Raw genomic sequence first — 57,671 nt, 5'->3', positions numbered from 1 at the left:
TCGTACTGTACTAAATCGTTATGTTTGTCAGGAATAATAGGCTGTGTGATCCACAACCTTAGGCAACCGGAGGAAACTTTCTAATGGCTGATACAAACAACGGCGGCATGTGGACTGTCTTGGGAGTTATCATTATTGGCACCTTCATAACCATTCTAAATAGCAGCCTCATCAACATTGCCCTCCCTAAGATGATGGCAATCTTCGGTGTTTCTCTGGATTCGATCCAGTGGGTTGTCACTGCATACACCATCGCTCTGGGAGCCGTCATCCCACTTTCTGGCTACCTGTCCGACTTGTTGGGGGCAAAAAAGCTGTATCTTGGATCACTGATCGTCTTCACCCTTGGTTCCCTTCTCTGTGGCATGGCTTGGAGCAACTCCTCCATGATTGCTTTCAGAGTTATTCAGGGCATCGGCGGCGGTATTATCGGTCCGGTTGGCAACGCCATTATCTTCCGTACAGTACCTCCCGAAAAACGGGGCATCGCTATGGGCTTGTACGGCGTCGCAGCCATGGCTGCACCAGCCATCGGTCCCACCTTGGGGGGGTACCTCATCGCCAATCTTAGTTGGCGGATGTTGTTCTATATCAGCGTCCCTTTTGGCATACTTGGTGTCATGGTGGGTAGCCTCCTGCTTCAAGAATTCCCTAAAAAGTCACCAGGTAACTTTGACCTGATTGGCTTTATCACCTCCACCATCGGTTTGGTCTGCATCTTTTACGTATTGGGAAAATGGACTAGCATTGATTGGCGTGAGATGGAATACCCGCTTCTTTTGGCTCTAGGGGTCTTTAGTCTAATTCTTTTTATTGTGAACGAGCTGATGCATCCAACTCCTTTGTTGGACCTGCGGCTTTTTAAGTTGTATGATTTCTCGGCATGGAGCGTGGTGATGTGCTTTCTGAGCATGGCGATGATTGCAGTCCCCTATTTGGTACCCATCTTTCTCCAGAACATCATGGGCTATTCCGCTATGCAGACAGGGATGTTACTTTTTCCTTCCGCCATAGCTACCGCCATCATGATGCCAATCAGCGGCAAGATTTTTGATAGATGGGGGTATCGGGCTGTCATGATTCCAGGCCTTTTCCTGTTTGTAGCCGTCTCCTATCCCCTTAGTTTTTTAAACACCGATACCAGTGCCGGTACCATCAACCTGCTTTTGATTATTCGGGGGATGGCCATGGGACTGGTGGCTTCGCCAGCCACTACCATGGCCATGAATAGTGTTTCCAAGGCCATGATTAATCAGGCTTCTGCTTTGATGAATATCACCAGACAGGTTGCCTCTACGGTCAGCATAGCCCTGATCACGACCATACTCCAGCATCGTATCGCCCTTAACAGCGCCACCATTTCGGATCAGTTATCCGTGACAAATCCCGTCACAACGGATGCCGTCAGGGCTCTTCAGGGGGTCTACTTTCAAGGTGGCCTTTCGGCCAGCGATGCCAACGGAGTAGCAATCAGTACCCTGGCAGGGCTTGTTCAAAAACAGGCATATGTTGACGCCATTGACTATATCTTTCTCCTGATGATGCTGGTGATGGCGGTCTTATTTGTTTGTATAGTCTTCATTGACCTGCCGAAGTATGTAAGGACACGACTACAGGAGTTGCACAATAAAAAGGAGGCAGTCTACTGATATGAGTTATAGTCAAAAAGAACGAATATGGATTCTGCTGAGGGACATTCAAACCCAAAAACGGGGTTATTTTTCCCTTTTTAGCAAGCGATTTGGACTTTCTGTCCAGGATGGCTATCTGGTCCGGGAGATTTCCTCTCAACCAGGCATAACCCTAAGCGAATTGAGCGATCTTTTGGGACTCTCCAAAAGCACCGTTTCCTCTATGGTAGCCCGGTTAGAGGAAAAGGGGATCCTCACCAGGGAGATTCCCCGCAATAACCGGCGGATCGTCCAGTTGAGAATATCTTCCGAACTTAGACAAAATCCGGAAATTTCACTACTGAGAAGTCAAATGATGGAGGGTTTTCTCAAAGAACTGAGCCAAGAGGATGCCACTGTCATTATTAATGGGCTAGAAAAACTGAATGAACTAATGGCTCATTCTGCAGACCATGAGGAGTATCCGGGCGACTCGCTGCCGCTTCCTCCAAATGAACCAGGACATACGAAGTAAACCAATGGGGGTGGTACAGATATGAAAAAAATAATTTGTGCAGCATTGCTAGCTGCCCTGATGCTAACGGGCTGTTCTGCTACGCCGGCTACCAAGGAGCAGAAACAAGAGGCGGCTGTCCCGGTCTATTATCTAGCCGGCAAGGTCCAGGCTTCTGAAGCGGCGGATCTTTCAGTACCATTCACAGGTCGTGTGGAAAGAGTCTTAACCACGGTGGGCCAAGACGTGAAGGCCGGAGATCCCCTGGTGCAGTTTGATACTTCGGAAGCATCGGCACAGGTGGAAGTGACCCGTCAGGCTCTGGCCATAGCCCAGGCCAATTTGGAGAAAGCACGAACCGGGGCACGCCCGGAGCAGCTCCACCAGGCTGAAGCCACCGCTAAAGCTGCTAAGACAGCTTTGGAAAACGCCCAAAATAATCTTAAGCGGTATCAGACCCTTTATGATTCAGAGGCCATTCCCCTTTCTCAGTTGGAAACAGCCGAGGGGCAAGCGGCAAGTGCGGAAGCAGCCTTTAGGAATGCCGATGAAGCCCTGGCTATTCTGAAGAACGGAGAAACGAAAGCTTACATGGCTGTACTGGAAAAGCAGGTGGATCAGGCCCAGGCTTCTGTGGCATCCGCAGAGGCGGCGTTGGTCAACCGCACGGTGAAGGCTCCTTTCGACTGCACCGTAGTGGCCTGTCCCGCCAAGGCAGGAGAAACGTACACCGCGCAGACAACGTTGGTATCCCTGGAAAACAGGGATCGACTTACTCTGGATGCCTACGGTCCGACCAGCGCTGTGGCGCATTTCAAGGTAGGCCAGAAGGTTAGCGTACGGGTGGCAGAACAGTCGAACAAGGAAATTGCCGGAACGGTAACCTGGGTGGGAAACACGGTGGACCCTAAGCGCCGGGATGTATTGGTGAAGATATCTTTAGCTCCTGAAACGTCCCTTATGGCAGGCATGTTTGCCGAAGTTGCACCGGTACAGGAGGGTAAGCACCATGGATAAACGAAAAAAGACGCTGCTGATGGTTAGCGGAATCATGATATTCGTTCTGGCGACTATCGCTCTTTATTATGGAATCAACAATTATCTATATATTTCCACGGAAGATGCCCGGGTAACTGGAGATATCGCCCGGATCAATGCCCAGATTACCGGGAAACTGGTTTCCTGCGATTTAGAGGAGGGCATGACGGTCCACAAGGACCAAATTGTAGCCCGCCAAGAGGCGCCGAATCAAACGGATACGGCTCTTGAACAGAGCCTGCTCCGAGCCCCCATTGATGGTGTCGTCATCAAGAAGCAAGGAATCATGGGAGAGATAATCTCCTCGGGGCAGGCCGTAGGTATGGTGGTGGACCCTGCCAAGCTCTATATTGTAGCGAACATTGAAGAGACCAAGCTAAACCACATCCAGGTGGGAAATAAAGTAGACGTCTCCATCGACCAGTATGGCGGCAAAAAGTGGGTGGGAAAGGTAAGCCTGATTGGTGAAGCCTCCAATTCCACCTTCTCCCTGATCCCCTCCTCAAGCGGCGGGACATTCACCAAAGTAGTCCAGAAGGTACCGGTCCGCATCGCAGTGGATGCTAAGGATAACCAGATTCGGCCCGGCACCAATGCCGTGGTAAGAATCCACATTCGCTAGCTAGACAATCAGTTAATTTTTTATGCCAGTTTAAAAAAGATCCAATTCGAGTATGCTCATGAATTGGATCTTTTTCACGTTTCTTCGATCATCATGATCACTCATTTGCTTTGACATGGTTACTTTTGATTGTTATAGTTACTATAAAATATAGAGTTAGGTGGTTTCGTATGAAATATGAACCGAAAATAGAGAAAGAGATGATGTGTCCTCTCGAATATGGGCTGAACATCTTTGGTGGCAAGTGGAAATCAAGAATTATCTGTGTTCTATCTGCGAATCGTTTTATGCGTTACAATGAAATTAGAAAAGAGCTTGGCAATATAACTGATGCAGTGCTCGCTTCTATGCTAAAGGAGCTTATTGCAGATAAATTAATTAGCCGCAAGCAGTATAATGAAATACCGCCAAGGGTTGAATATTCTTTGACTGAAAAAGGAAAGTCGGTATTGCCAATTTTTAAGAGCATTTGCCTGTGGTCCCGGCAACAAACAGAGGATGAATTAGACAAAAAGCTCCCGCCCTGTAGGACGTGCGACCAGCTATTGTAATACCATCACTATGAAAATTATTAGTTACTTATAAAATTACTAATATCTAGGTGCTTTCCAGTTGCCTTGTTATACTTTCATTGTGGTTAAACCATAAATATACTCTATGGAGGTAGTAACATGAGTGTAAAAGCATACTTGGAAATCACGATGGTAATTAACAATACTAATCGTCCGGCGGCAGCAAAGGTCTATACAGACTATCGGCAACCTTTTTTAGAACAAATCAAAGGAGCGGTTACGAAAGAACTTCTTATCCGTGACGAAGATGTACAGGTTCTTCATGGTTTTGACAGCGTTGAAAATGCAAAGGCTCATCTTGATAGCGAGATGTTCAAGAATGATGTATTTGTCGGGCTAAAGCCGCTCTGGAGTGCTGATCCTGATGTAAAAATCTATCAGCTTGCTTAATCATTTGTAGTACGGCCGAATATACTCATAACAATGGCGTAGTTTACCAAGTATAGTATTTTGAATAAGCAACGGGCAGAGAAAAAGTAATTCTCTGTCCGTTTTACTTTATTGCAGGATGTCTTCGCAATGATACAGATAATCCAAAAATCCTTTTGACAGCAGGCAAAACATGGCGGTGTGATGAACCTTGAACTTGATAGAATTGAGCCATTTACTATAATTGTTAAGAATATTACATTATTTGCCTGAAATTCTGCTAAAATCAAGGAAGGGGGGAGAGAACATGAAAAAAGACCTAGAGCCTGTCACGATGTATCATATGTTTGCCAAACTTTTTGCACATCTGGCTAAAGAGGTATCCGATACCTTTGGTGATGCAGGCAAAGAAGCGGTTAGGCGTGCGGTTAAGAACTTTGGAGAAGAACGCGGTCGTGATATCGCCAGAAGAGCTAAAGCAAAGGGTGCCACAAATGATCTGGCAAATTATCTTACCACCTATGACATGGAGCGCAGTGATCACTTTGAATTTACAGACACCTATGGAGAGGATCAGATAGAACAGCTTTTCACCCGTTGTGTTTTTGCAAACCAATGGAAAGAAGATCAGATGGAAGAGTATGGATACCTGTATTGTGAAATGATCGACCCAGCAATCGCCAGAGGGTATAACGAGAACCTGGAGTGTATCCAAGAAAAACATTGCTTTAAAGATGGTGTTTGCGCATTTTGTTTTAGGATGAAGAAATAACAACATTTCCGATCGGTAGGCAGGATTATGGCAAAAAATGTGGGCGGGTGGCTATCATCCCACCCGCCCACAGTATAGGCCCGGCAATCAATATTTTTATTACAAAGCAATATTACAGGGGGACTTTAAATTGCCCTACCGTTAGTTGCATTTGATTGGCGATTTTTGCTAATTCTTGGGTTGCTGCGGATGTTTGCTGGGTTGTGGAAGTTATCTGCTCATTGCTGCCCGCCACTTGTTCCATCCCGTCACGGCTTTGTTTTACTGCTTCTTGGATATCTTCAATCCTGCTAAGGACACCATTCACGGAAGTAATGATATTCTCCAGGGCAAGGCCAGCTTCGGCGGCCAGCTTTACGCCATCTGCTACCTCTTGCACCCCTTGCTGCATCGTGGTGGTGGCTGTATCAACACCAGTTTGTACTTGCAGAATGAGTTGATTAATTTCTTTGGTGGCATTAGCCGATTGTTCGGCTAATTTTCTTACCTCATCAGCAACCACCGCAAACCCTTTACCCTGTTCACCCGCTCTTGCTGCCTCAATGGCTGCATTTAATGCCAATAAATTGGTTTGTTCCGCAATGTCGGTAATTACACTGGTAATTGTTCCGATCTGGTTAGATAAATCATGTAAGTTTTGGATGGATTTTGCTGTCTCAGCATTGGAAGTGGCAATAGCATTCATTTTAGCCACCGTTTGTTTTACTTTTTCATTGCCCGCCAGGGCTACGTGGCTGGCCGTTTGGGATTCCATGACTGCTTGTTGAGCATTTTCAAAACTGGCAGCGGCAATGCTGGCCACTTCGGTTGCCGTGCTAGCTACCTCTTCAACAGTGGCGTTTACTTCTTCACCGGAAGCAGCCAGTGCTTCACTGTGGGCAGCTAAGGTTTGGGAATTGTGGGCCATGTCAACAATGATCATGCTTAATTTTTGCGCCATGTGGTTAAAAGACCTGGCCAAATCACCAAATTCGTCTTGCCGCTGTAAGTCCTTTTGGGATATCTCCCGGGTCAAGTCGAAATTTGCCAGCTCTGTTACATAGGCCACGGCGTTTTTCGTAGGCTTTGCTATACTGGCTGAAAAGTAGGAACCGCAGACAAGGATGATGATGGCGAGTATCCCCAGGATCATCAAACTGGTGGTTTTGAATTTGTTAAGTCCCAGGTAAGCGCTTTCAGCATCATAATCAATACCAATCAATCCGACAACCGTTCCCTGCTTATCCTTTAAGGGATAATAGGAACTAATCAAAGCACCCCATTTCTCATCGTGGTCAATTTTATCAGCTATGTATGCTTTACCACGTAAAGTTTCTTCATATGCTGGGGTAGCTATTTCAGTATCCCCAAGATGGGACATGTCTTCAGCAGGGGAACCATCAATGACATATATAATTTTGCCATCAACAGTTTTTCTCATGGTATATATATATTTAGCTCCACTTACCTGCCTAATATATGCCAAATCTTCTCTAGCTTGCCTATAATAGGGTTTGTTTTCATCTTCTCTTGTCTGCAATTTAACGAACTCATTAATATCAATAATTTTGCTGGCCTCTTGTACTATTTTATAAGCCTGATCCGCGGCCTCTTTTGTTACCATCTTGGAACATTGCCAGTATAATATTGCCGCTAGGGAAGCAGTAATTGATAAGGTAATAATTAGAAAAAATACCGTAATTTTTACTCTAATACTTTTCCTAATAGACAATTCCTTTATCCATGAATTTTTCAAGCTAATTCCCCCAAATAATAAATTTTAAAATAAGGAGCACACCTTAGAAATAGACCGATTAATAATTATGCAAGCCGGTTTTTAAATTAGACAGCATTATATCATAAATTTATCTAAAAACTCCCAATAATGAGTCGAATGCTATGAAAAATGAGTTGTATTTTGTTAAAGTCCTAAATTTGAGCAGGATTAAATCTTTCTCTCCACGGTCCTAATAAGGTAGGAACTTTTGAAGTGTTCGGGGGAGAATGCTTTTTCTTTGTGATAAACGATAGTTAACATATCTATGAAAGTTGCGTATGACGATGGTGTAGAGTTTCTATCAAAGAATCATTCCACGATATTTGTAGAAATTTTGACTTGACTATAAAAGTAAAAGATTATACATTAGTTATAAGTTAATAATGAGCACAAAATGGGGTACACCACCGAAAGGGTGTCCACTCGTTTTGTGCTTTTTTATTTTTTTATTTGAAACAAAGGGAGTGAATACATGAAAGTTAACGGCACCACTATTTTTTTAGGGGAGCAGCAAAGCTTGTTCGATTTTTTAGAAGCTAATCAATATGACATTCGATTAATTGCGGTGGAACGCAACGGAGAAATTGTTCCAAAAGCAAAGTATAAGGAAGTTATGCTCGACGATGAAGATACGCTGGAAATTGTAAACTTTGTCGGAGGGGGTTGAGAAATGAATTTAGTGGTCAACGGGCAGAGGATAGAAGTAGATTGTCAAACAGCTTTTCAAATCAGAGAACAGCTAGGAAATCAAACTGATATTGTCATCTTGAATGGTTTTCAGATTGAAGAAGATTGCAAAGTAACTGAAAAGGATACCGTAACCATCATCCGAAAAGGGGTTATGCCTAAAAGGGAAGAGCTTGAGAGCATGATGATGGCCAGGCATACACCTAATGTCCATGAAAAAGTAAAACAAGGTAAAGTAGCCATCGCTGGATTAGGCGGTCTGGGATCTAATATTGCAATTATGCTGGCCAGAATAGGCGTTGGACAGTTGATGCTGGTGGATTTTGATATTGTTGAGCCCAGTAATTTGAATCGACAAAGTTATTATATAAGCCATTTAGGGATGCCGAAAACAATAGCGTTAAAGAAACAGATCGAAGAAATTAACCCCTTTATCAAGGTGGCAATTGAAAACACGAGAGTAACGGCAGAGAATGTAAAAGAGCTTTTTAGTGGATATAACATCCTTTGCGAAGCCTTTGATAAACCGGAGGAAAAAGCCTTGTTGGTGAATACTGTATTAGAGCAACTGCCGGATAGTAAAATCGTAGCAGCTTCCGGGATGGCCGGGTACGACAGTTCTAACCTAATTAGAACAGTAAAACCCATGAAAAATTTATACATCTGTGGGGATTTGACAAACGAAGCAATCGTGGGAAGAGGGCTAATGGCACCCAGAGTACAACTCTGCGCCAGTCATCAGGCAAATATGATTTTACGGATATTGCTGGGAATAGAAGAGGCATGAGAGGAGCATGAAACATGAATGATCAATTAATTATCGGGGGACAGGAGTTTCAATCGAGATTTATCTTAGGTTCAGGTAAATTCTCACTGGAGCTAGTGAAGGCTGTGGTTGAAAATGGCGGAGCAGAGATGGTAACCGTCGCCTTACGGCGTGCCAACCTAGGTGGGGAAGAGAATATCCTGGATTACATACCCAAAACTATTACTCTATTGCCTAACACTTCGGGGGCAAGAACTGCAGAGGAAGCGGTAAGAATTGCACGTTTGGCCAGAGAAATGGAATGCGGAAACTTTGTTAAAGTGGAAGTTATCCGTGACTCCAAGTACCTGTTGCCGGATAATTATGAAACAATAAAAGCCACGGAAATCCTAGCCAAAGAAGGTTTCATCGTTTTGCCATACATGTATCCAGATTTAAATGTGGCCAGATCCTTGGTAGATGCGGGTGCTTCAGCTGTTATGCCTTTGGCAGCACCAATTGGTAGTAACAAAGGGTTATGTACCCAAGACTTTATTCAAATCCTAGTGGATGAAATCGATTTGCCGATTATCGTAGATGCGGGCATTGGCCGTCCGTCACAAGCTTGCCAGGCCATGGAAATGGGCGTCGATGCCATTATGTGCAATACCGCAATCGCAACAGCCAACAATGTGGCTCTCATGTCAAAAGCCTTTAAACAAGCTATTGAGGCAGGTCGTGCGGCGTATCTGGCAGGACTTGGCAGAGTATTGAATAACCAGGCAGAGGCATCTAGTCCTTTGATCGGGTTTTTGGAGGATTAAGCATGGCAGTAAATCAATTAAATCACATGGAATATATGGCTGGCATGGAAGCAATTGATTCCAATATTATGGACAAAGTATTAAACAAGATCGCAGACTATGATTACCAACAATTTAACGGCCAAGATGTAAAAAAAGCACTGGAGAAACAACAACTTTCTATTGATGATTATGCAGCTATCTTATCTCCGGCAGCTTTGCCCTATTTAGAAGTTATGGCCCAAAAAGCGATATTGGAGACAAAAAAGCATTTTGGTAATTCTGTCTGTATGTTTACTCCCTTGTATATCGCCAACTATTGTGAAAACCACTGTGTTTATTGTGGCTTTAATTGCAAAAATAAAATCCGCCGAGGAAAGCTTTCTTATGAAGAAGTGGAAATAGAGCTTAGAGCAATTGCGGCTACCGGACTAAAAGAGATCTTGATTTTAACCGGGGAATCCCGCCTGCAGTCTGGCGTAGAGTACATTGCAGAAACGGTTCGATTAGCGACAAAATATTTTTCCACCATCGGTATTGAAATCTATCCGCTTAATTCAGAAGAATATGCTTACCTGCATCAATGCGGAGCAGATTTTGTTTCTGTTTATCAAGAAACGTACAATACAAGTAAATATGAACAGGTTCATGTAAGAGGTCCCAAAAGAATTTTTCCCTACCGCTTCCATGCCCAAGAGCGTGCTCTATTAGGGGGGATGCGTGGTGTTTCTTTTGGTGCGCTGCTTGGGCTGGATGATTATCGAAAGGATGCCTATGCTGCCGGTTTACATGCCTATTTTATTCAACAAAAGTATCCACACGCGGAGATTTCTTTTTCTACACCCCGCTTAAGACCTTACATTAATAATGCGGAGAATAATCCGAACGATGTCCATGAAAAGCAACTTTTACAAGTAATGCTTGCGTATCGTTTGTTCATGCCCTATGCAGGTATTACAATCTCAACCAGGGAAAGGCCGGTTTTTCGAGATCATATAATTGGCATGGCAGCCACAAAAATTTCTGCCGGCGTTAGGGTGGGGGTTGGTGGGCATGGGGAAGAGGAAAAAGGCGATGAGCAGTTTGAGATTTCTGATGCTCGGAGTGTTAATGAAGTACATCAAATGATTCTAAACAGGGGATTGCAGCCTGTTTATACGGATTATATCCGGGTTTAGGAAAATTTTATGCTTATTTGTGTAACGGACCGAAATCTTTGTAAAGATGATTTTTTAATGCGGATTGATCAAATTGCCAAAGCCAAACCCCATGCCATTCTATTGAGAGAAAAGGATTTAAGTATAGCGAACTATCAAAGATTAGCCAGAAGCGTAAGAGAAATCTGTCTAAATAATCAGGTGCCGCTGATTATCCATCAAAATATTGAAGTAGCTACAGCCCTGAAATGTCCGGCTATTCATTTATCAATGCAAGATTTTAAGCAATACAAGCACGAACTCAAGCTATTTTCCCAAAGAGGTGTTTCAGTCCACTCCGTAAGTGAGGCCAAAGAAGCACAGCAATTAGGTGCCACTTATTTAATAGCAGGGCACATATTTTCCACGGAATGTAAAAAAGGGGTTCCGCCAAGGGGACTCCCTTTTTTGCAAGAAGTGTGCGATTCGGTTACCATACCGGTATTTGCCATCGGGGGGATAACAAAGGATAAAGTAAAAGAGGTTATCGGTGCAGGGGCAAAGGGAATTTGTGTAATGAGTGAGGCTATGACTTGTTGTCAACCAGTTGAGCTTACCAACAGCTTCAGTGTCTAAATGATGGATGGCCATTTCTAGTATGGTAAAATAATCATGGGAGGTGAGTGAAGTTTTGCATCTAAGACATGCTGTTGAAAACGATCTGCCCGCTATCGTAGATATTTACAATTCCACCATTCCTTCTAGAATGGTTACGGCTGACACGACCCCGGTAACCGTGGAGAGTAGGTTAGCTTGGTTTCGTGAACATAATCCCCAAAATCGTCCTATCTGGGTTGTCGAGGACGGGGGCATTATCTTGGGATGGTTAAGTTTTTCTTCTTTTTATAACAGGCCAGCGTATCATTCTACCACTGAAATTAGTATTTATATTGCTAAAGAATCCCGAGGCAAGGGGATCGGTAAGAAATTACTGTCTAAGGCAATTCAAGAGTGTCCGAAATTAGGAATTACAACTATCCTGGGATTTATATTTGGACACAATGAACCAAGCCTACAATTGTTTTTGAAATATAACTTCGAACGCTGGGGTTTTTTACCCAAAGTGGCGATTCTCGATGGTATAGAAAGGGATTTAGTTATTCTAGGGCTGCGGGTTGTCTAATATTTGTTTCATTATTTTGGCAGGGTTGCCACCTACCACAACATTATCCGGTACATCTCTTGTCACTACTGCACCAGAGGCGATGACAACATTATTACCTATAGTAACTCCGGGGTTTATAATGGCTCTCCCACCAATCCAAACATTGTTACCGATCTTTACGGGTAGGCCATATTCTACACCCGATATTCTTTCCGTTGGATTGAGTGGATGAGTTGCTGTATATATATGTACACCTGGTGCAATAAAGCAGTTGTCACCTATTCTAATTTCACAAACATCCAAAAACACACAATCGAAATTAGCATAGAAATTTTCGCCAACATGTATGTTGTAACCATAATCACAACGAAAGGTTGGTTCGATGTATAGGTTTTTTTCAGTTGAACCGAACAGTTCTTGTAATAGTTCGGTTCTTTTATTCTCTTCTGTTTCGAGTGTTTGATTGTATAATCGAGTTAGCATCCGAGCCTTTAATCGTTCCCTTAGTAATTGCGGGTCTGCTGCATTATAAAGTTCACCATTCAACATCTTCTCTTTTTCTGTTTTGATTTTTCTCAAAGCTCCTTTATACCATATAGTTTATTCAATAAATTGTTGCATATTAGCTTCACTCAAGAAGATTTCTTTACCGTAATATAGCACTCAATATCCCGGCTCTAAATCAAAAGTTATTTTACCCATTCTATAAAATATAAAGTAATCCTTAAGTTAAATAAAAATCCTATTGTTAATTATAGTATAAAATTGATATGTTCTCAAAACTTATATTGAGTACAATCAGGATTTCTTGAAAAGAAAGGGTCGCTAATAGACTTCCTCCCATCGGGATTAAAGATCCCAGCATACCTTTCATGGAATATTTTACCCGAACTGAACATTATGGTATAAAACGATCGATTAATCTATCGTTATATGAATGGACTGAGTAGTAAGCACCGAACTAGCTGCATGTGTAACTATATCCAGGGCGTACCATTTCTCATATTAGATATCGCGGTAGCGTTCCCAAAAGGTCTCTTGAATAATATCTTCGGCAATTCCTGTGCTAACCAGTAAATATGTTGTCACAGGGATTTTGTTGAACATTCTTTATATAATGCATCAAAAGAATTTCCTTCTCTCCCTAGCAATACGTAATAATATCGATATCGACCAATTATTCAACTCCTTTCATAAGGTGCACCTTCTATATAAGGGGAGCAATTGATCTCTTTAGGTTCACGGTTTTCTAAAAAATATATAATGTTGATTTTTGTTAGTAAAATGGACTTCCGATTATGGAAGTTCATTTATTTTTATAGTAGCTCTTCAACTAAAGCACTCGAGTATTTCTACTAAAAAATTAAAGGAAAAGTAAATGTAACGAAAGCTGCCCAAAGTCCATAGATCGGCAAATACTTAGTAACGGCATCTTGGATGGTTGAAGGTCCGGTTTTATTTTGGAGAAAACGCATATAGGAGAGCATAATCCAAATTAGATTGACCCAGATAAGTATATTTACTCCTAAAACAGCAAGTCTGTTGGGCGTAATCCCAAAAGAGGAAAGCCTGAACACGATGGCTGATAAAGCCACACTGTCAATGATAAGAGCAAGGGCAATTAGGGCAAAATTTATATAATCAGAAAGGTTCTTTTTCTCGTTTGTGCCGCTTTCGGTAATGGAGAATATGGTGATGGCCAATACACTAAGCAGCATTCCGTTGAAAAATATGAGGAAATTACGGTCCAAAAATGGATTTTTTCCGACCCAAATAACCGTTATGAGATAGATCAACAATGTAGCCAGTACAAGAGGACTAAAAATTTTTGCTATATATGGAGCAATATTTTTTGCAAGTTTAAGGTTCCTTGATACCAGGTATGTAGCCACAATAGCGAGAGCGGCAGCACCAAATAAAACAACATTTTTAAAATAGAATTCAGATATATCCATGCCGACAATTCTAAATAACTGCATGGTTAATGCTGTTAGCAGCATGCCGCTGATTGCCATGCTGGCGTAGAGTATGCAAAATTCACCATTAAATTTAAGATAGGCCAATCTTGTGCTGCCTATGCTATACTCATTTCCTGTAAATGCAAGCCCTAATAATACCCATAAGAAAATAGGAAGGTGTAGATAAGCCAAGATAATACTGTCTTTATGCTCTAGTGGCAGCATATTAAGATAAAATCCAGAGATTAGAAATAACGAGGCAAGGGTGTAAAGAACATTTTTTTTAGGGGTATTATTGCATATAAAATAGGCGGCAATAAAGGGAAGTATCCCAAAAACAAGGTTAATAGGGGCTATTGCTTGCTGCTCAACAAAATGTAAAATTATCCTAGTGCTTATCCCGGCCAGAATTGCTAAAACGCCCATGGACAAGAACTCTTTTTGAAACAAGGAAGCTTTTTCTGTATTTGACGTCTCTTCGAAATGCAATCTTTCATACCAAACGGCAAGAACCTGCGAATCAGGCTTTTTCCCCCAGGCGTATGAGAATGACTTTTTAAAAGCTTCGGGTTCTTTTCTATACATTCCCTCCAGTTCATGGGGGTTAGCAATATTTTCAATAATTAGATTGCTAATGTCCACGGTGATACCTCCCTAATAATTACCATAGTAAGTTCCTGCTTTCTTACGCAATGCTATTAACCAAAATTATTAGCCCTGACTGTCTTCGTCACTTTTGTATTCTAAAATATCCCCAGGCTGACATTCTAAAGTCTTACAAATGGCCTCTAGCGTAGATAATCGAATGGCTTTTGCCTTGCCATTTTTCAATATAGAAAGGTTAGCCATTGTTATGCCAACCCTCTCCGAGAGTTCTGTTACGCTCATTTTCCTTTTAGCCAGCATCACATCAATATTGATAATAATCGCCATTTTACTCACCTCAAACCGTTAAATCATTTTCTGATTTTATGTCTATGGCATTTTTTAAAAGCTTTTGAAGAACAGCAGCAAAGACTGCAACCACCATTGAAGCAAAGATAGGAACCATTCCCATTATTATCAGACCTGGGGCATCGTCTTTATCTGCTACCAGACAAACGAAGGGTATCATTACCACATACAAGGTACTGATTGTGATTGCACAGTATTTTATATTTTTTAATGCCCTTACAGATAATTCCGAGAATGCGTTGTTCTTGTCAATATAGCTTAAAAGTTTGAAAGCTTGGTACAGGGCAAAGTAAAAAGGTATCGCCGTTACATAGATACCTATTAAAATGGGATATAGTATATGGGTATAATCTGGATTTACTGGATTATCAGCTAACCAAGGCAACCCTAATATGCTTAAAGCGAGAATTGGAATTCCAATAAGAAAAACAGCTACCTTTAAAAAGAGTGTTTCTCGTTTCATAAAAAGCACCTCACTTATTTATTGTTGATTTGATTTTAACATATTTTTATCGTTTTGCAATATATTATTATCGATTTAAGTTATTTTATTATTGTTATCGCCTTGTGAATTTAGACAAAATAAAAAACCAGCTCGCCCATTGAGTTGGCTTTTATATCAATGCTTTGCATTATGAATGTACTACGCACTAGAAATCAGTGGCTTAATCTATTTCTCCCAGGATAAAAAGCCAACTTAGAAAGCCTCCTGACTATCCGTTATTCTTATTAAGCTGCTATATCTTAAAAAATACATATGAATTTTATTATTTTATTTGTATTTTCTGATATAAGAGGTGTAGAAACAGGGAATTTTCTATGGGATACAAAGGATATGAGACTCAGTTTTCAGTATATACGTCCTTTTTTATCTAAATATAATTCCGTACAATATATAAAAATGAAACGGTAGTCTACGGTTATTAGTATAATCGTGTAAGTTAATGAAGTAATTTTACTTATTGAAACTATCTTAATAAGGTAACAGGAATTTTAATATCTGCAATTACCTTGTAAATAATACTGCCCAAGATAACTTCTAAAGTTGACAACTTGCCCCGACCCATTATTATATGATCAATATATAAATCATCAACAGCTTTAAGGATAGACTTAGCAACATCTCCCTTTTCAATCATAACGTTTAATGGAACGCTTTCTTTCAAAAATAAATCTTTAATCTTTTTAGTTTGATTGATTAAATAGTTATAAAAGTCATCTATTATACTAAATGGATTATTATTAGGGTTTACTGACATAAACCGATAATCCCTAGAGTCAACTGCGATTACTGTTATCCTAATTAAATTATTTCTTTTTGCCATATCAAGAGCATAATTAATTGCTTTCCATGAGGAATCCGTTCCATTAAACGGAACTAATATTCTCACTTTCTTCACCCTCCCGGAGCATACTAATTAATTCACTATATATTCGTTCTTTCATTGTTTTATCTAATGGTGCTAATCCAAATAACTCTGCTAACCACAAACCATCTGTCGCGAGCCTTACTATAATTGAACGAATTGGGTCTACCCCATCATTTTCAAATTGTTTTTGCATATCCTTATAAAACATTTGAAGTTTTTCAAGTAATTCAGGATTTGTGAAGACTGCCCCCAGTAACGCAGAACTCCTTTCAAATTCATCTTGCTGTGCATTAAAAGTAGTATTTACAAAAGCCCTGATCCATTTTCCGGTATCCTCATTATCCATTAGCATATATTTGTTAATATTCTTAGTATAAGTATGTGTTAACTCATCGACCATCCCTTTAATTAAGGCTTCTTTATTCGGAAAATGATATAACAAGCCACCTTTGCTAACACCTGCCTTGTTTGCTACAGCTTCCAAAGTAAGACAAGCAACTCCCTGCTTTATAACTATATCTGCAGCAGCTATTAGTATTTTATTTTTTTTGGATGTGTTATTAGTATTTATCATACTTCAACTATACCGTCTGGACGGTTTTATGTCAAGCTTTTACAACTCTACATATTTGTTCAACTCCATCACTTATTAAGTATTTGATTCTGATAGAAACATAAAGCACCATAGATAAACTCATATAAAGATAAACTTATCTAACAAGCCATGTCAGATTGATAATTTTTTGCTCTCCTGTAAAGCCATTTTGCATATCTCCAATTTAGAAAGTACGTCCATTAAATGTAATGTTCACTAAAATAATCTTAAATTATCTGGATATAATACACGGTAAAATTATTTTTATAACTAGGTGAACATTATTGTATTTACATAACAACATTGAACTGTATCTAACAATAACAGCAATTACTCTCTCTTTAATTGGAAGTTACTTTATACTTCGTAAAGATTGGAAGAGTTATGGCATAGTATATTTACTTTCAGGGATTGTAGGAAATATTTTATGCTATATTTTTGTAAAATTAACCTTTTACTCCTTCCCTTTTAGGTTGTTCCCACAAATATCCATTATGCCATTTGAAACCATATTAACCATGTTTCCATTCTTTGTGATTTTGGGAATTTATTATAGCCCCCGCTCATGGGCCTATAAAATACCTTTTTACTGGGTAATTGTTCACCTTGGTATGGTTTCGGAAACATTAGCACACAACCTTACAAACTTAATCAGCTACAATTATGAATGGGATTTTTGGGACTCATATACATGGTGGTGGATTTTCTTGCTTCTATTTGATTATGTAGGCGGATTGATTGTTCCTTGTCACCTAAGGAAACCCATCTCACAGGAAGCGTTTAAATACGGAAATGGGGGCTTTTTTATATTGCATTTTGTATTAATTGTCACAGTTTTCTTAGGTGGCTACTACGTAGGGCTAAAAAAGTAATCAAGTAAAGTACATTATTATAAGCTTAAACAACCAAGTACTCTAAACAGTTAAGTATAAAATTTGCCGCAAGTTTACCCCCCTTTAAACAGAAGATATTCGTTGAGGGGGGAATACCCTGAAGATAATAACACTTGGAGCAACCCTGTACCAAACCTAGATAATCAGCCTTACCATAGCAGGTGCAGAGTGTGCCTCAATAACTTGCTTTTGCCTGTCACCATCCCCTGTCCGCCATTCTGGCCCCCACGTCTTAAACTCTTCGACGTTCTCAAGCATTATCACCCTCGGCTTACTAATAAACATTTTTAGCTAAAATATCCCAGCTTATGCCCTAGCCTCCTTGGCAGATTGCTAATCTTTTGCTAAATTGCCCTCTAAATCAAATTCGGCGGGTGATTCTTTTTCCTGTCGGAATTTATTGACAGGAAGCATAGCAGTAATTAAAATGAAGTATAGAATATATATTCTATACTTCATTTTTTATGGAGGTTATAGTATGCCCTATAGAACACCCAAACATATTCAGGAAATAAAAGATGCCAAATACAAACATATTCTTGACGTTGCACTAAGATTGTTTTCTGAAAAAGGATTTCAAAATACATCTATACAAAACATTTGCAGTGAAGCAGGCGTTTCAGTAGGTTCCATATACTTTTATTTTCCAAATAAGAAAAGCATTTTCGACGCAGTCTACAATAGCATTCAGAGTAAATATTTAATGTCACTGGCTGAGATGTTAGAAGAAGAAACTGATTTAAGAAACATAATTTTTGAATATATTAGAGGGCAAGTCCATGCACTAGCATCATCAAACGTTTATGAAATTAACTTTTTTCTCACCAACCGCCATCAATTAAGGGAGAACAGAAACGATCATTTAAAAGAGATGATAACCTACTTTAAAGAATATTTTGATGAAGCTGTCAAAAGCGGACAGTTAAAGGCACAGAATACAGAATTAGCTGCATCAACTTTTATTTATTCCGTTTCTTATGCTGTAGGGCACATATTTGTTTATAAGCTGGACTATCAAGAAGAAGAGCTAACGAACTTTTTATTTAATTATAGTGTACAGGGGTTGGGGCTAAATCTTGAAGTTTAAATAGGAGGAGGGGGCGGCTGTGAGTGAATTTATCAAAAGCTTTAACGAAGTGAATGCCAAAGATGTAGCTATCGTTGGGGGAAAGGGAGCAAATCTTGGGGATATGGCTCGTGCCGGTTTTCCTGTCCCCATGGGTTTTTGCATCACTGTGGAAGCATATCGTAAGTTTATGGAGAAGATTGATATTGGTGAAATCCCGGTAACCCGGGACAAGGTGGCTCTAAAGTCTAGGGAGATAGTAGGGAAAATTCACTCAGAGAAAATACCTGAGGAGTTGAGTACGGCTATTCTTAACGCATTCAATTCATTTGGATTTGATAAACTCGTGGCTGTACGTTCCTCAGCTACAGCAGAAGATTTGCCGGAATCCTCCTTTGCAGGTCAACAAGCATCTTATCTTAATGTAAATGAAGAGGGTCTTTTGGAAAGTATAAAAAAATGCTGGGCTTCACTCTGGACAGAACGGGCAATTCATTACCGTATAAATAACGAATTTGACCATAACAAGGTTTTTCTTGCTATAGTAGTTCAACAAATGGTGTCGGCTGAGGCAGCGGGAGTCGCCTTTAGTGTTAATCCACTAACCTTGGATAGCAAACAATTAGTTATTGAATCTGCTTGGGGCTTGGGAGAGGAAATCGTTTCTGGACAGATCAATCCAGACCGATTTATCGTGGATAAAACAAATAGGAAAATCTTGCATCAAGAAATAGCAGAAAAAGAAAATATAATGATTTCCTCAAAAGCCAGCTTGGCAACAAGTTTACGGCCCCCTGATACCATGAAAAATGCTTCTTCACTTAGCGATGAACAGATTATGGAGTTGACGAAAAATGTATGTGATATCGAAGAACACTTTGGCTATCCACAGGATATTGAATGGGCGTTGTCAGACAATCGGTTCTATATTCTCCAGTCACGGCCAATTACCACATTAAATAGGCAGCTCCCGCTGGAGAAAGCAGAGGATTTACATTACTTTAATTTTGATCCCGCTCTGGAATGGACTAACATGCAATGGGTTCGGGAACGGTATCATCAGCCCATGTCAGTTCTGGGGTGGTCAATTCTCGAACCTTGTCAAAGTGAAGGATTACGGTATTTATGTGAGATATTTTTAGGAAGAAAATTACCTGCCGATTATAAATTTTATGCTTGGATACATGGTTATTTATATCAGAATTTTACGATTATGAAGGAATTTTACCCATCCTTAGCTATGGATGCAATCTTAACAACAGATGAAGAAAAAAGGTTTAGACCAAGACACAATAAAATCCAAGATATAATACGAGCGTTAAATATGTTTTTTAAAGTAAAAAAATTAAATGCTATGTTAGACAAAGCTTTTAACAAATCATTACCTGGATATCTGCAAGAAATCAGAAGACTCGAAGCAAGCAAACTTAAGCAGTTTAATAATATTGAATTGTATCAATACATTTTAACTTGCCGGGAGCTAGGCAGATCTTATTTTCAGCATCAATTGGTTAGTGGTTTGGTTGCAGATAATTATTATACGATACTATCTAAAATTATGGTTAAATGGATGAATGATGACCTATCCCTTAGTGCAAAATTAGTTTCGGGACTGCCGAACAATCTTACCGTAGAAACTAACGATGATGTCTGGCGGTTGTCTCAAACTCTCAGGAATTCACCTCAGTTGCTCACCTTATTTATCACCAATTCAACTAAATCTTTTCTTAATCAAGCAGACCACTTTGAAAATGGACGACATTTCATTTCTGAACTAAATACCTTACTTAAAAAGCATGGTCACTTAAATACGAATATGGATATTGCGAAAGATTTTTGGTGGGAAAATCCCGATATAGTTTTTTCCCTGGTAAGAGGATTTCTAAGCACTAATGATAATATTGATCCGCTAACAAGAGGGACGGAGAAAAGAAATGAACGGGAGATTACGGGAAAATATGTTCATTCTAAACTGTCCTTTATCAAGAGATATATTTTTAATAAAGTTTTACAGCCTACACAAACATATATGCTTTTGCGGGATAACCGCCATTACTATATCACGATGCCTTTTTCATTAATTAAGAAAGCAACCAATGAGTTAGCTCACCGGTTACAAGAAGAGGGCAAGCTTAAAAATGAACGAGACATTTATTATCTATCTATCGACGAAGTCGGAAGGATAGTTAACGGCGAATTGGATATTAAAAACGCAGATCAACTCATCGCACTTCGAAAATCACTCAAAAAAATAGATATAGATGCCTTGCCCGCTTTATTTAAAGGGTGGCCCCAGATAAAAAATGATTCAAATAAATACAACCATGACGTTGCAATTCTAAAAGGAATAGGAGGCAGCCCTGGAATTGCCAGTGGTTCTGTTAAGGTAATCCGTTCTTTAGCTGATTTTGCACAGTTCAAAGCAGGCGACGTTCTAATAGCCAATAATACTGACCCGGCATGGACACCTCTTTTCGCCATAGCTAGTGCAGTAGTTACTAATTATGGTGGCTTGTTAAGTCATGGGGCCATCGTTGCTAGGGAGTACGGTATACCGGCAGTACTAGGTGTGGCAAATGTTACCGAGTCTTTGACGGATGGGCAAGTTGTTGAAGTTAATGGAAATAATGGGACTGTGTCCTTACTGTGAACTCACTCACCCCCACCTTTACGGGTGTTCAGGAAGGGGACTTCTGGCGGGTAAGTTAAAGAGACAGTATTGGAGAATGAAGCGTAGGATATTATCTTGCGCTTTTTATTTTTTGCATAATGGGCTTCCGCCCGACTTTAAGGTTATGCAGAGCTAGGTTTTTCTAAACAATTTTACCGATATTCCCCAAAACAATATTGCACCGGATCAATATAAGATATAAGATGTACTCAAGATAATATTGTACTGAGTTCAATAATATACTGAGTATAGAGGTGCGTTATGAAAACAATCAGTAGAACTGAAAGAAGAAAAGAGGAAACCCGGAAAAGGATTATTACCTGTGCTATGGATTTATTTAACAAGCAGGGCTTCGAACAAACTACGGTGGAGCAAATAGCGGAAGCAGCCGACATTGCCAAAGGGACCATTTATAACCACTTTCCAGTAAAAGAAGCCATTGTATGTGAACATGTTCAAAGAATGATTCAGGAACAAGGACCTGAAGTACTCGGGCAAATACGACAATTGCCGGATACTCGGTCACGTTTAATCACAGTACTCTATAAGTCAATGGAATGGATGCATATTAAGCTGAACAGTGACATTTATGAAAAATACTTTATTTATCGAATGCAAACAGTAGTTCATTCTATAAGGGACCAAAGCATAAGAAGCGGCTTCAGCGGTGTCCTAGAACAGATTATAGAGTTGGGAAAAAAGACAGGAGAAATTCGTCAGGATGTGCCGAGCAAGATTCTTGTCGGCAACTTGGAAACAATTAGCAGCTTCACAGCAATTGGCTGGGTCACTAAACCGGAATGTTTTTCAATATATGAGGCCATCGAAATGAATGTGGACATTTTTCTAAATGGGGCAAAAAGTGCCGGCGGAGTAACGCCAATGAAAGAATAAAATTTGTTGCCTGGGGGGAGGGTGCACATGGAAAAGAGTTGCGGATCGTTCTTTTTCAGTTGGAGCGAGGCCTTTAACGCTGGGGCGGGGGGAGCCGGGGGGAAGGGGTGGAACTTAGGGCGGCTTGCGCGGTATGGGTTTACGATTCCCCAGGGAGGGGTTGTTTCGGCAGAAGCATACCACCGTTTTATTCAAGGGAATAACTTGTCTGAGGTACTAGAGACTATTTCCCGAGATGTAACGATAGCAAATGTTTTAGAAAAAGAGACTGAGGAAAAACTTTTCCTGCTTAGGGAGAAAATCAAAGTTGGCCGTATTTTGCCGCCTATTCAGGAAGAACTAATCTGTAAATTAAAAAACATGGGCATATTTGAAAAACCACTGGCCGTCCGGTCTTCGGCCACTGCCGAGGATACTTCTGGAGCGACCTTTGCAGGGATACACGAATCTTTTTTAAATGTCCAAGGAATAGAGAACGTCTTGTCCGCTATTAAAGATTGTTATGCCTCTTTATGGACACCTCGAGCTGTTGCCTACCGGAGGAAAATGAATATTAGAGATGATGAAGTGATTCCCGCTGTTGTCATTATGGAGATGGTCGAGGCGATGGCGGCAGGGGTTGGCTTCACCTGTGATCCGAGGACTGGCCGGGAAGATGTTTTGGTTATCAATGCCAACTTTGGCTTGGGCGAAAGTGTAGTAAGCGGAGCTGTCGAGCCGGACGAGTACATTTTAGACCCTATGATTGGAATAAAAAAAAGAATCGGTCGTAAACAGGGGAAAACCATGGCCAAAAAAACCGGTGGGACGGAATTTGTTGATTCCGCCGGAGCGTCGGCAGGACAAGTTTTAACGGATGAAATGATAGGTAAACTGGGTTTGCTGCTCCAAAGGGTCTACGAAGTGCTGGGAGATGGGGAACAGCACCAGGATATTGAATGGGTTTTTGACGGCAAGGAATTTATTTTAGTACAGGCTCGACCGGTAACGGTGCTGCCTAGATATACCTTTGAAGGAATCAAAAATCAGCCGGATATATGGTCAAATGCCAATTTCAGGGATGGAATTCCGATGGTGCAGTCGACGCTTAACTGGAGTGTAACGAAAAAAAGCCTGAACATGTTACTTGATGCACCCTTAAAAGCAATAGGGTATCCAATTCCATCCGGCATACAACATGTTAGATTATACCAGGGACGGGCGTATTTTAACCTATCTATCCAGCAGTGGCAAATATATGATTCCTTTGGTTTTCCTCCAAAGTTAGTTAATCAAGCATATGGAGGACACCAGCCGGAAATAGACATTAATGAAAAGAAATCATTTTTTGGCATAAAGGAATCTAAAAGGCTAAAGTATTTATTAAAAGCCATGTTTGTTGGACAAAAAATTAGGAAGAGTGCGACAAAGTCCTTTGATAGAATTAAAGATTTTGCAGAGACTTTGTTAAAAGAAGATCTTACCTGCTTAACAGAAAAAGATTTACTAAAAAAACATTCTGATATTGAAAATTTATTTATAGAATTTGTTCCAGTCTTTATGTTTTGTTCTTCTGCCCCAGTGTATCCGCCGGAAAAAATACTGGGAAAATATTTTCCTGGAAAAGGTAAAGCGGTGGCAAATGCCTTGATGGCAGGGGGCGGGGATATAACCAGTGCCCAACACGGCTACCGCCTAATAGAACTGGCTGAAATTGCCCGTGAGGATATTGCCGCCCGGCGATTTTTCTCCAGCCAAACCTTTGAGCCTCTTCTGTGGGAAAGAGAGCTGCCGGAGGAGTCAGTTTTTAAGCAATCCCTACGGAACTTCCTAGCAGAATATGGGCACCGGGGAGTTTACGAAATGGATATCATCAACCCACGTTGGCGGGAAGACCCGTCTTACCTCTTAAATATCATCAAGAGCACAATGGAAACGGCCGATCTTCACAAAGTAAAGAAAAAGCAACAAGCAAGAGCGGATGAAGCTTGGCAGGAAGTACGACAAAGGCTTCCATTACACCAACGAATATTGGTAAAAAACTTAGTAAACAAGGCATTGCAGGCCGCTGGACTTCGGGAAATGGCAAAATTTGTACTGGCACATATATTTGAGTCTGAACGGATAATATTCCAGGAGATTGGCCGGCGGTTGGCGGATAGAAAAATTCTTTCAGAACCGTCCGATATATTCCACTGTACTTTGAATGAAGTTATTTCAATTCTACAAGGGGCTTGGGACGGCAGGAATTTAGCAATCATAGTGACTGAGCGGCAGGCTAAAAGAAACGAAATGGAATTACTGTTACCTCCAGACTTGATTATTGGTGAGAGTCCTCAATTTGTCGAAACCGTCACATATAACTCAGAAAAAGAACTTACAGGTTTGGGTGTGGCAGCAGGCAAGGCCTCTGGCGAAGCTAAATTAATTTTTCATCCTAATGAAGGGGAAAAACTGCTGGTCGGAGACGTGCTGGTGGCCCCGTCAACGGACCCAGGCTGGACCCCGCTATTTTTGAAAGCTTCTGCCATCGTTATGGAAACAGGAGGGTTTTTGTCTCACGGCTCCATTGTGGCGAGGGAGTATGGTATTCCAGCGGTCGTTAACATTCCGGGTGTAATGAAGATACTAAAAGGGAGTCAATTAATCACGGTTGATGGTGATGCGGGGAAAATATATCTTTAAGTTATTGTAGACTAGTCGTTAACCGAAAATATATGACCATGGACCCTAGATAAGCATACTCCCCTTGAATCTGGGAAGAAGATAACGTCTTGCTAAATTGCAGGGCGTTATTGTTTGGTGGAAGCCATTAGATCAATTCATTATTCTTGATAATTCTAATTAGCTTCTCTCTGTATCTATTGTCAGTTTTAACCTTTTCAAAGTTACTACGAGTAAGAAGAAATGTTTTCAGCTTCATGTTATGAAGGATAATGCCTTGATACTTCTGGTCTTCATATAACTCTTTAAACCAGTTTTCGGTATTTAATTCTTTTAGTAGTCGCCAATATTTGTAGCTAAAAGGAAGATACAGTATTTCAACAAATGTTAGTGGAAATAGATCGGCGATTAGGGCGATTAGATTAAAAAATTTTTTCAACAGGTTTTCCACCTCGAAACTATGGCAGATTGCCAGACTTGATAATAGCCCTGAGTATACTCAGAAAGTACTATTAATTTATATCAATTTAGACGTAATTGTCAGTTAGAAGTTTTAAAATAACTTGCAATTTATTTATTTAAAAAATTAATCTAACGATTTGAAGGAATACTCAATGTTGTATAGTAAATAAAGGGTAGAAATTGGGGAGAGGTTACAATGTTTGATTTGAATTTCCTATTTGAGAGTGAAAAAACATTGGAATGTTATTATAGGCAATTTAGCCAATTAGTTAAAAAATTTGTATAGTGAAAATTGTTTGGAAAAGTAGCATCGGAAGTGATTTATTAATCACTTCAACAAAGAAGGTGATCATTTATGATGCTTGAGAAATGCAAATGTTCTTATCAATTTACATATGGAAAAATTCTCAAATCTATCTTAAGTTGCTATAGCCCAATTGAATGTCCCAATTGTAAAACCAATTATAAAATTGCTATATACTCAAGGTCAGTTGGTATGGGATTCTTTGCTTTTTGGTTTGTTAGGGATTTGCGAAAAAATTCCGAGCTAAGTGAGTGTATACTATGGTTAATACTATTTGGATTACTTTTTGCTTCCTTTTTAATAATTCCTTTTATTGCTACACTAAAGGAATGTCCTTCTAAAAACCTACCGGAAAATAAGAATTGAATGCTCAGGTATGAGGAAGCATTGAAGTTCTTTCGTGGAAACAGGATTCTGCCAGAAAAGAAGTGATTATAATGAAGAATCCCATAATTCGTTTCTTAAGTTATTTTGCCTATATAATAAGTATAGGTTACATAGTATTTAAGGGTACTGAATATCAAAAATATTTAGAGAAAATAAAGTTAGAAACTTATCATGCTTATCCGGAAATGGTTTTTTTATCACTATTTCCAATTTTTATAGGAATTCTTCTTGCTCTACCGCGGTTTTTTAAGGTCTTAAAAAAGCAGGGTGTGTGGTTCTTTGACTGGATAAAGTTCATTGCAATTGGGTTGCCAACACTCTACTTAGCTATATTTCCAGCGATATATTTTTCTCCAATTGTATCATATATGCCCCAAACGTTTGTTAATAGTATGCTAATGTATTCGATGTTTCCCCAATCTCTTAGCGGGATTATATTTGGTTATTTATTAATCAATGTTATAGATAAAGAATTTAAAGATACTATGTGTGTTCCTAACGAGAGATTTGATTTTAGAAGAAAGATATAGTTTCTTTAGATACGACGTTTAAGAAGCTACCTGGAAAGGATTAAAATAATGGCATTTTTAAAAGAGGTTCGTTTTGACTGGAGTAAAGTCAAGGACAAAGAGAGATACCCCTTTAACATTCCTGCGTTAAAGGAAAGACAAAGCATAAACTTGGATCGAAATGTGGTTTTTTTTGTGGGGGAAAACGGAACTGGCAAATCAACCCTACTTGAAGCCCTTGCCTATAAGTGTGATTTTTCAACGATTAGTGGAGGAAGAGGACCCCTGTTGAAAGATCATCGCGGGGATTTTTCTCTATCAGACATCATAACCCTATCTTGGTTTCCCAAAGTAGTAAATGGTTTCTTTCTGAGGGCGGAGAGTTTTTTTGATTTTGCAAACTATTTGGATGATTTGGCAGAAGAGTGTGGTGGTATTGTGTACTCTCCTTATGGTGGGGAATCCCTTCATCACCAATCTCATGGCGAATCCTTTCTATCCTTATTCCAGAATCGCTTTCAAGGGAAGGGGATTTATCTGCTGGATGAACCAGAAGCCGCCCTATCTCCTCAGCGACAATTAGCATTTTTAAGAATCATTTGGGAGTTAGAAAGTACAGGAAGAGCACAGTTTATCATAGCCACGCATTCCCCCATTTTATTGGCATATCCCGGCAGCAGTATCTATTGCTTCAATGAAAGAGGTCTGGAGCAAACGATTTATCAGGAAACAGAGCACTATCAACTAACCAGGGATTTCTTAAACAATCCTGAAATATTTCTCAATAAATTGCTAAGCTGAGAGTATTTTATATAAGGACATGGGACAGTGAGTAAGGACGGTTTAGGTAAATGAAAAATAAAATGATTGGCATGGCGTTCTTTTTACTGATGATATTTGGATTGTTTTTTCTTCAATTACGTCTAATGGCTTTTGCTTAGGTGATTATCTACTTAACCAATTAGGATTGAAGGCTTGGCACAATGATGAAGAGAAAATGGGGTTGCATTATGCATTTTTCTATGCACTTACCTTTGTTTTTATTGGTTGGCGAGGGAGCACAAAGTATCTAAAAGAGAGTTACCCCTATCTAGTCAAGAAAATGATATGGATATTTTTGGCTTTTCTTTTATTCATTGTGCCTGCGGTCACAGAACACGCAAAAAATATGTACTATTCCTTTCAAGATGGTATAAGGGCGGTTGAGTATCATCCCAGAAATAGTAGCTGTGATGTTGATCCAGAAGAACAAAAACAGAAGATATCAGGAACGATAAATGTAACGAATCACAGTCAGGAAGAGCTAAAAGTATCTGTAAAACTAATTGACAAGGAATACTTTGCTGAGGATTTGGTTCTAAAAAATGACCAAAACCAAAATATATTTACGTTGCAGCCAAAACAGGAAAAATACCTGCATTTTAACTTCTATATAGATAAGAACCAAAGCAAAATTGAGGGTGGGAGTATGACAGGTCCGGAAATTAAGCTTATTGAACAGAGCTAATTTTCTAAGGACTAGGGGAGAGGAAATGCTGAGGAAGGTATTGAATTTCTTTTATAATAGGAGATGGGAACTTATATTTTCGACACAGGATATGCAGAAATACTTTAGTATTAGAGGCAAGCTGATGAATAATGGCATACCTTCTAGAACAGATTTCATAGACCCTAGCCGTAAGTCCTCTGGAAGGGGCGGGTATGCCCATAATTTAATAGTAACCTATAACATTTATGTGAGGGTTAATGTCATACACAGGGCGAATGAGATTATTTTTCATGATAAATAAAGGAGATTAAAATATTGACTATTCAAAGGCAGATAACAGCTATCTTTTTTGCGTTTTTATTTGTATCTTTATTCGTTGTGGGGTGCTCCACCTCAAAAACCCCGCAGGAGAAGGTAGGTATGGAAAGGGAAGCCAACCAAGATCAGTCAGCACACAGCACCGATCCCGCGACGCAGGGGAAGGAAAGTATTGAAAGAGAAACGGAGGATATTCTTGCTAAATATTTTCACCAAAAATTCCCCGCAACAGAAGTAATAGATAAATGCCTGGTTGATATTGACAATGACGGCTTGCCGGAACTCTTAGTAGCTTTGAACACATACAGTGGGGCGAGTAAAGATGCGGAAATTATAAAAAATGGGCTAACCCCTTTATACGTAGCCGTAGTTTTTCCCAAGGGAAGTAATCCAACTGAATCCCTGAGCGTTATCGGGAAAACTGTTCCAGAAGATTTCAGTTTCAGGGGGACTCACTTATTTACCGTTGAGAAAGAGGGAGAGCGGGTGGATCGCGTGAAGGTAAAGGCCGTCAATTCTCAAGGGTCGGAGCACTACTTTACTCTAAAAGTAACCGTTGAAGAAGATGGGGTACGGAGCTTCTCTTAATCTAATGAATAAAATTAACATCGATACGGAGCAAGACATTCAAAAAGCAAAAAAGAAGGCCTTGATTGTACTGGCTCTATTCCCGCTCTTCCTGATAGTTTTTATCCCCTACGGAATTTATTGGGTTTATTTTGATATGAGCCATCTACCAAAGGAAAAAGTACTGACAGAGAGTACATCACCGGATGGGATCTATACAGTGAAAGTATATTTAATTAATGGCGGAGCTACGACGGCTTACGCAGTATTAGGAGAGTTATCCTTTAACCAGGAAAGAAGAAAGCCAAAGTACATTTATTTTAATCACCGAGAAGATTATGCTAACCTAAATTGGCTTGATAATGATACGATAATTATTAATGGCCATAAACTGGAGGTACCTTACGAGACATTTGATTATAGAAGAGATTAAAGTGTGGATAAAGGACTCAAAGTCATATCTGGGTTGATAGGCTCAGTGAAATTATTTAGAATATAAATAGTATTATTCCTGTATGTAGCTTGAGAAGGGTTAAGGAGAGGATTTGATGTTAAATACAACGAGATTAATCAAAATTAACAAGAGAAGTTTGTTTACCAATTTACGAAGTAATCAACTATATTCTAAAGAGCAACTAGTTAATGACCTTCAAGTCCTCACGGATGAAATTCAAAAGCGTACTGAAAAAGTATTTTTTGTTAAATTAAAGACGACACCCTACCTACAGATAGAGCTTACCTCCTATAAGGAAATTGATAAATAGGATGTAAGTAAAAAGGCTTAGTTTTAAAAGTTCTTGGGGGATTAAGTAATTTATCAAAGAGGTCCCTTTAAAATAAAGAAGAAGGGGAGATACCCTTTCTATGGGCCCCCCCTTTAACTAACGATAACTATTTAAAATAGTAGTTACGTCTAATAAATACGTTTTTTGATTGGCTTAGTAAATGCATACTAGTAGTTGAGTACTTAGCGAATAAAATTCATTTTTGTTTTAGCTTCTTTTTCGGGTGCTTTAATTGTTTCTTTGCCATTTTGAACTAATTTCAAAAGCCAGGCCATATTTTTGCCAAGTATCCTCATGATTTGTACGCCCTCTTCATCCTGCAAGGCTTCCCCGGGTGTAGTCCCATGAATGACATTCCAATAATTTGAGGTTGGGATCAGCATTTCGGAATAATTAAGATAATTATTCAGTTGATTAAAGGTTGGGAGTCCACCAGAACGTCTTACAGCAACAACAGATGCACCTACTTTGTGCCGTAACATACCATTGTTAACACCCGTAACATAAAAAGCCCTATCTAAAAATGATTTCATAGTACCAGCTATGGCCGAATAATGTACAGGTGAGCCTAAAAGGATGCCATCTGCTGCCTTCATTTTTTGAATCCACTCATTAACCTGGTCATTAGAAATACTGCAGGTTTCACTTTGATTTTTGGCACACTGACCACAGGCCAGACAGCCTCTAATGGCTTTGTTTCCCACATGGATAATTTCTGTTTCAATACCTTCCTTCTCAAGTTCAGCGGTTACCAGTTTAAGCCCATGGTAAGTATTTCCTTCTTTGTTTGGGCTGCCATTAAATGCTACAACTTTCATGTAGAATTCCCCCTCAATGAAATAAATAATTATTATTCTTTTGATTGGAGTATAATTGATTACTAAAGGGAGGGCAAGTATGTACCTTTAGGTAAGTTAACTTACCCAAAGGTAAGATTAATCCTGTAGGGTGGGGACCACCCGAAGTTACGCCTGTTTGAGATTGTGTAAGTCCTGGCTTCTTAAGAGTTAGGCAGTGGTCGATGATTCGGGAAGCGCCGGTAGGCTAAGTGGTGGATAGTTCACACGTAGCCTGGTATGTGTAAGTGATTGTTATTTCTATATAGTGGGTGAGTATGTATGATCTATTATAAAGATAAAAAATATGTATGTCATTTAGACCTAGCCATGGAATTGATTCGTGGAAAATGGAAAGCTATTATTCTTTGCCGTTTAAATAATGGACCAAAACGGTTTCTTGAACTACAAAGAATGACCTGTGGTGTTAGCCAAAAAGTATTAAACGAAAAACTAAAGGAATTAGAAGGGGATGGCTTGATATTTAAGACTACCTATCCTGAGGTTCCGCCCAAGGTCGAGTTTGAACTTACAGAAATGGGTAAAGAAATTTTCCCCTCGTTAAATTTACTCAAGAAATGGGCACTCAAGTATGAAAAGCAACTTGAAATACAATCAAAATAAAGATTGGCCGTAACGTTTATTACACCTAAAGAGCCTGTTTAAAAAGCGCATAAAATTGAATGAAAAATAAAAATGCACCGAAGCGAAAAATGGTAGAATAGAAGTACTTCTACAACCATATTAACCATTTTCCACAGTCCCGTCCCACAAGGTAGAGCTTTGCAAGAGCGCATGGTGAACTCTCGCAAACAAGTGGAGTTGGCGTTTGCACAAGAGTCCAACCAACTGACTTCGGTCATGAAGCACAAGCAGATGCCGGTTCGTACAACCGTTCTCTTAGGGATGCCAATTGTTTCGTCAAATTTACTGGATTAAAATTACGACTAGGTCATGGAGGTAGATATTGTGGACATTCGAATCGCTGAACAGCACCACCAGCAGGCTATTTCTGAATGTGTGGAAGCGGCCTACAGTGTGTACATAGAGAGAATGGGGAAAAAGCCCGCTCCGATGTTGTCAGACTATCAAGAGCTCATTTCGAAAAATCTTGTCTATGTAATCACAGATATGGATGAATTAAAGGGCCTGATTGTACTGATTCCGGAAGAAGACCACTTGTTGATTGAAAATGTGGCTGTTCATCCCAATTTCCAAGGACAGGGGATTGGGCGTAAACTAATTGAATTTTCTCTTGCGTTTGCTAAAGAAAGGTGTCTACCGGAAATTCGCCTATACACGAATGAGTTAATGGTTGAAAACCTGGTATTCTATGCCAAACTAGGATTTATTGAAGTGGATCGCCGAATAGAAGACGGTTATAGACGCGTATTTATGTCTAAATCTTTGTCAGGGAAAAGAAGATAACGGCCAGTGAAAACAGAGTCATGGCAATTAGGGATTTGCTATATTTATCACTTTTGCGGCGATGACGTGCACCTTTTTCCCGACTTGTCATCATAGTCATCTCCTTTCATCTAACAGGAGGATTCAGAAAAAGGACAAACTAAGCTTGCTAGTACTTTGTTTATAGTATTGTTTAACTATTTCCGTAATAGAAGCAATACATTAAATTTGGTACTTCATGGTAATCTGTCTTGGTATAGGCAGGTCAATCCCCTTTCCAGGGCACCTTAATACCGTGCTTTTGCAGGCGATAAAGCAAGGTCGGACGGGAAATACCTAAGTATTTGGCTGCCTGGGTCTGGTTATTATTATGTTTTTCCAGCGCTTTAATGATTAAATATTTCTCTAGCTCATCCAGGGAAAGGCCATGCTCCGGCAGATTGAGGATGGGACCGGGGGCGTCCGGTATACCCTCGATCATTTCTTTTGGCAGGTGAGCCGGTTGAATCTCTGATCCCTGGCAGACAATCAAGGAACGCTCAACGACGTTTTGTAATTCCCGGATGTTGCCTGGCCACTGATAACGGGAGAGCACCTTCATGGCCTCGGAAGATATCTTTTTGCTGAAGCTAGGGTCAAATTTACCTAAAAAATGATTGACCAATAGAGGGATGTCCTCTTTACGGCCTCTCAGAGGGGGCAGGTTAATGCGCATCACATTAAGCCGATAATAAAGGTCCTCCCGGAAGGTGCCTTTGGCGATGGCTGCCGATAAATCCTGATTAGTAGCTGCCACAATGCGCACATCCACGGCTAGTGTCTCGGTACTGCCTAGCCGTTCGAAGGTTTTTTCTTGCAACACCCGGAGCAGCTTTACCTGCATACTAATAGGCATTTCGGCAATTTCATCCAGAAAGATAGTACCCTTATCGGCCATCTCAAAACGGCCCTTCTTCCGATTTAAAGCCCCGGTAAAGGCACCTTTCTCATGACCAAAGAGTTCACTTTCCAGGAGCTGCTCCGGCAGCGCGGCACAGTTAACTGCCACAAAGGCTTTATCCGCCCGGTGGCTATTTTTATGAATTTCCACTGCGGCCACCTCTTTACCCGTGCCACTTTCGCCGGTGATGAGGACCGTGGTGTTGCTTTTAGCCACTTGACGAATGAGGGTGGCAACTTCTTTCATGGAATCACTTTGGCCAATCATCTTACCATACTTTTGGCTTAATTCCCGCCTTAAAAAATCCACTTGATTCTCTAACTGGTGTAAATGTAACGCCTGTTTAACCAGTACCTTTAGTTCCTCCAGCTTAAAGGGTTTGGTGATGTAATCGCTGGCACCGATTTTCATTGCTTCGATGGCAGTTTCAATGGTGCCATGGGCAGTAATCATGACCACGGGTATATTTTTGTTAATCTCTTTAATTCTACGCAGTACCTCGATGCCGTCGAGGTCTGGCATTTTCAAGTCTAGGATGACGAGCGAAGGCTCTACCTCTTGGACTAAGGTGATGCCCTGAAGTCCTCTGGTGGCGGTTACCACCTGATACCCTTCGTGGCTTAAAGCGCGGTCTAAGGCCCAACACATTCTTTCTTCATCATCAATGATTACTATACGTGGTACCAACCATGTCGCCCCCTTCCGAAGTGTTTTGTTCAATAGGAATTTTAATGGTGAAGGTGGTCCCTTGCTGTGGGCTACTATTAACTTCGAGGCTGCCGTTGTGCAGCTTGATGTTCTGATAAGAGATGGCTAGCCCCAGACCAGTTCCCTGTGGTTTGCTAGTGTAAAAAGGATCGAAGATATGTGTCATTTCTTCCGGTGTCATGCCTATCCCCGTATCGGTGAAGGAAATAATTAGATTGTGATTCTCACAGGCGGTGGCAATCACCAGCCTGCCGCCGTCAGGCATGGCTTCCACGGCGTTGATAATAAGATTGACAAAGACTTGCTTTAACTTTTCAACATCCGCCAGGAGTGGCGGGAGGAAATCGGCCAAGCGCAAATGTACCGTTATTTTTTGCTTGCGTAACATGGCAGCAGAGAAGGATAATACCCCTTTAATGTTGTCGTTAATGGAACATTCTTTAATCGCTACTTTGGTGGGACGGCCAAAGTTCAAGAGTTCTTGAATAACCAAGTTTTGGCGATCCACCTGCTCGTCTAGGGCCGCCGTAAATTCGTTAATGCCGCTGACCTGAGAATATTCTTGCTTCATTAACTCCACCAGAGTCTTAATGATACCGATGGGGTTGCGTAGTTCGTGGGCTACACCGGTAGCCAGGCGGCCTAAGGCAATCAGGTGCTCCGAACGAAGGAGTTGCTGCTCCAAGGCTTCCTTTTGGGAAAGACCTACGGCCATTTTATTAACAGCCTGAGCAATCTCCCCCAGTTCTCCGGAGATTTCCGGTAATCGGTGGTCAATATCGTTTTCCAGCTTTTGTAGTTCTGATTTCAAGCGTCCCACGCTGGTGGTGATATTACGTACCACCAGCAAGGTGCCGATAATGCCTAGCACTAATACTGCCAGAATAAAGTAACGCACTAATTTTCTAAAATAACTGCTTTGATAAAAAATGGGATTCAGTCGTTCACCGGCCCACATAACGCCCACTAATTTGCCTTGCAGAACGACCGGGGAAATGTATTCCATTACTTGGTCATCCCAGGAACCAGTAATTCGAAAAAGGGGCTTTTTGCTTATTTCGGTAGCTAATAGACTGGTTTTAGTATTGGCAAATATTTCTTCTTGCCGCTTGGCTTCTTCGGCGGGTGATAGGTTGCGGTAATTATGTACGAAACCCAATACGGTAATTTTTTCGTTGTTAGGGATATAAAGGCCGAAGCGGAAGCCGGAATTGGCTGGCAGGAGAGGTTCAACAGTTCTTGTGAACAAATTGTGCAGCATGTCGGGTGTGATTTCTGTCGGGGCTAGGTCCAGCTTAGTGAGACTTTTCGTGAATTCATCATTGGTACTCTCAACCAGGGATTTTAGCCGTTGTTCTTTATCCAGAAAGAAAACTTCATCCGTGCGAGAGGCAAAGAAGATATCGTAGACCAAGGCGACCAGTGGCACAAGCATAATGGCTGTAATGATAATAACGATCTGATTGGTTAAACTTTTTTTGCGAAACAGCCCTAAAATATTCTTTTTTTGCAAGCAATCACCCCCAACTAATCGGTCAGTTTGCTTATGTTGAATTATATACTACAAGTGGGTGTAGCAAAAGATACAAAATTTTAAAAAGGAAATAATGCTAGAAAATAGCCTGATTAGGGGGATAAATCTAAAATTTTACATATAAGTTCCTAAAGAAGAGTTGTGCAATATGCTACAATTCTTCTTTGTTTTATCTAGCAAGGTAGATAATTAAAGGCTTTAGCAGATGGCATGAAATTTGCTATATAAAGAATTATATCACAAGCAAAGGAGGGAAGTGCTCTTTAAGCACCTTTTACTATTTCAAAAAGGAGTGGTTGCTATGTGCGGTAAAACAAAGCCTAGTCTGTGGCAAACCATACTATTTTTGTTTTTGGCTATTGGGGCGTACCTTGTTATTTTCTTTAATATTGAGCAGCTAAATCAATTTTACTTAAGTAAAGCGGTTATCCCGGCTGTATGCTTATTGGGAACGGTTATTTGCATTGCATTTTTATACGGCTCGGCGATCTCAAACTTGCTAAGTCTAGTAGGTCTGGAAAGTGACCATTAAAAAGGGTGAAAAGGGGGGATTTCAATGGCTGGTGAAACAGTAAATCTAGTTGGCGAAGTGATGAAATTTGTGGATATCACGCCGGGGACTGCTCTTTGTATGGCGGGCTTAGGTTTCATGGGTGGTATGCTGAGCGGTTTTATTGGTAGTGGTGGTGCCTTTATTATGACACCGGGTATGATGTCCCTGGGGGTGCCGGGAATAGCGGCTGTCAGCACTAACCTAGCCCATAAATTTGGTAAGGCTATCGTCGGTGCCAGGAAACATGCCAAAATGGGGAATGTGGATGCTCGACTAGGTGTTTGTATGGTGATCTTCTTACTGCTGGGAGTTCAATTGGCAGTTTATCTAAATGAGTACATTTTTGCTACCTTGGGCAAGGCAGGATCCAATCTTTATATCAGTATTGTCTTTGTTATTCTGTTGTCTGGTTTGGCTTTATTCATACTGCGCGATATTTTTCGGCCGCAGGAAAGAAAAACGCCGAGTCAGAGTTTGGCAGAAAAGATTTCCAGGGTCAATATTCCACCGATGATTTACTTTAAAGTTGCTAATGTACGGGTATCGCTCTGGTTGGTTGCTTTAATTGGTATGGCAACGGGCTGGTTGGCTGGCACAGTGGGTGTAGGTGGTTTCATTGGTGTCCCGGCCATGATTTATGTGTTGGGGATTCCCACCATGGTAGCGGCTGGTACAGAGCTTTTTTTAGCAATTTTCTCCGGGGCATCCGGTGCTTTCCAGTATGCTTTGAATGGTTTTGTTGATATCCGTTTGGTGCTCCTGTTATACGTAGGTTCACTGGTGGGTCTACAAATTGGAGCCAATGCCACCAAAATGGTCAGCGAACTGCAAGTCAAGTTCGTGATGGCTGTGGTGATCGGTATGTCAGCTGTGAGCCGGGGGTTTGCTATCCCTAAATATCTTAGTGATTTACAGGTTACCAGTTTTTCAACCGGTATCACCAGTTTGTTGGATGGAGCAGCGACAGTTACTTTGTACGGCGGTGCTGGCATAGGGGTGCTGATGATTATCGGCTACATTATACGATATAAACGGGAGCACCGGGTGACTGCCCGGTATTCCCAAAGTACAGGACACTAGCACGAGTGTTCCGGCGACCTTGTTGTCGCTGGAACATTAGTGGTTTTTCGGGAGGGGAAAAATGGATCTCAAAACCAAGTGCCATGATTGCCAATGGGCAGACAATTGCCAACTTAAGAACTCTCTCAACGAAATTGTGCAGCAGGTTATCAAAAGGACGGAGGAATCGGTACGACAGGAAATCTCCAGTGGAATAGAATATATTCTAATTACCGATGTAACGGTGATCCCTACCGACTGCCACAAATTTGCTCCCCGTGAAAGAGTATCTCCGGTACGAGAGCAACCACTGTTGGTCGGGAACGCTCTGGTTACTGTATAGTAAAGGGTGACATGACATGGTTTCCATACGGGATATTATGGTGCCCATCTCCGAATATTCGGTGGTCGATGAACAGGCACTGGTACGAGATGCCATCAAGGTCTTGAAAAAATCCTTCTATAAAGATGAAACGGGGGGTATCGTGGGTCATCGCTCCCTGTTGGTAACAAATAAAAAAGATGAGTTGGTTGGCCTTGTTACCCTGCGCAATATTCTAAAAGCGGTATTGACAAAGTATGATTTACCGGAAAATTATTTGTGGATTTACTCAGTCAATGCCTCCGGTTCCGATATGCCAGTGAGAAGTGTGATGCGGGCGACTAAAATTGTCTTTGTGGATGTGGGAGATGATTTGTACAAAGCAGTAGATTTATTTTTAACCAAAAGGGTGAATTCTTTGCCGGTATTGGAAAAAGGCAAGCTAATCGGTATTATTCGTACAATCGACGTATTTGGGGTGATTGGGAAGCTACTATAGACAAAACCGCATGATCAAGGGGCAAGCCATCTGGGCTTGCCCCATATTTTTGCTCTGAAATGCATCTGGATAAGTTGGCTTCTTGGATAAATTACTTGGCAGAACGCATTAGACAAGTAATTTTGGAAAAAGCTATGAATTAGTGAGAGAGGGAGGCGGCTGCAGTGTTACTAAATGACCCGACGAACAAGGAAAAATTCCGCAAATTGGATGAAGTTCTGGAACGCTATGGTCGTGATCCCGAACAACTCATCCGGGTATTACAGGGGGCTCAGGATATCTTCGGTTACTTACCGGAGGAACTGCAGGCCTACATATCGGATAAAATGGATATCCCCGTCAGTGCCGTCAACGGTGTAGTAACCTTTTATGCCCTGTTTTCTACAAAACCACGGGGGAAGTATACTGTTAACGTTTGTCTTGGCACAGCTTGCTATGTACAAGGGGCACAGCAGATCCATGATAGTTTCAAAAATCATCTGGCCTTAAAAGATAATGACACCACCGAGGACATGCTCTTCACCGTTAGGAGCAGTCGTTGTATCGGAGCCTGCGGACTTGCCCCGGTCGTAACCATTAATGAAGATGTCCATGGCAAGTTAACGGCGAAGGAAGTTTCTAAACTTATCAACAGATATAAAAAGGAAACGGCGGGTGAGAACCATGAGGATAAAGGGCCTACAAGACCTGGAACTTATCAAGAAGAAGCACCTACCGAACCTTAATGCCCGGCTGGGCAATAACCAGACTGCTGGGTACCAAGTTTTGTGCTGTACCGGTACTGGCTGTTCCTCCGGGGGTAGTGAAAAGGTTATCAAAACCTTAAACAACCAGATCAAGCAACATGATTTACAGAACAAAGTAACGGTTTACAAGACCGGCTGTTTTGGTTTTTGCAAAATGGGTCCAATTTTACTGGTTCATCCGGGGCAAATATTTTATTGCCTGGTACATGAGAAGGATGCTGAAGAAATAGTCAGCGAACATTTTAGCAAGGGAAATATTGTCGAAAGATTGCTTTATAAAGAACCTATCGAGAACAAAATCTACCCCCAGCTAAAGGATATTCCTTTTTTTCAGGCGCAACAACGAATAGCCTTGCGGAATTGCGGACTCATTGATCCCGAAGAGATAGAAGAATATATTGCCAATGACGGTTACTTTGCGCTCCAAAATGTACTCCATAATCTAACGCCGCCGGGTGTTATTGAGATCATGGCACAGTCCGGTTTAAGGGGCCGTGGCGGTGGTGGCTTTCCTGTGGGGCGTAAATGGTCCTTTACGGCCCAAGCCGAAGACTCACCGAAATATGTAGTCTGTAACGCTGATGAAGGTGATCCAGGTGCCTTTATGGATCGCAGTATTCTGGAGGGTGACCCCCATAGTGTCTTGGAAGCAATGACCATTGCGGGATACAGTACAGGAGCCAGCCAAGGTGTTATCTATGTCCGGGCGGAATACCCCATCGCTATTAAACGTTTAGAACTAGCTATTAAACAGGCCCATCAAATGGGTTTGTTGGGTGAAAATATTTTTGACAGTGACTTTTCCTTTTCCATAGAACTTCGGCTGGGTGCCGGTGCCTTTGTTTGCGGCGAAGAAACGGCCCTGCTAAAATCTGCGATGGGTCAGCGGGGTGAACCAAGGCCCCGACCTCCTTTTCCGGCAGTGTGTGGTTTTCGCAACAAGCCGACACTAATAAACAACGTTGAGACCTATGCCAATGTGCCCATTATTTTGCGAAAGGGTGCAGCCTGGTATGCTAGCTTGGGTACAGAAAAAAGCAAAGGCACCAAAGTTTTTTCCATTGCGGGGAAAATTAATAACACCGGGTTGATTGAAGTACCGATGGGGACTACTCTGCGTACCATCATTTATGATATTGGTGGTGGGATACCGGGGGGGAAGAAGTTTAAGGCCGTTCAGACGGGTGGTCCCTCCGGTGGTGTCATCCCAGCTCAATTGTTAGATACAACCATTGATTATGAGTCCTTGAGTAAGATCGGCTCCATGATGGGATCGGGTGGTCTCATCGTGATGGATGAAACCGACTGTATGGTAGATATCGCGAAGTTTTACCTGGGATTCAGCCAGGATGAATCTTGTGGTAAATGTACCCCTTGCCGGGTGGGCACCAAACGCATGCTGGAAATCATGGAACGAATAACCCAGGGTAAGGGTGAAATGGCAGACCTGGATGAATTGGAGGAACTGGCCCGGGACATTCAGGAAACTTCCCTTTGCGGACTGGGACAACACGCACCCAATCCGGTGCTGTCAACCTTACACTACTTTCGGGACGAATACCTGGCCCATGTGCAAGATAAAAGATGCCCTGCCGGAGTTTGCCAAGAGTTAACGGACTTTGTGGTAAATCCCGAAAAATGTATCGCCTGTGGTATCTGTGCCAAAGCCTGTGCTACCCAGGCCATTATTGGGGAAAAGAAAAAAAACTATTATATTGATCGCCAGAAATGTAGTAAGTGCGGCGTCTGTCAGACCCGCTGTCCGAAGGACGCCATATTCAAAGCAGCTATGGGGGGTGATAATGCCAGTGCCTACCAACCGGGAAACAACCACACAACCTACCCAACTCCATGAACGGCCGGTGGGAAACCCACCTGTGGCACAAACCGGTGAATTGATTACCATGTTCATTAACGATGAGCCGGTGCAGGTAGACCGGGGCACCAATGTGTTAGAAGCCTGTCGGGCCAATGGTTACGATATTCCCAGTCTTTGTTATGTAAAAAATATCAATACCGCTGGTTCCTGCCGGGTATGTATTGTGGAAATAGAAGGGTCCCGCAATTTACAGGCTGCCTGTGTGTATCCGGTAGCAGAGGGACTGCGGATACATACCAACACAAACCGGGTTCGTCGGGCCAGGCGGCGGGTGGTGGAATTGCTGCTATCAGAACATAACCGGGAGTGTACCGCCTGTGTGCGCAGCCAAAACTGTGAATTACAGCAAATAGCACATAAAGTGGGTGCCCGTTATGGTAAATTAGCCAACCAGCCTGTTCATGAACCGAAGCTTGTTAAAAACCCCTTTATCGTTCGTGACTTTAGTAAATGTATTAAATGCCGGCGTTGTGAGGCTGTTTGTAAAAACCTACAGGGGATTGGCGTTTTTTCACCCCTGAATCGAGGCAACGAAACCATCATTGCTCCGGCCTTTCAAAGAAACATGGCTGACGCAGCCTGTATCGCCTGTGGACAATGCGTGTTGGCTTGCCCCACAGCATCCCTGACAGAGCGTTCCTATATCGATGAGGTTTGGCAAGTTATTGAAGATTCCACCAAGCACGTGGTGGTCCAAACGGCCCCCGCCATCCAAGCCAGTATTGGTGAAGAATTTAACCTACCAGTAGGCACCGTTGTGTCACAAAAACTGGCAGCGGCCTTACGGAGATTGGGCTTTGATAGTATCTTCTCCACCGACTTTGCCGCGGATCTGACGATTGTGGAAGAGGCCAACGAATTTCTCCATCGGTTAGAAAAGGGTGGCCCACTACCGCTTATATCCTCCTGCAGTCCGGGGTGGATTAAACTGTGCGAACATTTCTACCCGGAGTTTATTCCCAATCTCTCCACCTGCAAGTCTCCGATGGAGATGTTCGGAGCTTTGGCCAAGACCTACTATGCAGAGAAAATAGGCATTGCTCCAAAGGATATGGTGGTAGTAGGCGTTATGCCTTGCACGGCCAAGAAATTTGAGGCAGCCAGACCAGAGATGAAAACCTACGGCCAGCGGGATGTAGATTATGTTTTAACCACCCGGGAATTGGCGCGGATGATGCGACAGGCAGATTTAGATTTAAATAAACTACCCGAGGAAGAGTTTGACCAACCCTTAGGTTTTTCTACCGGTGCGGCAAATATCTTTGCGGCCAGTGGTGGTGTTATGGAGGCAGCTATTAGAACCGCTGTGGCGCTCACGGAAGGGAAGGCCATGGGGCGGTTGGAGTTCAAGGAATTCCGAGGCCTGCGGGGAATTAAAGAAGTGACGTTGGCATTACAAGGGCAGGAGATTCGCCTGGGCGTGGCCCACGGTGCTAACAATGCCAGAAAGTTAATGGAACGGGTAAAGCAAGGAGAACAATTTCATTTTATTGAAATTATGGCCTGTGCAGGAGGCTGTGTGGGCGGGGGTGGGCAACCCATTACCAGTAACCCTGAAAAACCGGAATTAACACCGGAGTACCGCAGTGAACGAGCCAAAGGGCTCTATGCCCTGGATCTAAACAAGGAACTGCGCCGCTCCCATGAAAACCAAGCTGTGGTAAAGGTGTATCAAGAATACTTAGGGGAGCCCATGAGCAAAAAAGCCAAGGAAATACTACACACCCACTATACCGTCCGAAGCAAACTACCAGGGTTTGACTTCAGTGAACGGGAAAAAGAGGTGGAAAACCAAGAGATTCCGGTGGGTAATTTACCCGGCCTGTTACACTGAAATATGGAGCACTTCAAACCAAGAGATTGTCGCAAAATTACTTTTTTGCGACAATCTTTTTTGTAGTAGGGGCGAACTTCGTTCGTCCGAATGAATTACCTGCGGGCTACAGTGCTGTATCAAAATAGCGGACGACCACAGGTAGCTCCTACGACATATCATTAATTAATTGTGCAACAGCCCCATGTTTTTAAAGGATTATTCTATGTTACCATAGTAAATAAAGTAAAAGAATTGGCGAAATGGGCAATAAACGTTGGGAGGGAACACCATGGATTTTGCAACTAGCTTCAAGACGGCTCCCGTCATTTTTACCGAGGGTGCGGTGGTGGAACGACTCCGTAGAGAATTTGGTGTCAAACTGAACGACTTTCTGGTTCATTCGGGGCTACTTTATGATCCCGAAGGAAGAGCCGTTCTCCGTAAAATATACAAGCAGTACCTTGACATTGGGCAAAGCAGCCAGGCACCGATGATTCTTTTTACGCCGACCAGACGAGCCAACCCTGAACAGATAAAAAAGGCGGGACTAAGCAATAAAGCTGTCAATGCCGATAATGTCCGATTACTGCAAGGTGTTCGTAATGAGTGCGGTGAATACGCCAAGGAAGTATTTATTGGTGGGCTGATGGGGTGCCAAGGGGATGCCTATCGGGCAGAAGAAGCGTTAACCACCGATGAAGCAGCGGAATTTCATCAACAACAGGCAAAGGCATTGTCTGGTGCGGGTGTGGATTTTTTGTGCGGGACCACCCTGCCGGCTCTTTCGGAAGCGCTGGGGTTGGCTTTAGCCATGGCTGAGACAGGGAAGCCCTATGTTTTAAGTTTTGTCATTAGAGACAATGGAACATTGTTAGACGGCAATTCACTTCATAAAGCAATACTAACGGTGGATCAATCGGTATCTCCGAAACCCTTATTTTATATGGTAAATTGCGTTCATCCCTCGATTGTGCTAAAAGCTTTGGAGAACACCGAGAATTGTACAGAGTTGGTACGGCAACGGCTGACTGGCATACAGGCAAATACTTCTGCCAAAAGTCCCGAAGAATTAGATGGTTCTTCCGAATTAGTATCTGAGGATAGTAGAACCTTAGTAAACCAGCTGGTTACTCTGCACGACCATTATCATTTTAAAGTTTTAGGTGGTTGTTGCGGAACGGATCATCGCCACATTGAAATGCTTGTACGGGCGGTTGGGGTTAATCGGGTGTCTTGAAATGATATGTATTATTCTGATGCACGATATTCAGCTTTAGATTTAGAGAATATGACTAACATACCTATTATTAGATATAACGCCTGATCGTTAAATCCTTGATCGGTAGTTAAACCGTATATCAAGCTACCTATTCCATAAAATACCCAAAAACCGGTGAACCACATAGCAAACTTCCAAAAACGTTTCATTAGGTATCAAGCCTCCTAGATTTTGAACGTTTTATTCTTATGGTAGGTCTTTTGATTATAGCATACCTGCTTGTTTATAGAGTGCCTTTCAGCATTTAGCCTGTTCCGCAGGGGATCTGGTCGGAATGGTAGACCCGTTTTTAAAACGGGACCTAGCGTGGCAATTAATATTAAAAAATTCTGAACAGTTTATGAATAATTGATTAAAAACGTGGACTTATATTTAGGCATGTCTTAAAATGATAAATAAATGATAAATAAAAAGGAGGCAACATTACTATGAAAGTACTTATACCCTTTGATGGCTCGGAAGCTTCTCAAAGTGCCCTTCACTATGTCCTGAAAAGTGCAAAAAATCACAGATCATTGGATATAACAATTCTAACGGTAGTTTGTAACGAGGCCCCCTTTGCTCGTGATTTTGTTGCGAATCCCACAGAAGCTCTTAATGCTTGCCAGGATTTCTTTAGGGGCAGTTTAGAAAAGGCGAAGGCCTTATTTGATGCAGAAGGGATTCAGGTAAGTACCCTTATGAAATCTGGTGACGCTGCAGAGGTCATTATCAGTACAGTTGAGGAACAGGGATTTGATAAGGTTATCATGGGTAGGAGAGGATTATCTTCTTTAACTGGATGGGTTCTGGGCAGTGTTAGTGCAAAGGTCTTGAATAACGTAGATGTTCCTGTGACTTTAGTAAAGTAACAGGAAACCCCGCTAGTAAACTGCACCCAAATTGTTAGCTGTGTCTAACAATTTGGGTTTACTTTATAGCCGGGCTTTTATATTTATGAAGAAGACTCCAATGGATGGGTGTAAATCAGGTTCTTAAAGATTTGGAGGTTTGTCAGCGTGAACAAAATTCTACTGGCTGTTGACGGGTCGGAAAATGCTAAACGTGCTGTCGATTATGTACTAAAAATGACCCGAAAACAAGAAGATCTTATGATAACCGTGATCCATATCATTAATTCCCAAAAAGAGATAACAAAATTGAGAAATATCTCTTCAGAAATTCAGGATATTAAAGAACGGGTTGTTAAAAATGGTATGGAAATTATAGAAAGACATGTAAGTATTTTTGAAAATAATCATATAAAGGTAGCAACCAAGCTATTAGACGGTGACCCGGCTACAAAAATTGTCGAGTATGCCAAGCTGGGTGAATACGACCATATCGTTTTAGGGACGAGGGGGCTAACCGATCTTCAGAGCATTGTACTGGGGAGTGTCAGCCATAAAGTCTTAGCGCTTTCAGAATGCCCGGTTACCTTTATTAAATAGCTTTCGCTACACCAGAGCTTAAGCAAATTTAAGATATGTTTTTACCATCTCAAAGATGGTTCTTATATTGCCTTGACAGAGTAGAGAAAACTCTACTGCAAATAAATAGCCACACTCCCTGCAGAGGCCATCTATTTCCACACATCTGCCACAAAGGTATCTTTGCTTGTTCTCAGATACGATACACTGGTAGCAGGGCCTTGACCATTCATTTTTTAAATAAGCATCAAGGGCACTGGGTAAATTGAAAATAGGCATATTATCTTTCAACATGCTTTTTATGGTAGTAACCGCGATTTGTTTTTCTTCCCGGCTTAAACTTAGGAATTCGGTACCTTGATAGGGAGTGTGGAAGTTAAAGGATATAGAGTTTATTTTGGGATGTTCTTTGGCTAGTTTACATAGGTTTTCAATGTCTTGATAATTTAATTTGTTAATGGCCATGTAGATGCAGATATTGCAATGATCTGTTTTTTGCAAATTCTGCAGAATCAGATCATAGGTATCTCCCCGAATCGAATTATGAGCTTGCCGTGTTCCATCCAGGCTTAGAAAAATAACGTCCGCTTCGGGGATATGTAAGTCGATAGTCCCGTTGGTAACAATATTGACCAGGTAGAAGCCCATTTCCTTTGCTTCCCTAATTAAATCCCGGACGGTTTTTCCCGCCTCCTGCCAAAGAAGCGTTTCGCCGCCGCAGAAAAAGAGAATCCGCAGGCCCTCTTGATAAAAATTTATCATTTCTTTTCTAACGTCTTGATAGGAAAGCATTTGGCCGGTAATGTTGTTAACGGCGCAGTGCTTGCAGTGTAAATTGCAGGAGTCTGTTAAGATGATCGTGCCCAAGATCGGCTGCCGCCGTTTAAACAAAATAGTACTAAGCCCAAAGAGAGCAAGGGATAGAAAGTGTCTTGTTTTCATTTGGCTGCCCTCATAGCTTTATTTCCTTAATCCAGGGTTGTTGCATGGACGCCGCCCATAAGTGGTTTAAATAATGAAGGGAGTACTGTTTTTCTACATAATGGTAGGCAAATCGTCCCCAATCAGTTAGTAAATAATTAGAACCTTGTTTGTTGCAGAATCTAAATGATTTGAGCAGACCAAAGAGAAGTCTGAATTCCTTTTCAATATCTTCATCAAACAGCTGATGAAACCGCTGGGTGTCGATAACCCCGTCGTAGCAGCGCCAAAAGATCCAGAAGATCATTTTTTCTCTCTTGTTCATGGTATTAACCAAGTTAATGGGCATTCTTTTTTGCTGGAGAGCCCGGATATATTCATCTACATGGAAGGTATTGAGATAAAAATAGTTTCCGAACAGAGAGGTGGCGCCAGCCCCCAAGCCAATAAAACTTTCTCTGGTTACCGAGGTATATCGGTTATGCTGATTTTTACCGTACGTCCAGACAGAACTCCTTTTATAACCATGTTGCTGCGAGATGGTATCGATAAGGTTGAGTATTTTACCTTCCTGAATTTCACTAAACCGGCGTAAGCCTTTTTGCTTTATTTGTTTGCCCAGGTTCGTCAGGGGGAAGATGATGAGAGGGTAGATGGAAAGTTGATCTATTTTATAGGAGTAAACCCTTTGCAAGTCGTAGGTAATATCCTCCATGGTTTGCCCTGGTAGATTCGTCATAATATCAACATCTACACATTTGAAATGAAAATTTTTAACCATGGCTAGCACCTGATCAATGTCGTGAGAGCAATAGGTTCTTCCCAACTGCTTAAGTATTTGATCGTTAAAAGTCTGAACACCTAGGCTGATTAAATCTATTCCCAGTGTTTCGAGTTCCCTAAATAATGCCTCACTGGCATCATTCGGGTGAATCTCTATCCCGATATCCCCTTGAAAATGATAGGTATCCCGGATGAACGCAAGAATTTCTCTGAGTTCAGGTAACAAAAGGGTTGGCGTACCACCCCCAATATAGACGGAGGTGATGTTTTTACTGCTCATATACTCTTGATAGAGCATTAGCTCTTGGAGTAGGGCCTCTTTGTAGGCCAGAGCTTTGTTCCGATCATAGAGTACCTTATTATAAGGACAGTACGGACAAAGGGTTTGGCAGAAAGGGATATGAATATAGATGCCCGTTTCCTGATCGATTGTGTTAAAATCAACCATCTTTTCTTGATAGCCTCTGAATAAAAATTTATCTTTCTTACCGATGATTCTTCGAAACAAGTCGGTAATCAATCTTACCCCTCCCTTTCACATAATTCCGTTAATCTTTTTCGGATGTACGCAAGATCAAAGGAGGAACAGACTCGTCTGTCTTGCTGGTCCAAAATTCGATAATGTTGGCTAATGATGTTTTGCTGAACGATATAATTACCTTGTTGCTCTGTATTCTTCCACCAAACTTTACCGCCCAAGGTGGGTTCATAATTATCTTCATAGTTATTGAAAGCAAGGGAAAGCACCAAATCGTGGGGGTTTCCCCCTAAGGCCATTTGGATAATGTCACTATCCTTAAATAATACAGCCACTACCACCGCACCAGTCCAACCTAAACTAGACCGGCCCTTTTCTATTTGGACCAAAGTCTTTTTTGATACACCGATAATTTCAGCCATTTTATCCTGGGTGAAGTCTTTCTCATTACGGATCAGCCTAAGTTTGTTATCAAGTATGGTAATAAATTCGCTTCTATTCAAAATTGTCACCCTTATTTTCACTTTTAGTGTAATTTTACACTTTTTATTAACGTATGTAAATAATGAGAAATGATTCTTAAAAATATCTTCATACATCCAGGAAAACCTATGCCGGCTTTGGCAGCTTCACCGGCACCGGTAACGACGAAGCCAATTGTAAAAAATACGTAGTCTGTAAAAAAGGATGTCAAGAAAGCTGAACCGGCAAAGACAACTGTAAAAGTAACAAAGGATGCGGCTAAGAACAACACTAAGGCTAAACAAACAGTTAAACCTAATAAGAAAAACACCTAGAAAAACGTTAAGAAAAGTACCAAAAAGGATGTAAAAAAAGCCCCTAATACTAGCAAAAAATAACTAAATAAAGAACGTTAATAAGCCCCGCGGTTTTTTAAACCGCGGGGCTTAGATTTTTATAGCGTCAGGAATATAATGAACACTTAAACGGAGGTGAGTCCACCATCAACAATAATAAACTGTCCGTTGGTATAACTAGAGGCATCAGAGGATAAGAACAAAATGGGTCCGTTCAGTTCGCCTTTGCGCCCTGGCCTTGAGGCCGGACAAAGGGCATTGTACATCTGCAAGAAGCTTTTTTCCTTAAAAAGAGTATCCTCGGTCATCTCAGATTCAAAAAGGCCAGGACCCACTGCGTTAACAGTAATGCCATACTGTGCCAAAGAGACTGCCATACCAGTGGTCAAGCCGAGTACGGCGCTTTTCGATGTATTATAAGCGTGGCGGACAAGTGGTTCGGCTTTATCTGCAATCACCGCATTGACAGAGGCAACGTTGATAATCTTTCCATACTTGCGTTCTTTCATCTGGGGAACGACATATTTACACATTAGAAAGATACCTTTAACGTTAATATCCATCGCTGTATCCCACTGTTCGACCGTCAGGTTTTCTACGGAACCTGCAAAGGCAATGCCAGCATTATTAAGTAAAATATCAATTTTACCATAATGCGCCAAAACCTCTGCAACGGCTTGCTTGACGTTTTCTTCTTGAGCAACATCGCACTGTACGGCCAGGGCTTTTTTACCGGTGGCTTCAATTTCTTTCACAACGGTATCGAGCTTTGCTTTTCTTCTGGCCAAAAGTGCAACATCTGCACCTTGGGCAGCATAGGCTCTGGCTGCATCGGCACCCAGACCGCTAGATGCTCCGGTAATAACGGCAACTTTACCTGTTAAATCAAATAAATTCATTAGTATCTCCTTTCTTCATTTTTATATTCGTATTCTAGTACCTGTTTTAAATAACAAATTCAATCAATACTTACTATAAATATTCTTTAAAAAAGTATAAAATTGGTAATTAACTTGTTTATCATAATAACACTTATATAATTATTTATCAAATTTGTAACTTGGTAACAGGATAAACAAATTAAGAAGCAGAATCTTTTCGTTTTAATAAATAGTTATCAACCTTGGTCTTGGCACAATTTTAAAAACTGTGTAATAAGAAAAGGGGGTACTAATTTGTTTTGCCCAAAATGCAAAAGTGAATTTAGAGAGGGATTCTCCCGGTGTTCAAGGTGCGAGGTAGCGTTAATAAGTGATTTACCGTCAAGCACTGATACAAAGGTAAATGAAGTGGTAGATTATGAATTCATAGATTATGAACTCATATATTCAACCTTTAATCCTGGTGAAGTTGCCCTTATAAAGTCATTGCTAGAAAGCGAAAATATCACCTATTTTATTTCGGGGGAGAACCTACTTTACGTTCCCCTATTTGAACCGGCAAAGGTACTGATAAAAAAAGATCAGGCGATGAAAGCAAGGGAGATTTTAAGTGCTATGGCAACATAACACCTCGATAGTAAGTGTAATACAGGGTTAAGGATAAAAGAAATTCTTAAGAAAAAGCTGTGCGATATTAATTTGTCCATAGCTCAGGCCTTTGCCTCTGGCGGACTGGACTACAGCGGCAATTTCGCCAAAACATCTAAAGAAAAGGTTGGTATGACCCCCTCTCAGTACCAAGCATTAGTAACTAAAAAATAAAGAAGCAAAGGGAGTGTTGCAAAAAACCACTTTTTTGCGGCACTCCCTTTGCTGTCAGACATCAGCTTTTTCCACATCGGCCCAACAGATTACCCGTGAATAGATGGCGGTGCTAAGGGTATTTTCGCCACCTAGCACATAAGTTTCCAGCAGGAAATAAGACGGTAATGTGGAACACAGCACAACAATATGTTTAATTCAGGGGGTTTGCTCCTTCATGTTGTTTGATACCCATACACATACTACATTCTCAAGCGATTCGCTTATGACCATTGCCGAGGCCCAACAGGCGGCTGGCCGGCATAATCTTGGTATTATCATCACTGAACATCTGGATCTTGCTTATCCCGAACCAGAGTTGTTTACTTTTAATATTGAGCATTACTTTACTGCCTATGGTCCGCACCGCAGTGATAAGCTCTTGTTAGGTCTTGAACTTGGTATGAGTGATGACTGTGTGGAAACCAATCGGCAAATCGTCGCTGCCTATCCCTTTGACTTTGTCATCGGCTCTATCCACGTAATCGAAAATATGGACATTTGCTCGGAGTTGTTTTGCGAGACCTGGACGAAAAAGGAACTGTATCAGCAATATTTTAAGGCCATGCTTACCTGCCTCAAGCAATATGACTTCATTGATAGCCTGGGGCATATTGATTTTATCTGCCGCTATGCCCAGTTTGATGATCCCGAACTATATTATTTTGATTTTCAAACCGAAATTGACCTAGTGCTCTCCCAACTGGCTGAAGCTGGTCAGGCGATTGAGATCAATACCCGCCGTCTAGGCCTGTCTGGCACCAAAGAGGCACTATTGCCGATTTATGACCGGTTCCGCGAACTCGGCGGCAAGTATGTTACCATCGGCTCGGACGCCCATAAGCCACAAAATATTGGCAGAGATCTGTCGATCGGTTTTGAAATTGCGGAAACTTGCGGGTTAACGCCCGTATATTATCAAAAGAGAAAGCCAATCAAGCTAACGCGCTAAGCGAAGTCGAAAGATTTTGCTAAGGTTATGAGGTGATAGGATTTCTAGCATGGTACGTTTAGACGTATTATGCTGGAGGGAATAAACCGGTTACTTCTCTAATGTAAGAAGTGTGTGCTGTCCCCGGTTGCAGAGTTGGAGCAATAAACAGAAATTTCATAAAAATGTAATATTTTAATGACAGGTATTTTCCTGTCGAATATATAATTACTCTCGAAGAGATTAATAAAGGGGGGTTATTATGAACAATAGTGTAGGCGGTGTTGTTATTGTCGTTGAAGACCGGGAGAAATTGGCACCTCAAGTAAATTCAATCTTGACAGCGTATGGAGATTTAATTGTGGGACGGGTGGGGCTGCCCTATCGGGAAAAAAACAAATATGTAATTACCATTGTGGTTGATGGGGAAGCCGAAGTGGTTAAAGAAATGGTGTTAAAGCTGGAAGAATTGGGGAATATTCAGGTTAAGGTGGCTTTAAGCGGTATTTGTAACTCTTAAGAAATTACAGTGGTTCGAGAAATACCTTCTGTCGTTGGGTGGGTATCATAGGGACAAAAAGTGAACCGATATAAATCCCTGCGATGGGGCGGGCAGCTTCGGCTGTCCGCCCTGCTTTTTTACCTATGCTGTCCGGGAGAACGTAACGAGTTTTGCATAAATGGTACTTCCTCCTTAGTGGTAAGTAGTCCCATTTACACAAAACTCGTTACGTTCTCTGTAAACTTTGGAACCGCCGTATACCGAACGGTACGTCAGACTGTCTAAATTGTTAGGCAGTCTGACGTACGGTGGTGTGGGAGGTCGGTTACTCAATTAATGGGTAGCCTCCTACCCGATTGTTATGAATTATCACTTCATCCTGCGTTGGGAATACTCTTTGAGTGCCTGCTCTTACAACGTGTTATTGACTAAATCAGTCAATAACACTATAATGGGAATTGACCAAAACAGTCAATGGGGTGATGGTGATGCAGGAGCTTCGTATTCCTGAGGACAAAAAGCAGCGGATTGTTCGTGCGGCCATGGAGCACTTTGCCAAAAACGGCTACAAAAAAGCGACCATGGACGAAATCGTCGCGGCAGCAGATATCTCCAAGGGTCTCATTTTCCACTATTTTGGCAACAAGAAAAAGCTGTACCTCTATCTTTATGAATTTGCCTACAGCCTTGTGTATGATCGCGTCGTGAAGACCTTCCAGCAGGAAGACCTGTTTGAGCGCATCCGCGAATCGGAGCAGATCAAGCTGGCTGTGGTGAGCGAGTACCCTTATGTGTTGGACTTTCTCCTTTCAGTCCGCCGGGAAACGGATGAACAGCTGCGGGAGGCCATTGCCCAAGTCAAGGTGGGCCGCTTTCCACCATGGAAGGAAACCTTTCTGCCGGGACTTGACGCATCCAAGCTGCGGGAGGGCATTGAGCTGGAGAAAGTGATCAAGATTATTTCATGGACCACCGACGGGCTTCTGGCGGAGCACAAGAACGATTTTGTGCTGGAGGATGTCTTTGCGGAAATGGATGAATACCTTAATCTGATGCGCCAGGCGTTTTACAAGGAGGAGTATCAATGAGTATGCTTTTGCATCTGACCGACAGCGCTGCCGGAGAACTCTCCCTGACCGGCGGCAAGGGGGCAAACCTGAGCAGGCTGGCCGCCATGGACGGCGTCCATGTGCCCGGCGGCTTTGTCGTCACCACCGAGGCCTTCCGGGCGCTTTGCGCCGGCGTGGTTGCATCCCGCAGCGAAGCGCTGCGGGCGACCTCTATCCCGGTGGGGTTGGCCCGGGCGGGCGACGAAATCCGGCAGGCGATCCGGGATATTCCCATTCCAGAGGAATTTTTGCGGGAGCTTAAGGCGGCGCTCGCGTCCTATCCCCCGGACATCCTCTTTGCCGTGCGCTCCTCGGCCACGGCGGAGGACCTGCCCGACGCGTCCTTTGCGGGGCAGCAGGACAGCTACCTGAACGTGCGGGCGGCCGATGTCCCCCGCGCCGGGATGGATTGCTTTGCCTCGCTGTACAACGATAGGGCAGTGGCGTACCGTGTCAAAAACGGCTACCGCCACGAGGATGTGGCCATCGCCGTGGTGGTGCAGGAGATGGTTCACGCTCAGGTTTCCGGTGTGCTGTTTACCGCCGACCCCATGACTTCCGACCGGCTTACCTGTGTTATCGAGGCGGTGGAGGGATTGGGCGAGGAGCTGGTGTCCGGGCGCAAAACGCCCTTTACCTGGCGTCTGCGGGGAGAGAACATCAAAACGGACAGTAAGGCCGCCCCGCCCCTTACGGATAGTAGGTTGCGGGAACTCGCCGCCATCGGCAAGCGAATCGAGGCTGCCTTCGGCGCGCCCCAGGATATCGAGTGGTGCTGGGTAGACGGACGGTTTTCCATCGTGCAGTCCCGGGCCATCACCACGCTGTATCCCCTTCCCGAGAGTCATGACGGCCTTAAACGGGTCTTTGTATCGGCGGGACATATGCAGATGATGACCGATGTGATGCTGCCGCTGGGCATGTCCTTTATGAAGCTGATCGCCCTGCTCCGGATGGAGGAGGTGGGCGGGCGCCTGTATATCGACGTCACCCACGACACCAAGTCGGCCTACGGCAAAAAGATGATCCGTACCAAGCTGTCCGCCACCGACCCGCTGACGAACCAAGCCATAGAAGAAGTGCTGGCGCGCAAAGATTACATCCGCGGCATCCCCAAGGGCCCCGGCAGCTTCTCTTCCTTTGGCGGCTGGCTTCCCATCCTCCGGGAGGGGATCCGACTCTACCGGCACAACGATCCCGCCGACATCGATTGCTATATCGAGCGTATGAGAGACCTTGTTGCCCGGTTGGAAGAGCGGCTGGAACCTCTTTCGGGCATGGCGGCCATCGAGGCCATTCTGGAGGATCAAAAGCAGCTTTCCCAAATTATTTACGATGCCTCCGGCTTTGGGATGGTGCTAGCCACCCAGTTTATAATTCAAAAAATCGACGACATGGGCAAAGCGCTCACAGGCGAGGAGCACATCAGCAACCGCCTGTCCAAATCAGTGGAGCACAACCCCACTTCCGAGATGGGGCTTGCCCTGAGCGAAGTGGCGGATCTGGCCCGGACGTATCCGGCGGTGGTGGGGTATCTTGAAGCGGCAGGGGAAGTCTTCCGTATGGAGGACTTGCGCCAGGTGGAGGGCGGCGGCGCCGTGGCAGATGCTTTTGAGAAGTTCCTGCGGCAATACGGTATGCGGGCTACCGGTGAAATTGACATCTCCAAGACCCGCTTCCGGGAAAATCCCGCCGAGCTGGTGGCTACGGTGCTCACCAACATCCGCACCCTGCCAAAGGGGCACGGCAAGTCCTCCTTTGAACAGGGTCGCAGAGAGATGGAAGCGCTGATAGAAGAACTGTCAGCATTGGCACAGCAAAAGCTGGGCGCCCGCAAAGCAAAAAAGCTGCGCCGCTACATCTCCTTTTTCCGCAATTACGTGGGCACGCGGGAGTATCCCAAATACTTCTGGATCTGCCGTTACGACATATACAAGAAGGCGCTCATGCGGGAGGCAAAGCGCCTTACGGAGCAAGGCGTCCTCCGGGAGCCCGGCGATATCTTCTACCTGTATCTGGAAGAACTGCGGGAGGCGGTCCGAACTGGCCGTGTGGATTATGCCACCATTGATCGCCGTAAAAAAGACTATGCCCACTTTGCCACTCTCACCCCGCCCCGGGTTATCTTTTCGGACGGCGAGGTGCCGGAGATGACTTATCAAAAGGATATTCCCACCGGGGCGCTGCCCGGCTTGGGGGTTTCCTCCGGCGTGGTCGAAGGCCGGGCCCGTGTGGTTGGATCCATTGAGGATGCGGTTATGGAAAAAGGCGATATTCTGGTGACCTCCTTCACCGATCCCAGTTGGACGCCGGTGTTCGTTTCCATCGCAGGGCTGGTCACCGAGGTGGGCGGCATGATGACCCACGGCGCGGTCATCACACGGGAGTACGGACTGCCCGCCGTGGTTGGTGTTGTCGGAGCAACCAGGCGCATCAGGGACGGCGATCGCATTCGGATAAACGGTGACGAGGGCTATGTGGAAATCCTCTGAATCGGAAGAAAAAGGGGCGGTAGATGTGAAAGAGAAACAAAATCCCTTCAATAAAAATCTGCTGCTCCCTTTATGGGGCATATAACCGAGCACCTTACGAGTGTGGGTTCATTGCATCCTAATAGATGTTCTCAAAGAAGAAGCATTTATAATAAGTAATTGCAACAACAAACAAAAGCAATCGGAGCCAACTATCGGCTCCGATTGCTTTTTGAATCCATATTCGGTTTACCTTAAGGGATCGGTTCACAATTTGTCTTTGTAACTACTCGCCCTTTAGGCAGAGGGTGTTTTTTTACTATTTATTTTTAATAGCCCTTAAAACTTTTTGACTTATCCCGTGCGTCTATATAATGTATACAAAAAAGATACGTATCTTCATCAAAGGAGAGGCTCAGGAGGATGGGTAAAAACAACTTGGAGCAACAAATTGCAGACTATGTTATCCAATATAAAGAGAACCACTATCGGTTGGCTTATAGTTACGTGAAAAATGCTGACGATGCTTTAGATATTGTTCAAGAGTCTATCTATAAAGCCCTTTCGTCAATGGATTCACTAAAAAATCCGAGCCATATAAAAAGTTGGTTCTATCGCATTGTTGTCAATACCTCATTGGATTTTCTGCGAAAACAAAAAAGGATCGGTGTAGTGGACGATGAAACGCTTTCCGTTCTTGAGGGTGGTGCGGTTGATCATTATGAAAACTTGGACCTGCAAAAGGCATTGGATGCTTTACCTGTCAATTACCGTAGTGTAGTAATACTTAGGTATTTTGAAGACTTAAAGCTAGAAGAAATTGCTGATATTCTCAATGAAAATGTCAACACAGTGAAAACCCGTCTCTATAAATCCCTGAAAAAGTTGCGGGTACAAATGAATGATGAAGTTCAGGAGGAATTAGCATGAAAGACAAAAATCTGGAACAGCTAAAGAAAGAATATATGGATATTCCCATTCCTAGTGAATTAGATTTTGTAGTTAAAAAAGCATTAAAGGATGGTGGGGTAAAATTGAACCAGCCAAGAAACCTGTTTAAAAGAATGAGTAAAATAGTTGCTTCTATCGCCGCCTCGGTGGTTCTGTTTGCCGCCGTGGTTAATGTTAGCCCGGCCTTTGCTAAAACAGTATCGGAAGTACCCCTTGTTGGTAGTCTTGTCCAGGTATTAACCTTTAGAAATTATATTGTCAATGAAGATACCTTTCAGGCAGAGATCAAAGTGCCTAAAATCCAGGGCTTGGAGAATAAAAACTTGGAAAACAGCTTAAACGAAAAATATCTTGCTGAAAACAAAAAGCTGTATGATGAATTTATGGCTGATATAAAAGAATTAAAGGAAAACGGAGTGGAGGCACACATGGGCATACACAGTGGCTATGAAATTAAAACCGATAATGATGTGATCCTTTCCGTGGGTCGTTATGTGGTAAATACCGCAGCATCTTCCTCCACAACTCGTAAGTACGATACAATCGACAAAAAGAAACAAGTGCTAATTACCTTACCCAGTTTGTTTAAGAATGATCGTTATGTAGAGATCATCAGCGAGAATATTAAGCAGCAAATGAAAGAACAGATGAAAAACCCCGCTGAAAACAAGATGTATTGGCTTGAAGTTGCGGGGCAGGAACAAACTTTTGAAACATTTAAAAAAATATCCGATGAACAGAGTTTCTATATTAATTCAGCGGGCAAACTGGTTATTTCCTTTAATAAATATGAGGTGGCTCCAGGGTACATGGGAACTCCAGAATTCATCATTCCCACCGAGGTAATAGCGGATGTTTTAGTAGGTAACGAGTATATTAAATAGATAGTAAAAACAAATACTAAATGACCCGTTGTGAAATTGAGCCGTAAAGGGCTATTAGACTATGAAAGAAATTTATTAACTTACACTAAAGAAACAATTAATTATCAACATTATGATAATGAAAAATTTAATACATCGAGCTTTTTAATGCTAACATATCACAGGAATTAGAAAGGATGTTAGCAATATAAGATTATGGAGTCACACTTCACAAGGTGGCTCCTTTTCTTTTATAACCTAATATTATTTTTGGGAAATAGCTAAGCTTATGGCGAGTATCAACTCCAATCATAGTTCGTTAATAAATTTACAATATATACCATTAAAATCTAATTTTTTACATAATCGACATTATAAGATAATATATCCGAAGGAAAAAGCCCGTTGAAGTTATAATATTCAAAATATTATTTTCTATTTTGTTTTGGGGAGAGATTTTATATGAAAAGAAGACTGCTATGTTTTTTATTGATATTAGCTATAGAAATTATTTGTTTTCCTCTCGTCTCGTTTGCATCAGAGTCCATAGAATCAGATTCTTCCATTCTGGAATCAGATCATAGAGGATCGGAAAATAAAGATAAGATAGTTGATTCAAATATAGAGTTTAATGAATTAGTTCTAGAAAAAGATATTGAAAAAAATTGCTCAGTCAGTAGTGAAGCTGACGGCTCATTTTCCATTAAAAATAAAAAGGGACTATACACAGCCGCTTTTAAGCCTAAGTCTGGTAATGGACTACTTAGCTTTTCCCAAGGCAATGCAAACCTGCTAATCAGTCCTTTAAACCCCGGATCAGTTTCAGGGAGCGTCTACAATAACATCATTACATACGACAACATCTATCTTGATACAAGTATTAAGTATACGCTGGAAAGAAGCAGGCTTAAAGAGGACATAGTTGTCCAAAAGTATACCGGGATAAGTGATTTCTATTTTCAACTAAATGTGAACAATGCTAAATACGAGAAAAAATCTAACGGTGAAATACATTTCTTTGATCCTATTTCAGATAACCCGCTTTTCTATATGCCCAAGCCCTATGCTATAGATAAAAATGGTACCCGATGTGATCTAGTTAATATGGAAATATCTAAGAAGGGGTTGTTGACAATTTGCGTTGATCCTGAATGGCTTAAGAAAGCCGTTTATCCAGTTATTATTGATCCAACACTATATTTGGCATCCAGTGTAAAAACATCATTAGGATTATTCGAGACATATGCAAGCAAATCAGGGGTAAGTATTGTTGATACCACTTATCCGCTAAACAACAGTACGATAAAAGCAATTAGGCTTAACGTAGGAGCAAATGTTCCAGTTATAGCATCGAATTTGCTCAACCTGAAAACGAATACAAACTATGTTTTAGAGTTTGACTATTGGGCGGACATTGATAATGCAAAATTTAATGTGGACTTATGGCCGGATGACCTTCCA

The 57,671-nt window shown here is 42.0% G+C and carries 61 protein-coding genes; 45 read left to right on the top strand and 16 right to left on the bottom strand.

Annotated elements, in window-relative coordinates:
- Positions 1–83: 83 nt before the first annotated feature.
- From BUA78_RS04705 to BUA78_RS04675, 7 genes are all read left to right on the top strand, one after another.
- Complete coding sequence (locus tag BUA78_RS04705) at positions 84–1,649, top strand: DHA2 family efflux MFS transporter permease subunit (RefSeq protein ID WP_072911365.1); 1,566 nt, start codon at positions 84–86, stop codon at positions 1,647–1,649.
- Position 1,650: 1 nt separating this feature from the next.
- A complete protein-coding gene (locus BUA78_RS04700) occupies positions 1,651–2,145 on the top strand; it encodes a MarR family winged helix-turn-helix transcriptional regulator (RefSeq protein WP_072911363.1) in 495 nt (164 codons plus the stop codon).
- A gap of 21 nt (positions 2,146–2,166) precedes the next feature.
- Complete coding sequence (locus BUA78_RS04695) at positions 2,167–3,141, top strand: HlyD family secretion protein (protein WP_072911361.1); 975 nt, start codon at positions 2,167–2,169, stop codon at positions 3,139–3,141.
- Positions 3,134–3,784, top strand: a complete 651-nt coding sequence (locus BUA78_RS04690; protein ID WP_072911360.1) for an HlyD family secretion protein — start codon at positions 3,134–3,136, stop codon at positions 3,782–3,784. Before BUA78_RS04695 ends, BUA78_RS04690 begins: the two co-directional genes overlap by 8 nt.
- 170 nt (positions 3,785–3,954) lie before the next feature.
- On the top strand, positions 3,955–4,335 hold the full coding sequence (locus BUA78_RS04685) for a winged helix-turn-helix transcriptional regulator (RefSeq protein WP_072911358.1): 381 nt from the start codon (positions 3,955–3,957) through the stop codon (positions 4,333–4,335).
- A 120-nt stretch (positions 4,336–4,455) separates the two neighbouring features.
- Positions 4,456–4,746, top strand: coding sequence for a hypothetical protein (locus tag BUA78_RS04680; RefSeq protein WP_072911357.1), 291 nt, complete (start codon positions 4,456–4,458; stop codon positions 4,744–4,746).
- A gap of 286 nt (positions 4,747–5,032) precedes the next feature.
- The gene (locus BUA78_RS04675) at positions 5,033–5,497 is read left to right on the top strand and encodes an L-2-amino-thiazoline-4-carboxylic acid hydrolase (protein ID WP_072911355.1); all 465 of its coding nucleotides are present in this window, start codon (positions 5,033–5,035) and stop codon (positions 5,495–5,497) included.
- Between the two features lie 112 nt (positions 5,498–5,609).
- On the opposite strand, the gene BUA78_RS04670 is transcribed toward BUA78_RS04675, so the two are convergent.
- Positions 5,610–7,232 (bottom strand): methyl-accepting chemotaxis protein, encoded by a 1,623-nt coding sequence (locus tag BUA78_RS04670; RefSeq protein ID WP_072911354.1) that lies wholly within the window; start codon positions 7,230–7,232, stop codon positions 5,610–5,612.
- 493 nt (positions 7,233–7,725) lie between these two features.
- Here BUA78_RS04670 and thiS point away from each other — a divergent pair, with 493 nt between their 5' ends.
- Genes thiS through BUA78_RS04640 form a run of 6 tightly spaced genes read left to right on the top strand, consistent with a single transcriptional unit; the run spans position 7,726 to position 11,807 of the window.
- Positions 7,726–7,920 carry a sulfur carrier protein ThiS gene (gene thiS / locus BUA78_RS04665; RefSeq protein ID WP_072911352.1) on the top strand — a complete coding sequence of 65 codons (195 nt, stop codon included), beginning with the start codon at positions 7,726–7,728 and terminating at the stop codon, positions 7,918–7,920.
- A 3-nt stretch (positions 7,921–7,923) separates the two neighbouring features.
- Positions 7,924–8,727, top strand: coding sequence for a sulfur carrier protein ThiS adenylyltransferase ThiF (gene thiF, locus BUA78_RS04660; RefSeq protein ID WP_072911351.1), 804 nt, complete (start codon positions 7,924–7,926; stop codon positions 8,725–8,727).
- A gap of 14 nt (positions 8,728–8,741) precedes the next feature.
- Positions 8,742–9,509, top strand: a complete 768-nt coding sequence (locus BUA78_RS04655; RefSeq protein ID WP_072911349.1) for a thiazole synthase — start codon at positions 8,742–8,744, stop codon at positions 9,507–9,509.
- A gap of 2 nt (positions 9,510–9,511) precedes the next feature.
- On the top strand, positions 9,512–10,666 hold the full coding sequence (gene thiH, locus BUA78_RS04650; protein WP_072911348.1) for a 2-iminoacetate synthase ThiH: 1,155 nt from the start codon (positions 9,512–9,514) through the stop codon (positions 10,664–10,666).
- A 9-nt stretch (positions 10,667–10,675) separates the two neighbouring features.
- The gene (locus tag BUA78_RS04645; protein WP_072911346.1) at positions 10,676–11,260 is read left to right on the top strand and encodes a thiamine phosphate synthase; all 585 of its coding nucleotides are present in this window, start codon (positions 10,676–10,678) and stop codon (positions 11,258–11,260) included.
- A gap of 55 nt (positions 11,261–11,315) precedes the next feature.
- Positions 11,316–11,807 carry a GNAT family N-acetyltransferase gene (locus tag BUA78_RS04640; RefSeq protein ID WP_072911345.1) on the top strand — a complete coding sequence of 164 codons (492 nt, stop codon included), beginning with the start codon at positions 11,316–11,318 and terminating at the stop codon, positions 11,805–11,807.
- On the opposite strand, the gene BUA78_RS04635 is transcribed toward BUA78_RS04640, so the two are convergent.
- The 6 genes from BUA78_RS04635 to BUA78_RS04610 form a co-directional block, all read right to left on the bottom strand.
- Positions 11,787–12,338, bottom strand: coding sequence for a sugar O-acetyltransferase (locus BUA78_RS04635; RefSeq protein ID WP_274377376.1), 552 nt, complete (start codon positions 12,336–12,338; stop codon positions 11,787–11,789). The two genes, BUA78_RS04640 and BUA78_RS04635, sit on opposite strands and share 21 nt — an antisense overlap.
- A gap of 806 nt (positions 12,339–13,144) precedes the next feature.
- Entirely contained in the window at positions 13,145–14,389 is a 1,245-nt protein-coding gene (locus BUA78_RS04630) for a DUF4153 domain-containing protein (RefSeq protein WP_072911343.1), read from the bottom strand.
- A 69-nt stretch (positions 14,390–14,458) separates the two neighbouring features.
- The gene (locus BUA78_RS04625) at positions 14,459–14,680 is read right to left on the bottom strand and encodes a helix-turn-helix domain-containing protein (RefSeq protein ID WP_072911342.1); all 222 of its coding nucleotides are present in this window, start codon (positions 14,678–14,680) and stop codon (positions 14,459–14,461) included.
- 10 nt (positions 14,681–14,690) lie between these two features.
- Positions 14,691–15,164 (bottom strand): DUF2975 domain-containing protein, encoded by a 474-nt coding sequence (locus BUA78_RS04620; protein WP_072911340.1) that lies wholly within the window; start codon positions 15,162–15,164, stop codon positions 14,691–14,693.
- Between the two features lie 505 nt (positions 15,165–15,669).
- Entirely contained in the window at positions 15,670–16,092 is a 423-nt protein-coding gene (locus BUA78_RS04615) for a universal stress protein (RefSeq protein ID WP_072911339.1), read from the bottom strand.
- Positions 16,070–16,645, bottom strand: coding sequence for a TetR/AcrR family transcriptional regulator (locus tag BUA78_RS04610; RefSeq protein ID WP_072911337.1), 576 nt, complete (start codon positions 16,643–16,645; stop codon positions 16,070–16,072). The genes BUA78_RS04615 and BUA78_RS04610 overlap by 23 nt, the downstream gene beginning before the upstream one ends.
- A 305-nt stretch (positions 16,646–16,950) precedes the next feature.
- Here BUA78_RS04610 and BUA78_RS04605 point away from each other — a divergent pair, with 305 nt between their 5' ends.
- Positions 16,951–17,538 (top strand): CBO0543 family protein, encoded by a 588-nt coding sequence (locus BUA78_RS04605; RefSeq protein WP_084082307.1) that lies wholly within the window; start codon positions 16,951–16,953, stop codon positions 17,536–17,538.
- A 156-nt stretch (positions 17,539–17,694) separates the two neighbouring features.
- Here the strand turns inward: BUA78_RS04605 and BUA78_RS20800 are convergent, their stop codons facing one another.
- On the bottom strand, positions 17,695–17,817 hold the full coding sequence (locus BUA78_RS20800; protein WP_274377374.1) for a hypothetical protein: 123 nt from the start codon (positions 17,815–17,817) through the stop codon (positions 17,695–17,697).
- 220 nt (positions 17,818–18,037) lie between these two features.
- Here BUA78_RS20800 and BUA78_RS04600 point away from each other — a divergent pair, with 220 nt between their 5' ends.
- From BUA78_RS04600 to BUA78_RS04540, 11 genes are all read left to right on the top strand, one after another.
- The gene (locus BUA78_RS04600) at positions 18,038–18,646 is read left to right on the top strand and encodes a TetR/AcrR family transcriptional regulator (RefSeq protein WP_072911335.1); all 609 of its coding nucleotides are present in this window, start codon (positions 18,038–18,040) and stop codon (positions 18,644–18,646) included.
- Between the two features lie 19 nt (positions 18,647–18,665).
- A complete protein-coding gene (locus tag BUA78_RS04595; RefSeq protein ID WP_072911334.1) occupies positions 18,666–21,275 on the top strand; it encodes a PEP/pyruvate-binding domain-containing protein in 2,610 nt (869 codons plus the stop codon).
- A gap of 282 nt (positions 21,276–21,557) precedes the next feature.
- A complete protein-coding gene (locus tag BUA78_RS04590; protein ID WP_072911332.1) occupies positions 21,558–22,190 on the top strand; it encodes a TetR/AcrR family transcriptional regulator in 633 nt (210 codons plus the stop codon).
- A gap of 27 nt (positions 22,191–22,217) precedes the next feature.
- A complete protein-coding gene (locus tag BUA78_RS04585) occupies positions 22,218–24,854 on the top strand; it encodes a PEP/pyruvate-binding domain-containing protein (RefSeq protein WP_072911331.1) in 2,637 nt (878 codons plus the stop codon).
- Positions 24,855–25,650: 796 nt separating this feature from the next.
- Positions 25,651–25,965 (top strand): TIGR04104 family putative zinc finger protein, encoded by a 315-nt coding sequence (locus tag BUA78_RS21015; RefSeq protein ID WP_072911328.1) that lies wholly within the window; start codon positions 25,651–25,653, stop codon positions 25,963–25,965.
- Positions 25,966–26,036: 71 nt separating this feature from the next.
- Positions 26,037–26,516: a hypothetical protein gene (locus tag BUA78_RS04570; protein WP_072911326.1), complete on the top strand. Its 480-nt coding sequence runs from the start codon at positions 26,037–26,039 to the stop codon at positions 26,514–26,516.
- Between the two features lie 48 nt (positions 26,517–26,564).
- The gene (locus BUA78_RS04565) at positions 26,565–27,296 is read left to right on the top strand and encodes an AAA family ATPase (RefSeq protein ID WP_072911325.1); all 732 of its coding nucleotides are present in this window, start codon (positions 26,565–26,567) and stop codon (positions 27,294–27,296) included.
- Positions 27,297–27,498: 202 nt separating this feature from the next.
- A complete protein-coding gene (locus tag BUA78_RS04560; protein ID WP_139257245.1) occupies positions 27,499–28,002 on the top strand; it encodes a hypothetical protein in 504 nt (167 codons plus the stop codon).
- A 402-nt stretch (positions 28,003–28,404) separates the two neighbouring features.
- A complete protein-coding gene (locus tag BUA78_RS04550; RefSeq protein ID WP_139257243.1) occupies positions 28,405–28,890 on the top strand; it encodes a hypothetical protein in 486 nt (161 codons plus the stop codon).
- 4 nt (positions 28,891–28,894) lie between these two features.
- Complete coding sequence (locus tag BUA78_RS04545; protein WP_084082305.1) at positions 28,895–29,302, top strand: DUF5412 domain-containing protein; 408 nt, start codon at positions 28,895–28,897, stop codon at positions 29,300–29,302.
- 115 nt (positions 29,303–29,417) lie between these two features.
- Entirely contained in the window at positions 29,418–29,633 is a 216-nt protein-coding gene (locus BUA78_RS04540) for a hypothetical protein (RefSeq protein WP_072911319.1), read from the top strand.
- Positions 29,634–29,836: 203 nt separating this feature from the next.
- On the opposite strand, the gene BUA78_RS04535 is transcribed toward BUA78_RS04540, so the two are convergent.
- On the bottom strand, positions 29,837–30,472 hold the full coding sequence (locus BUA78_RS04535) for a flavodoxin family protein (RefSeq protein WP_072911317.1): 636 nt from the start codon (positions 30,470–30,472) through the stop codon (positions 29,837–29,839).
- Between the two features lie 300 nt (positions 30,473–30,772).
- Between BUA78_RS04535 and BUA78_RS04530 the strand changes: the two genes are divergently transcribed.
- Together BUA78_RS04530 and BUA78_RS04525 are read left to right on the top strand one after the other, a co-directional pair.
- Positions 30,773–31,114 carry a winged helix-turn-helix transcriptional regulator gene (locus BUA78_RS04530; RefSeq protein ID WP_072911316.1) on the top strand — a complete coding sequence of 114 codons (342 nt, stop codon included), beginning with the start codon at positions 30,773–30,775 and terminating at the stop codon, positions 31,112–31,114.
- A gap of 345 nt (positions 31,115–31,459) precedes the next feature.
- Positions 31,460–31,918, top strand: a complete 459-nt coding sequence (locus BUA78_RS04525) for a GNAT family N-acetyltransferase (RefSeq protein WP_207650481.1) — start codon at positions 31,460–31,462, stop codon at positions 31,916–31,918.
- Positions 31,919–32,162: 244 nt separating this feature from the next.
- On the opposite strand, the gene BUA78_RS04520 is transcribed toward BUA78_RS04525, so the two are convergent.
- Positions 32,163–33,524: a sigma-54-dependent transcriptional regulator gene (locus tag BUA78_RS04520; protein WP_072911313.1), complete on the bottom strand. Its 1,362-nt coding sequence runs from the start codon at positions 33,522–33,524 to the stop codon at positions 32,163–32,165.
- Positions 33,499–35,058, bottom strand: coding sequence for a sensor histidine kinase (locus BUA78_RS04515; protein ID WP_072911311.1), 1,560 nt, complete (start codon positions 35,056–35,058; stop codon positions 33,499–33,501). Before BUA78_RS04515 ends, BUA78_RS04520 begins: the two co-directional genes overlap by 26 nt.
- Positions 35,059–35,380: 322 nt before the next feature.
- Between BUA78_RS04515 and BUA78_RS04510 the strand changes: the two genes are divergently transcribed.
- The 8 genes from BUA78_RS04510 to BUA78_RS04475 all read left to right on the top strand — a co-directional run bounded on the left by BUA78_RS04510 (position 35,381) and on the right by BUA78_RS04475 (position 43,190).
- On the top strand, positions 35,381–35,611 hold the full coding sequence (locus BUA78_RS04510; RefSeq protein ID WP_072911596.1) for a hypothetical protein: 231 nt from the start codon (positions 35,381–35,383) through the stop codon (positions 35,609–35,611).
- 24 nt (positions 35,612–35,635) lie between these two features.
- Entirely contained in the window at positions 35,636–36,712 is a 1,077-nt protein-coding gene (locus BUA78_RS04505; protein ID WP_072911310.1) for a sulfite exporter TauE/SafE family protein, read from the top strand.
- Between the two features lie 61 nt (positions 36,713–36,773).
- Positions 36,774–37,034 (top strand): hypothetical protein, encoded by a 261-nt coding sequence (locus BUA78_RS04500; protein WP_072911308.1) that lies wholly within the window; start codon positions 36,774–36,776, stop codon positions 37,032–37,034.
- Positions 37,035–37,050: 16 nt separating this feature from the next.
- On the top strand, positions 37,051–37,512 hold the full coding sequence (locus tag BUA78_RS04495; RefSeq protein WP_072911307.1) for a CBS domain-containing protein: 462 nt from the start codon (positions 37,051–37,053) through the stop codon (positions 37,510–37,512).
- 164 nt (positions 37,513–37,676) lie between these two features.
- On the top strand, positions 37,677–38,237 hold the full coding sequence (locus BUA78_RS04490) for an NADH-quinone oxidoreductase subunit NuoE family protein (RefSeq protein ID WP_072911305.1): 561 nt from the start codon (positions 37,677–37,679) through the stop codon (positions 38,235–38,237).
- Positions 38,176–40,113, top strand: coding sequence for an NADH-ubiquinone oxidoreductase-F iron-sulfur binding region domain-containing protein (locus BUA78_RS04485; RefSeq protein WP_072911304.1), 1,938 nt, complete (start codon positions 38,176–38,178; stop codon positions 40,111–40,113). The genes BUA78_RS04490 and BUA78_RS04485 overlap by 62 nt, the downstream gene beginning before the upstream one ends.
- Complete coding sequence (locus tag BUA78_RS04480; protein WP_238456721.1) at positions 40,061–41,971, top strand: NADH-dependent [FeFe] hydrogenase, group A6; 1,911 nt, start codon at positions 40,061–40,063, stop codon at positions 41,969–41,971. The genes BUA78_RS04485 and BUA78_RS04480 overlap by 53 nt, the downstream gene beginning before the upstream one ends.
- A 271-nt stretch (positions 41,972–42,242) precedes the next feature.
- The gene (locus tag BUA78_RS04475; protein WP_072911302.1) at positions 42,243–43,190 is read left to right on the top strand and encodes a homocysteine S-methyltransferase family protein; all 948 of its coding nucleotides are present in this window, start codon (positions 42,243–42,245) and stop codon (positions 43,188–43,190) included.
- A gap of 11 nt (positions 43,191–43,201) precedes the next feature.
- Here the strand turns inward: BUA78_RS04475 and BUA78_RS04470 are convergent, their stop codons facing one another.
- Positions 43,202–43,381 (bottom strand): hypothetical protein, encoded by a 180-nt coding sequence (locus tag BUA78_RS04470; protein ID WP_072911301.1) that lies wholly within the window; start codon positions 43,379–43,381, stop codon positions 43,202–43,204.
- 279 nt (positions 43,382–43,660) lie between these two features.
- On the opposite strand from BUA78_RS04470, the gene BUA78_RS04465 reads away from it, so the two are divergent.
- Together BUA78_RS04465 and BUA78_RS04460 are read left to right on the top strand one after the other, a co-directional pair.
- Complete coding sequence (locus BUA78_RS04465) at positions 43,661–44,083, top strand: universal stress protein (protein WP_072911299.1); 423 nt, start codon at positions 43,661–43,663, stop codon at positions 44,081–44,083.
- 147 nt (positions 44,084–44,230) lie between these two features.
- On the top strand, positions 44,231–44,662 hold the full coding sequence (locus tag BUA78_RS04460; RefSeq protein WP_072911297.1) for a universal stress protein: 432 nt from the start codon (positions 44,231–44,233) through the stop codon (positions 44,660–44,662).
- Positions 44,663–44,680: 18 nt separating this feature from the next.
- Here BUA78_RS04460 and BUA78_RS04455 read toward each other — a convergent pair whose 3' ends face one another.
- The 4 genes from BUA78_RS04455 to BUA78_RS04440 form a co-directional block, all read right to left on the bottom strand.
- Positions 44,681–45,583: a radical SAM protein gene (locus BUA78_RS04455; protein WP_072911296.1), complete on the bottom strand. Its 903-nt coding sequence runs from the start codon at positions 45,581–45,583 to the stop codon at positions 44,681–44,683.
- Positions 45,584–45,593: 10 nt separating this feature from the next.
- A complete protein-coding gene (locus BUA78_RS04450; RefSeq protein WP_072911294.1) occupies positions 45,594–46,865 on the bottom strand; it encodes a coproporphyrinogen-III oxidase family protein in 1,272 nt (423 codons plus the stop codon).
- Between the two features lie 2 nt (positions 46,866–46,867).
- Positions 46,868–47,326: a helix-turn-helix transcriptional regulator gene (locus BUA78_RS04445; protein WP_072911293.1), complete on the bottom strand. Its 459-nt coding sequence runs from the start codon at positions 47,324–47,326 to the stop codon at positions 46,868–46,870.
- Positions 47,327–47,766: 440 nt separating this feature from the next.
- Positions 47,767–48,540, bottom strand: a complete 774-nt coding sequence (locus tag BUA78_RS04440; RefSeq protein ID WP_072911291.1) for an SDR family NAD(P)-dependent oxidoreductase — start codon at positions 48,538–48,540, stop codon at positions 47,767–47,769.
- A 276-nt stretch (positions 48,541–48,816) separates the two neighbouring features.
- Between BUA78_RS04440 and BUA78_RS04435 the strand changes: the two genes are divergently transcribed.
- The 8 genes from BUA78_RS04435 to BUA78_RS04400 form a co-directional block, all read left to right on the top strand.
- Positions 48,817–49,149 carry a putative signal transducing protein gene (locus tag BUA78_RS04435; protein ID WP_072911290.1) on the top strand — a complete coding sequence of 111 codons (333 nt, stop codon included), beginning with the start codon at positions 48,817–48,819 and terminating at the stop codon, positions 49,147–49,149.
- A 412-nt stretch (positions 49,150–49,561) separates the two neighbouring features.
- Complete coding sequence (locus tag BUA78_RS04430) at positions 49,562–50,335, top strand: histidinol phosphate phosphatase (protein ID WP_072911288.1); 774 nt, start codon at positions 49,562–49,564, stop codon at positions 50,333–50,335.
- A gap of 241 nt (positions 50,336–50,576) precedes the next feature.
- The gene (locus tag BUA78_RS04425; RefSeq protein ID WP_072911287.1) at positions 50,577–50,834 is read left to right on the top strand and encodes a TM1266 family iron-only hydrogenase system putative regulator; all 258 of its coding nucleotides are present in this window, start codon (positions 50,577–50,579) and stop codon (positions 50,832–50,834) included.
- Positions 50,835–51,304: 470 nt separating this feature from the next.
- Positions 51,305–51,904: a TetR/AcrR family transcriptional regulator gene (locus tag BUA78_RS04420; RefSeq protein ID WP_238456719.1), complete on the top strand. Its 600-nt coding sequence runs from the start codon at positions 51,305–51,307 to the stop codon at positions 51,902–51,904.
- Positions 51,901–54,417 (top strand): phosphoenolpyruvate synthase, encoded by a 2,517-nt coding sequence (locus BUA78_RS04415; RefSeq protein WP_072911284.1) that lies wholly within the window; start codon positions 51,901–51,903, stop codon positions 54,415–54,417. Before BUA78_RS04420 ends, BUA78_RS04415 begins: the two co-directional genes overlap by 4 nt.
- Before the next feature lie 402 nt (positions 54,418–54,819).
- Positions 54,820–55,326 carry an RNA polymerase sigma factor gene (locus BUA78_RS04410; RefSeq protein WP_072911282.1) on the top strand — a complete coding sequence of 169 codons (507 nt, stop codon included), beginning with the start codon at positions 54,820–54,822 and terminating at the stop codon, positions 55,324–55,326.
- The gene (gene rsiV, locus BUA78_RS04405) at positions 55,323–56,231 is read left to right on the top strand and encodes an anti-sigma-V factor RsiV (protein WP_072911281.1); all 909 of its coding nucleotides are present in this window, start codon (positions 55,323–55,325) and stop codon (positions 56,229–56,231) included. Before BUA78_RS04410 ends, rsiV begins: the two co-directional genes overlap by 4 nt.
- Before the next feature lie 441 nt (positions 56,232–56,672).
- Positions 56,673–57,671, top strand: a 999-nt coding sequence (locus BUA78_RS04400; RefSeq protein WP_139257241.1) for a hypothetical protein, incomplete at its 3' end; no start/stop codon positions are given.

Source organism: Desulforamulus aeronauticus DSM 10349, assembly GCF_900142375.1.
Lineage (GTDB): Bacteria > Bacillota > Desulfotomaculia > Desulfotomaculales > Desulfotomaculaceae > Desulfotomaculum > Desulfotomaculum aeronauticum.
The sequence above is the reverse complement of the archived record's forward strand: the minus strand, read 5'-3'. Positions and strand labels throughout refer to the sequence as shown.

Bases quoted from the DNA above. Each gene is read 5' to 3' on its own strand.
- thiF (WP_072911351.1), top strand. From the start codon at position 7,924: ATGAATTTAGTGGTCAACGGGCAGAGGATAGAAGTAGATTGTCAAACA.
- BUA78_RS04705 (WP_072911365.1), top strand. From the start codon at position 84: ATGGCTGATACAAACAACGGCGGCATGTGGACTGTCTTGGGAGTTATC.
- thiH (WP_072911348.1), top strand. From the start codon at position 9,512: ATGGCAGTAAATCAATTAAATCACATGGAATATATGGCTGGCATGGAA.
- BUA78_RS04510 (WP_072911596.1), top strand. From the start codon at position 35,381: ATGTGCGGTAAAACAAAGCCTAGTCTGTGGCAAACCATACTATTTTTG.
- BUA78_RS04570 (WP_072911326.1), top strand. From the start codon at position 26,037: ATGAAGAATCCCATAATTCGTTTCTTAAGTTATTTTGCCTATATAATA.
- BUA78_RS04545 (WP_084082305.1), top strand. From the start codon at position 28,895: ATGAATAAAATTAACATCGATACGGAGCAAGACATTCAAAAAGCAAAA.
- BUA78_RS04675 (WP_072911355.1), top strand. From the start codon at position 5,033: ATGAAAAAAGACCTAGAGCCTGTCACGATGTATCATATGTTTGCCAAA.
- BUA78_RS04585 (WP_072911331.1), top strand. From the start codon at position 22,218: ATGGAAAAGAGTTGCGGATCGTTCTTTTTCAGTTGGAGCGAGGCCTTT.
- BUA78_RS20800 (WP_274377374.1), bottom strand. From the start codon at position 17,817: ATGCTTGAGAACGTCGAAGAGTTTAAGACGTGGGGGCCAGAATGGCGG.
- BUA78_RS04425 (WP_072911287.1), top strand. From the start codon at position 50,577: ATGAACAATAGTGTAGGCGGTGTTGTTATTGTCGTTGAAGACCGGGAG.
- BUA78_RS04565 (WP_072911325.1), top strand. From the start codon at position 26,565: ATGGCATTTTTAAAAGAGGTTCGTTTTGACTGGAGTAAAGTCAAGGAC.
- BUA78_RS04685 (WP_072911358.1), top strand. From the start codon at position 3,955: ATGAAATATGAACCGAAAATAGAGAAAGAGATGATGTGTCCTCTCGAA.
- BUA78_RS04625 (WP_072911342.1), bottom strand. From the start codon at position 14,680: ATGGCGATTATTATCAATATTGATGTGATGCTGGCTAAAAGGAAAATG.
- BUA78_RS04475 (WP_072911302.1), top strand. From the start codon at position 42,243: ATGGATTTTGCAACTAGCTTCAAGACGGCTCCCGTCATTTTTACCGAG.
- BUA78_RS04610 (WP_072911337.1), bottom strand. From the start codon at position 16,645: ATGATAAATACTAATAACACATCCAAAAAAAATAAAATACTAATAGCT.
- BUA78_RS04695 (WP_072911361.1), top strand. From the start codon at position 2,167: ATGAAAAAAATAATTTGTGCAGCATTGCTAGCTGCCCTGATGCTAACG.
- BUA78_RS04680 (WP_072911357.1), top strand. From the start codon at position 4,456: ATGAGTGTAAAAGCATACTTGGAAATCACGATGGTAATTAACAATACT.
- BUA78_RS04590 (WP_072911332.1), top strand. From the start codon at position 21,558: ATGAAAACAATCAGTAGAACTGAAAGAAGAAAAGAGGAAACCCGGAAA.
- BUA78_RS04485 (WP_072911304.1), top strand. From the start codon at position 38,176: ATGAGGATAAAGGGCCTACAAGACCTGGAACTTATCAAGAAGAAGCAC.
- BUA78_RS04500 (WP_072911308.1), top strand. From the start codon at position 36,774: ATGGATCTCAAAACCAAGTGCCATGATTGCCAATGGGCAGACAATTGC.
- BUA78_RS04620 (WP_072911340.1), bottom strand. From the start codon at position 15,164: ATGAAACGAGAAACACTCTTTTTAAAGGTAGCTGTTTTTCTTATTGGA.
- BUA78_RS04440 (WP_072911291.1), bottom strand. From the start codon at position 48,540: ATGAATTTATTTGATTTAACAGGTAAAGTTGCCGTTATTACCGGAGCA.
- BUA78_RS04600 (WP_072911335.1), top strand. From the start codon at position 18,038: ATGCCCTATAGAACACCCAAACATATTCAGGAAATAAAAGATGCCAAA.
- BUA78_RS04655 (WP_072911349.1), top strand. From the start codon at position 8,742: ATGAATGATCAATTAATTATCGGGGGACAGGAGTTTCAATCGAGATTT.
- BUA78_RS04470 (WP_072911301.1), bottom strand. From the start codon at position 43,381: ATGAAACGTTTTTGGAAGTTTGCTATGTGGTTCACCGGTTTTTGGGTA.
- BUA78_RS04690 (WP_072911360.1), top strand. From the start codon at position 3,134: ATGGATAAACGAAAAAAGACGCTGCTGATGGTTAGCGGAATCATGATA.
- BUA78_RS04455 (WP_072911296.1), bottom strand. From the start codon at position 45,583: ATGAAAACAAGACACTTTCTATCCCTTGCTCTCTTTGGGCTTAGTACT.
- BUA78_RS04480 (WP_238456721.1), top strand. From the start codon at position 40,061: ATGCCAGTGCCTACCAACCGGGAAACAACCACACAACCTACCCAACTC.
- BUA78_RS04530 (WP_072911316.1), top strand. From the start codon at position 30,773: ATGATCTATTATAAAGATAAAAAATATGTATGTCATTTAGACCTAGCC.
- BUA78_RS04645 (WP_072911346.1), top strand. From the start codon at position 10,676: ATGCTTATTTGTGTAACGGACCGAAATCTTTGTAAAGATGATTTTTTA.
- BUA78_RS21015 (WP_072911328.1), top strand. From the start codon at position 25,651: ATGATGCTTGAGAAATGCAAATGTTCTTATCAATTTACATATGGAAAA.
- BUA78_RS04505 (WP_072911310.1), top strand. From the start codon at position 35,636: ATGGCTGGTGAAACAGTAAATCTAGTTGGCGAAGTGATGAAATTTGTG.
- BUA78_RS04535 (WP_072911317.1), bottom strand. From the start codon at position 30,472: ATGAAAGTTGTAGCATTTAATGGCAGCCCAAACAAAGAAGGAAATACT.
- BUA78_RS04540 (WP_072911319.1), top strand. From the start codon at position 29,418: ATGTTAAATACAACGAGATTAATCAAAATTAACAAGAGAAGTTTGTTT.
- rsiV (WP_072911281.1), top strand. From the start codon at position 55,323: ATGAAAGACAAAAATCTGGAACAGCTAAAGAAAGAATATATGGATATT.
- BUA78_RS04430 (WP_072911288.1), top strand. From the start codon at position 49,562: ATGTTGTTTGATACCCATACACATACTACATTCTCAAGCGATTCGCTT.
- BUA78_RS04700 (WP_072911363.1), top strand. From the start codon at position 1,651: ATGAGTTATAGTCAAAAAGAACGAATATGGATTCTGCTGAGGGACATT.
- BUA78_RS04410 (WP_072911282.1), top strand. From the start codon at position 54,820: ATGGGTAAAAACAACTTGGAGCAACAAATTGCAGACTATGTTATCCAA.
- BUA78_RS04415 (WP_072911284.1), top strand. From the start codon at position 51,901: ATGAGTATGCTTTTGCATCTGACCGACAGCGCTGCCGGAGAACTCTCC.
- BUA78_RS04420 (WP_238456719.1), top strand. From the start codon at position 51,305: ATGCAGGAGCTTCGTATTCCTGAGGACAAAAAGCAGCGGATTGTTCGT.
- BUA78_RS04495 (WP_072911307.1), top strand. From the start codon at position 37,051: ATGGTTTCCATACGGGATATTATGGTGCCCATCTCCGAATATTCGGTG.
- BUA78_RS04550 (WP_139257243.1), top strand. From the start codon at position 28,405: ATGGAAAGGGAAGCCAACCAAGATCAGTCAGCACACAGCACCGATCCC.
- BUA78_RS04635 (WP_274377376.1), bottom strand. From the start codon at position 12,338: ATGTTGAATGGTGAACTTTATAATGCAGCAGACCCGCAATTACTAAGG.
- BUA78_RS04465 (WP_072911299.1), top strand. From the start codon at position 43,661: ATGAAAGTACTTATACCCTTTGATGGCTCGGAAGCTTCTCAAAGTGCC.
- thiS (WP_072911352.1), top strand. From the start codon at position 7,726: ATGAAAGTTAACGGCACCACTATTTTTTTAGGGGAGCAGCAAAGCTTG.